We start from the raw sequence: 54,630 nt of genomic DNA on the forward strand, positions 1-54,630 counted from the left end.
GACGGGGTCCGCCCCGGCTGCGACCGCACCCGCCGTGACCGCGCCCGCCCCGGCCGCGCCCGCCCCGGCCGCGCCCGCCCCGGCCGCGCCCGCCCCGGCCGGTCTCTCCGCCCATGCGCTTCCCCCGGGGCACGTGATCGTCAAGGCCCCGATGCTCGGGACCTTCTACCGCTCGCCGCGCCCCGGCGAGCCGGCCTTCGCCGAGGTCGGCGACATCGTCGAGGCCGACGCGGTGCTCTGCATCATCGAGGTGATGAAGCTGATGAACTCCGTGCCGGCCGGGGTGCGGGGCGAGGTCGCCGCGGTGTTCGCCCGCGACGGGGACCTGGTGGAGTTCGACCAGCCGCTGTACGCGATCCGGGCCGCGTCATGAGCCCGCGGGTCTTCGTGGCCAACCGCGGCGAGATCGCGGTGCGGATCATCGAGGCGTGCCAGCGCCTGGGCCTGGAGACCGTGCTCGGGGTGTCGACGGCGGACCGCGCCACTCTCGGGGCGCGCCGGGCCGACCGGGTGGTCACCCTCGGCGGTCCCCGGCCCACCGACAGCTACCTCAGCATCCCCACGGTCGTGCAGGCGGCCGTCTCCACCGGCTGCGGCCTGCTCCACCCCGGGTACGGGTTCCTCTCCGAACGGGCCGAGCTCGCCGAGGCGTGCGCGGAGAACGGCGTGGTCTTCGTCGGGCCCGGCCCCGAGGCGCTGCGGGCCCTGGGGGACAAGCTGGCCGCCCGGGACCTGGCCGAGTCGGTCGGGGTCCCGGTCTCGCCGGGCGGGCGGGCCCGCGGGCCCGCGGAGGTCGAGCGCCTCGCCGAGCTCATCGGCTACCCCGTCCTGGTCAAGGCCGCCCACGGCGGCGGCGGCCGCGGCATGAAGCGCGTCCACGACCCCGCCGACCTGCACGAGGCCTGGCGGGTCGCCTCCGCCGAGGCGCAGGCGGCCTTCGGCGACGGCACGGTCTTCCTCGAGCGCTTCGTCGAGGACGCCAAGCACGTCGAGGTCCAGGTCCTCGGCGACCGCCACGGCAACGTGGTGCACCTGGGCGAGCGCGAGTGCTCGGTCCAGTTCCGCTACCAGAAGGTGGTCGAGGAGTCCCCCTGCGCCGCCCTGCCGGCGCCCACCCGCGCGCTGCTGCACGCCAGCGCGGTGCGGATCGCGCAGGCCCTGGACTACGTGGGCCTGGGCACCGTGGAGTTCCTCTACGACGTCGACCGCGACGAGCTGGCCTTCCTCGAGGTCAACCCGCGTATCCAGGTCGAGCACCCGGTCACCGAGGCCGTCACCGGCGTGGACCTCGTGCGCGAGCAGCTCCTCGTGGCCATGGGCGAGCCGCTGAGCTTCACCCAGTCCGAGGTGCGGGTCACCGGGCACGCCGTGGAGGCCCGCATCACCGCCCAGGACCCGGAGAACCGGCTCGCCCCCTCGCCCGGCACCGTGCGGCGGTGGCGCCCCTCCGCCGCCGGCGGGCTCCGCCTGGACAGCCACATCTACGAGGGCTACCAGTTCCCGCCCTTCTACGACGCGCTCATGGCCAAGCAGATCGCCTGGGGCCCCGACCGCGCCGCCGCCGTCGACCGCCTGGCCGAGGGGCTCGCGCGCTTCGAGATCGCCGGGCTGACCACCTCCCTGCCGCTGCTGCGCCGCATCGTCGCCGAGCCGGCGTACCGGCAGAACACCGTCACCACCCGCTGGCTGGACCAGCTGCTCACCGCCGCCGGCGCGGCGCCTCAGCCCCAGGAGGTCCGGTGACCGACATCCGCCTCGTCGACGTCTCCCTGCGCGACGGCAACCAGAGCCTGTGGGGTGCCACCGGCGTGACCACCCGCATGGTCGAGGGCGTCACCCCCGACCTCGACCGGGTCGGCTACCGCGCCGTGGAGCTGCTGACCTCCACGCTCATGGCCACCGCGGTGCGCTACCACCGCGAGGACCCCTGGGAGCGCCTGCGCGCCGCCCGCGCCCGGATGCCCCGCACCCCGCTGGGCTTCCTCACCACCGGCAAGCGGTTCATCACCTTCCACCGCACGCCCGACGCCGTCTTCGAGCTCGCCTTCACCCTGCTCGCCCGCAACGGCATCAGCCGGCTGTGGGTCATCGACCCCATGCACGACATGGAGGGCGCCCGGCGCACCGCCGAGATGGCCAAGCGGGTCGGCTTCGAGGAGGTGGTCGGCGGGATCTGCTACACCACCAGCCCGGTCCACACCGACGCCTACTTCGCGGAGAAGATCGCCCAGCTCGACGACGCCGCGGCGGTCGACAGCATCTACCTCAAGGACCCCGCCGGGCTGCTCACCCCCGACCGGGTCCGCACCCTCCTGCCGAGCCTGCACGCGGCCCTGCGCACCAAGAAGCTCGACGAGCTGCACTCCCACAGCACCACCGGGCTGTCGCCGATCACCCTCCTCGAGGCCGCCGACCTGGGCATCTCGACCCTGCACTGCGCCCTGCCGCCGCTGGCCAACGGCAGCTCGCACCCCGAGGCCCAGCGCCTGGTGGCCAACCTCCGCGCCCGCGGCCACACCGTCGACGTCGACCTCGAGGCGATGGCCCGCGCCTCGGCCTACCTGCAGCGGCAGGCGAAGATCAAGAACCTCCCGGTGGGCACCCCCAACGAGTACGACGAGGCCTACTACCGCCACACCATCCCCGGCGGGGTGCAGTCCACCACCCGCCGCCAGCTCGCCGAGATCCGCCGCCCCGAGCTCTTCGACGCCGTCATCGAGGAGTCCGTGCAGGTGCGCGAGGACCTCGGCTGGCCGATCGTCATGACGCCCTTCGCGCAGTACATCGTCACCCAGGCCACCCTCAACGTCATCACCGGGGAGCGGTACAAGCAGATCTCCGAGGAGGTCATCGACCTCCTGCGCGGCGACTTCGGCCCCCTGCCCGGGAAGGTCGACCAGGAGCTGCTGGACCGGGCGCTGAGCACCAAGCGGGGGCAGCAGCCGGTCAACGACGGCGGCGACGTCACCATCGCCGACCTGCGCCGGCGCCTCGGCCGCACGCTCAGCGACGAGGAGCTCCTGCTGCGCGCGGTGATGCCGGCCGAGCAGGTCGACGCCATGTACGCCGCCGCCGGCTCCCCGGCGAACACCCTCAAGCGGCTGCTCGCCGGCGTGGACGACACCTCCGTCACGTCCATCTCCCTCAGCGACGCCACCACCACCTTCAGCCTGACCCGTAACCCCGCCGGAGGTTCGCGATGAGCACCGACCACGGGTCCACGACGGGCACCGACCACCGATCCCCGGCGGGCACCGACCACACCGCGGCGCTGCGCTCCGTCCGCGCCTGGGTGCTCGACGTCGACGGCTGCCTCATGCGCACCGCGCGCCCCGGCGGCGCCGGCGGCACGCCCATGCCCCGCGCCGGCGACCTGGTCGCGGCGCTGCGCCGGGCCGGGCACGCCGTCGTCATCTGCACCAACGCCTCCCAGCGCCCGCCGGCGGAGTACGCGGCGCACCTGCGCGAGCAGGGGATCGACGTCCCCGACGAGGACTTCGTCACCGCCGGCAGCGCCGCCGCCGACCACGTCGCCGCCCACCACCCCGGCGCGCGGGTCCTGCCCGTCGGCGACGTCGGCCTCGCCGGGCCGCTCGCCGCCCGGGGCGTGGAGATCGCCACGCCGGGCGGGCCCCTCGCCGACGTCGTCGTCGTCGGCGCCGCCTCGGAGTACCGCACCGAGGTCATCAACGCGGCCTGCCTGGCCGTCGACGCCGGCGCCGCGCTCTACACCACGGTGGACACCCCGTGGTTCCACGGCGGCGTGGGCCGGTCGGTGACCGTCTCGGCCACCATCGCCCACGCCATCGGCTGGGCCGCCGCCACCTCCCCGCAGGTGCTGGGCAAGCCCTCCGCGTTCCTCGCCGAGACCCTGCTGCGCCGCCTGCCCGGCCCGCCCGGGCGCGTCGCCGTCGTCGGCGACGCCTCCGCCGAGATCCGCCTGGCCCGCGCCATGGGCGCCGTCAGCACGCTGGTGCTCTCCGGCGCCATCACCCCCGAGAAGCTGGCCCCCCTCCGGGGCGCCGACCGCCCCGACGTCGTCCTCGACGACGTCGCCGCGCTGTACGACCTGCTGTCCGAATCCCTTCCGATGACGCAAGGAGCCCCCTCATGACCGACACCGCGCGCCGCTTCGCGTTCTTCGACGAGGCCGAACCCCCCGCCGGGGCGGAGGGCTGGGAGTCGATGTACCCCTACTACCTCGTCCCCTCCGAGGAGACCCGCGAGCACGAGAACGCCCAGTTCTGGTTCGCCGACACCATGCACTGGTCGCGCGGCTGCCACCCGTTCGACAGCATCGGCGCCGAGGCGGTCTACCTCGGGGTCGGCACCTTCAGCACCCGGATCTTCGCCCTGCCCGTCTCCCTGGGCCTGGACGTGCGGGTGGTCAACGGCTACGTCTACATCTCCCCGCTCAACGTCACCGACCCCGCGGAGATCCAGCGCCGCGCCGCCCTCTTCCAGGACCGGGCCGGGTACTACTACGCCAACTGGGACGAGCTGTACGGCAGGTGGAAGACCAAGATGGAGGGCGCCATCGCGTCCCTGCGCACCATCACCTTCCCCCCGCTGCCCGAGTTCGACCCCGCCGAGGTCGTCACCGAGGCCCGCGGGCGGTCCACGGCCCTGGCGATCATCGAGAACTACCACCGCCTCATCGACGAGTTCTTCGCCATCTGGCAGTACCACTTCGAGTTCCTCAACCTCGGCTACGGCGGCTACATCACCTTCTTCCAGTTCTGCAAGAACGCCTTCCCGCTCATCACCGACCAGACCATCTCCCGCATGGTCGCCGGCGTGGAGGTCCTGGCGTTCCGGCCCGACGACGAGCTGCGCAGGCTCGCCGCCCTCGCCGTCGACCTGGGCCTGACCGCCGTCGTCACCGCCGGGACGGCCCCCGAGGAGACCCTCGGCGCCCTGCGCGGCAGCGCCGAGGGCCGGCAGTGGCTCGAGGCCTTCGAGGCCGCCAAGACGCCGTGGTTCAACTACTTCTCCGAGTACGGCTTCACCCACGACCAGCAGACCTGGGCCTCGGACCTGTCCATCCCGCTGCAGGGCATCGCCCGCTACGCGGCGAAGATCGCCGCCGGGGAGGACATCTCCCGCCCGGTCGAGCGGCTGCGCGCCGAGCGCGACGAGATCGTCGCGGAGTACCGGGCGCTGCTGACCGAGGACGAGGCGAAGCAGTTCGACGAGCTCGTCGGCCTGGCCGGCAAGGTGTTCCCCTACATCGAGGAGCACAACATCTACGTCGAGCACTGGGCGCACGACGTGTTCTGGCAGAAGGCCTGGGAGCTGGCCGACCTCCTCGTCGCGGCCGGCTTCTTCGAGCAGCGCGACGACCTGTTCTACCTCAACCGGTTCGAGCTCGACACCGCCCTGTTCGACGTCGTCGACTCCTGGGCCATCGGCGTGCCGGCGCGCGGGAAGCAGCGCTGGCAGAAGGAGATCGCCCGGCGCCGCGGGATCGTCGCCGCACTGCAGGCCGCCCCCGCCCCGCCCGCCTTCGGCATCCCGCCCGAGCAGGTCACCGACCCCTTCGCCGTCATGAACTACGGCGTGACCACCGAGCGGGTGGCCGACTGGCTCGGCTCGGGCGACGGCGGGACGACGACGCTCACCGGCGGGCCCGGCTCGCTCGGCGTCGTCGAGGGCAAGGTCCGGGTGCTCAAGTCCGAGAACGACCTGCCCGAGCTGCAGCCCGGCGAGATCCTCGTGGCCCCCATCACCGCCCCGTCCTGGGCGCCGGCGTTCGCCGTCGCCGCCGGGGTCATCACCGACATCGGCGGGATGATGTGCCACGCCGCCATCGTCTGCCGCGAGTACGGCATCCCCGCCGTCGTCGGCACCGGGTTCGCGACGACGCGGCTCACCACCGGCCAGCGCGTCCGCGTCGACGGCAAGGCCGGCACCGTCACCGTCCTGGACGAGGCCCCGGCCGCGGAGGCCCCGGAGCCCGCCCGCACCACCGAAGAGATCAGCGGCTAAGGAGCCTGACCGATGTACACCCTTCCCTTCACCGACGACGCGTGCCGGGACGTCAGGTCCGTGGGCGGCAAGGCCGCCGGGCTGGCCGACATGGTCGCCGCCGGCCTGCCGGTCGCCCCCGGCTTCGCCCTCGCCGCCGAGGCCTACCGGCACTACCTCGCCCAGCACGGACTGGTCGCCCTGGTCAACGAGGTCCTCGACCGCCTGGGCCGCAGCCGCGACCAGGGCGCCTTCGAGAAGGCCGCGGCCCAGATCGCCGCCCGCCTGCGCACCGCCGAGCTGCCCGACGACGTCGCCGAGCAGGTGCGCACCGCCTACCGGCGCCTGTGCGAGGACATCGGCGTGCCGGACGTGGCCGTCGCGGTGCGCTCGAGCGCGACCGCGGAAGACTCCGTCGGGGCGAGCTTCGCCGGGGAGTTCGAGACCTGGGTCGACGTCGTCGGCGAGGACGCCGTCCTGGCGCACGTGCGCAAGTGCTACGAGAGCGTCTTCTCCGCGCGGGTGATGTCCTACCTGGCGGAGAAGGACATCTCGCCCCACGCCATCGAGATGGCCGTCGTGATCCAGAAGACCGTCCGCGCCCGGGCCGCCGGGGTGATGTTCACCCTCAGCCCCACCAGCGGGGACCGGTCCAAGGTGGCCATCGAGGCCAGCTGGGGCCTCGGGCTCGCCGTCGTCGGCGGGGAGGTCACCCCCGACCGGTTCCTCGTGGACAAGGTGGGCCTGGGCATCGTCGAGCGCACCCCCGGGCGCAAGCTCCTCGAGTACCGCCGCGGCGACGCCGCCGTCCCGGTGCCGGCCGAGCGCCAGGACCTGCCGTGCCTGAGCGACGACGACATCACCGCCCTGGCCCAGCTCGGCAAGCGGCTGGAGCGCCTGCACGGCGCCCCGCAGGACATCGAGTTCGCCCTGGACGAGGAGCTGCCCGCCGGGTCCGACGTCATCCTCCTGCAGTGCCGGCCCGAGACCGTGTGGTCCTCCGTGCCCCGCAAGCCCGCCTTCGACGCCTCCGCCGGGATGATGTCCTGGATCACCGGGAGCATCTCGGGCGCGCCCACCGGCGGCAGCGCCGTGGGACACCAGCACCAGAGCAAGGCGAGCTGATGGCGGTCGCGCCCGGGACGCTGCTGCGCCCGGCCCCGGGCCGGGCCGAGTGGGGCCAGAGCGAGCTGGGCCGGTTCCTGCTCGAGGCGGAGCGGCGCACCGGCGCCCGCTTCGCCGACTACGAGGACGCCTGGCGCTGGTCGGTGGAGGACCTGGAGACCTTCTGGTCCCTGCTGTGGGACCACGTCGGGATCATCGCCCACTCCCCGCCCGCCGCCGTCCTCGAGCGGGAGACCATGCCCGGGGCGCGGTGGTTCCCGGGGGCCACGCTCAACTACGCCGAGCACGTCCTGCGCGCGCTGCGCGAGCGGCCCGAGGCCGTCGTCGTCGTGGCCCGCAGCCAGACCACCGGGTCCCGGGAGTGGACCGCCGCCCGGCTCCTGGCCGAGGTCGGCCGGGTCCAGCAGGGCCTGACCCGGCTCGGCGTCGGCGCGGGGGACCGGATCGCCGCCTACCTGCCCAACGTGCCCGAGACCCTCGCGGTCTACCTCGCCGCGGCGGCGATGGGCGCGGTGTTCTGCGCGGTGCCCCCGGAGATGGGTCCGCGCGGCGTGCTCGACCGGATCGGTCAGCTCGAGCCGGCCGTGCTCCTCGCCGTCGACGGGTACCGGTGGGGGGCGAAGGAGGTCCGGCGGGGCGAGGAGCTCGAGCGCATCCGCGCCGCCCTGCCCGGGGCGACCACCGTGCTGCTGCCCTACCTCGACCCGGCCGCCGCCCCGCCGCCCGGCGCCCTTGCGTACGCCGACCTCACCGCGGTCGACGGGGAGATCACCGTGCGGCCGGTGCCCTTCGACGAGCCGCTGACCGTGCTGTTCTCCTCGGGCACCACCGGCCGGCCCAAGGCCATCGTCCACTCCCACGGCGGGCTGCTCCTCGAGCACTACAAGGCCATCGCCCTGCAGTTCGACCTGGGCCCGGCGGACCGGGCCTTCTGGTTCACCACCACCGGCTGGATGGTCTGGACGCTGTCGGTCTCCTCCCTGCTCACCGGGTGCGGGCTGGTGCTCGTCGACGGCGACCCCTCCTGGCCGGCGCTGGACGGGCAGTGGTCGCAGTGGGCCGTCGCCGCCGAGACCGGCGCCACCTTCCTCGCCACCGGCTCGGCCTACCTCGCCGCCTGCGCCCACGCCGGCCTGCGCCCGGGCGCCACCTGGGACCTGGGCCGCCTGCGCGAGATCAACTGCTCCGGCTCCCCGCTCGCGGCCGACGTCGCCGGGTGGGTCTACGACGCCGTGGGCGACGTGCTGCTCGGCCCGACCTCCGGCGGCACCGACGTGTGCACGGCGTTCGTCGGTGGCAACGCGCTCACCGCCGTGCACGCCGGGGAGATGTCCTGCCGGCCCCTGGGGGTCGCCGCCGACGCGTGGGACGCGCAGGGGCGCCCGGTGCGCGGGGAGCCGGGGGAGCTGGTCGTCACCCGGCCCATGCCCTCGATGCCGGTGTTCTTCTGGGGCGATGACGACCTTGCCCGCTACCGCGCCAGCTACTTCGACGTCTACCCGGGCGTGTGGTGCCACGGCGACTGGCTGGTGCGCACCGAGCGGAACACCTGGGTGATCACCGGGCGCTCGGACGCCACCCTCAACCGCGGCGGCGTGCGCCTGGGCACGGCGGAGTTCTACGCCCTGCTCGACGGCCTGTCCGGCGTGGCGGACAGCATGGTGCTGCACTTCGAGGACGGCACCGGCATGGGCGCGCTCGTGCTGCTGCTCCAGCCGGCGGCCGGCGCCGACCCCGCCGACCTCGAGCGGCGCGTGCGCGCGGCCATCCGCCGCGAGCTCTCCCCGCGGCACGTCCCCGACGTCGTCGTGCTGGTGCCCAGCGTGCCGCGCAACCCGGCCGGCAAGCGCCTGGAGGTTCCGCTCAAGCGCATCGTGCAGGGCGCGGCGGTCGAGGACGTCCTCGACCTGGGGGTGGTGGTCCGCCCCGGCGACGTCGCCGCGGTCGTGGACGCCGTCCGGGACGCCCTCCGGATCTCGGCGGCCGTGCCGGGCTGAGCCGGTCCGTCAGCCCTGCGTGCGGCGAGCGCGCAGGCGGTCCTCGATCGCCTGCGCGCACTCGCGCAGCGCCGCGACGTACCGGCCCATGTCGTCCTCGTGGTAGTGCGCCCGGGGCATGGCGATGGTGATGGCGCCGACCGGGCGGGCGCCGTCGGCGTGCACGCACACCCCCAGCCCCACGACGCCGCGCTCGGTCTCCTCGAAGTTCGTGCCGAACCCCACCCGCCGGGTCTCGGTCAGGTGGCGCTTGAGCTGCGCGAGGGTGGTCAGGGGGCTGGACGGCCACGGCGGCAGCCCGCCCCGGTAGAGCTCCTCGAGGTCGGTCGGGCTCAGCTCGGCCAGCAGCGCCTTGCCACCCGAGGAGCAGAACGCCGGCATCTGGTCGCCCAGGCGCAGCCCGACGCGCAGGTTCTCGACCCCCTCGATGCCGTCGACGAACTGGATGTTGCCGCCGCGCAGGATCATCAGCTGCACCGTCTCGCCGACCTGGGCGTGCAGCGCGCCGAGCGGCTCGCGCGCCGCCTCCCGCAGCCGGCCCAGCGTCAGCGGCTCCTGGGCCGTCTCCCCGAGCGAGGGGCCCGGGCGGTAGCGCCGGTCGCTGCCCTGGGCGGCGAACCCGCGGCGGCTCAGCGCGGTGAGCAGGCGGTGCGCGGTGGACGGCGCGACGTCCAGCCGCTGGGCCGTCTCCTTCACCGACAGGGGCTGGCCCCCGCGCAGCAGCAGGATGAGCTGGAGCGCCTTGTCCACCGACCCGAGCGGGGCCGAGGGCCCGAGCGGGGCTGAGGCGCCGTCGTTCCTCATACGGGAATCATGTCACGACGCGTTCCGTCTCGCGGTGCCTCATGGGGATCCCGGCGACCAGCAACGGAGCGGACCGGGGCACGGCCGACGGGTCGGCCGGGCTCACATCGCCGGCGAGGGCGGCGGGCCCCGGGGCCGGCGGCACGTTCTGGGCGTCGAAGCTCACGGCGGTCCGCCCCGCGACGGTGGTGGTCGCATGATCACGCATCCGTCGGAAGGTCCGGGCCGTCATGCCGACGATCGGGGCCAGATGATCCCCGGCCGGCACGGCCGGCGCGCCCGAATAACCGCCGCCCCGCAACGGGATTTACAAAGTAAACGAGGGCGCGTAGCGTTCCCTTCAGGTCTGGGCAGTCTGGGCCGGACGGGGGCAACACATGCAGAACGAGCCGGGAGCGGTCGCTCTCCTCACGTCCCCCTCGCGCACCCGCCTGGTGCTGAGCGGCGACGCGGACATGACCCTCACCCGCGAGCTGAACGAGGCCATCGCCGAGGCGCTCGAGCTGGGCCTGCCCGTCGACATCGACGTTCGCAACGTCACCTTCATCGACTCCGCGGTGCTCGGCGCGCTCGGCGCGTTCGCCCGGCGGCTCACCGCCCCGCCCCGGCTCATCCAGCCCCCCGAGGTCGTCACCTTCGTCCTGGAGATCACCCGGATGGGCGAGGTGCTCGAGATCCTCGACCACGACCCCGGTTTCCCCGCCGCCCCGCCGGCCGCCCCGGTCGACGCCGCGGTGCCGCCGGTGGATGCCGACACCGCGCGGTAGCAGCCGGCACCGCCCGGCTCCTCCCGTATCGGCTGGTGGGCGTGGGCGAGCAGCTGGGTGCGCCCCCGGCGGCGGGTCGGCTACAGTGCCGGGCATGTCCTCGGTCGTCCGCCTGTGTTGTTGTTGAGCGCCCGCGCTCAACCCTGCCCACCCGCCGACCCGCGCCGCGCCGTCGCCGCGCACCCACCCGAGGACCACACATGAAGTACGCCGAGACCGTCGTCGACCTCGTCGGGAACACCCCGCTCGTCAAGCTCCAGCACGTCACCGGTGACGTGCGCGCCACCGTGCTCGTCAAGCTCGAGTACCTCAACCCCGGCGGGTCCAGCAAGGACCGCATCGCCCGGCGGATCATCGAGGCCGCCGAGGCCGAGGGCAAGCTGGGCCCGGGCGGCACGATCGTCGAGCCCACCTCCGGCAACACCGGCGTCGGGCTCGCGCTCGTCGCCCAGCAGCGCGGCTACCGCTGCGTCTTCGTCGTGCCGGACAAGGTCGGCGAGGACAAGCGCAACGTGCTGCGCGCCTACGGCGCCGAGGTCGTCGTCACCCCGACCTCCGTGGCGCCGGACAGCCCGGAGTCCTACTACAGCGTCTCCGACCGGCTCGCCGCGGAGATCCCCGGGGCGTTCAAGCCCAACCAGTACTTCAACCTCAACGGCCCGCAGAGCCACTACGAGACCACCGGCCCGGAGATCTGGCGCGACACCGAGGGCCGCCTCACCCACTTCGTCGCCGGCGTGGGCACCGGCGGGACCATCAGCGGCACCGGCCGGTACCTCAAGGAGGTCTCCGACGGCGCCGTCCGGGTCGTCGGCGCCGACCCCGTCGGGTCGGTCTACTCCGGCGGCACGGGGCGGCCCTACCTGGTCGAGGGCGTGGGGGAGGACTTCTGGCCCGGCGCCTACGACCCCTCGGTGGTCGACGAGGTCATCGCCGTCTCCGACGCCGACTCCTTCGCCATGACCCGCCGCCTGGCCCAGGAGGAGGGCATCCTCGTGGGCGGCTCGAGCGGCATGGCCGTGGTGGCCGCGCTGCGGGCGGCGCGGGACCTGACGGCGGACGACGTCGTCGTCGTCCTGCTGCCCGACGGCGGCCGCGGCTACATGGCCAAGATCTTCAACGACGACTGGATGCGCTCCTACGGCTTCCACCCCGGCGGCGACGAGCGCACCGTGGCCGACGTGCTCAGCGCCAAGACCGGCCGCCTGCCGGACCTCGTGCACGTCCACCCCGGCGACACCGTGCGCGACGCGATCGACATCTTCACCGAGTACGGCGTCTCCCAGCTGCCCGTGCTGCTCGCCGAGCCGCCGGTGGTCATCGGCGAGGTGGCCGGGTCGGTCAGCGAGAGGGCGCTGGTGGACGAGGTCTTCTCCGGCCGCATCCAGCTCGGCGACCCCGTCGGGCAGGTGAGCGGCCCGCCGCTGCCGCTCATCGGCATCAACGAACCGGTGGGCGTGGCCCGCACCGCGCTCGGCGCGGCCGACGCCCTGCTCGTCACCGACGCCGGCGTGCCGGTCGGTGTGCTCACCCGCCACGACCTGCTGGCCTTCGCCGGCGCCTGAGAGGACCCGTCATGACTGGCTTCAGCACCCGTGCCATCCACGCCGGGCAGGAGTTCGACCCCACCACCGGCGCGGTCATCCCGCCGATCTACCAGACCTCCACGTTCGTCCAGGACGGCATCGGCGGGCTGCGCGGCGGCTACGAGTACAACCGCAGCGCCAACCCCACCCGCGACTCCCTGCAGACCCTGCTCGCCGCGCTCGAGGGCGGGGCGCACGCGTACTCCTTCGCCTCGGGCCTGGCCGCCGAGGACACCCTGCTGCGCGCGCTGCTGGCGCCCGGGGACCACGTCGTGCTCGGCAACGACGTCTACGGCGGCACCTACCGGCTGCTAGACCGGGTGCTGCGCGCCTGGGGCGTGGACCTCACTGCGGTGGAGATGTCCGACGTCGACGCCGTCCGGGCGGCCGTCCGCCCGGAGACGAAGGTGCTGTGGGTGGAGACCCCCAGCAACCCGCTCATGAAGATCACCGACGTCGCCGCCCTGGCCGAGCTCGGCCACGCCGCGGGCCTGACCGTGGTGGTCGACAACACCTTCGCCTCCCCGGCGCTGCAGAACCCGCTGTCCCTCGGCGCCGACGTCGTCGTGCACTCCACGACGAAGTACATCGGCGGCCACTCCGACGTCCTGGGCGGGGCCGTCATCCTCGACGACGACGCCCTCGCCGAGAAGGTGGGCTTCCTCCAGTTCGCCGTCGGCGCGGTCTCGGCGCCGATGGACGCCTGGCTGACGGTGCGGGGCATCAAGACCCTGGCGGTGCGCATGCGCCAGCACAGCGCCAACGCCCAGGCCATCGCCGAGCACCTGGTGGAGCACCCGGCGGTCGAGCGGGTCTACTACCCCGGCCTGCCCCAGCACCCCGGTCACGAGATCGCGGCCCGGCAGATGTCCGGCTTCGGCGGGATGATCTCCCTCGCCCTGGCCGGCGGCCCGCAGGCGGCCCGGGCGCTGGCCGAGGGCACCGAGCTGTTCCAGCTGGCGGAGTCCCTGGGCGGGGTGGAGTCGCTCATCGGCTACCCCGACGCCATGACGCACGCCTCGGTGCGCGGCACGGCGCTGGCGGTGCCGGAGAACGTCGTGCGCCTGTCCGTCGGGATCGAGGACGTCGACGACCTCGTCGCCGACCTCGACGCGGCCCTGGCCCGCCTGTCCGTGCGCGTCTGACGCGACGCCTCTGCACGACCGGACTGCCATTCTGGCCGCGACCAGGATGGCGGTGTGGCTGTGGGTCAGCCCGCCCGGGCCAGCTGCCGGCCCCGCCGGGCGACGGAGAGCTCGACCCGGCAGCGCGCCGCCGGCAGGCTGAGGACGTGCCCGAGCTCGGCACTGACCCGTTCGGCCGCGGCGGCGACGGCGCCCAGGTCCGCCGTCGGCTCGATGGTCGCGTCGATGAGGGCGACGAGCTCGCCCCGGTCGTCGCGCATGCTCCCCGAGGCCGACCGCACGCCCGGGGCCTGCGCGAGGACGTCCGCGGCGGCGGCGACGGCGGCGTCGGGGTCCAGGCGCAGGCCGCCGCGGCCCCCCGCGCCCGGCAGGGCCAGGGTGCCTACGCCGCGGCGGGGGAGGTGGGCGATCAGCCACCACAGGCCCAGCACGATGGCGATGACACCCACGACGCCGGACGTGGGCGCCCACCAGCCCGCCTCCACGGCGGCGCGCAGGGCCAGCAGCCGCAGCACCGGCGGGACCGCCGGCCAGACGAGATAGAGCTTCTGGGCCCACCAGGCGATGGCCGCGAGCCCGCCCAGCAGGAGCGCCAGCCCCAGCAGGAAGGCGACCACGCGGTCGACGGCGAGCACGCCCCGGCTCATGAGCGGCTCCTTCCGGACGGGCCGCGCGCCACGACGGTGACGCGCGGGGCTGGGTCGAGGACGTCGAGCCGCTGGTGCACGGCGTCGAGCACCGCCTGGTCGATGCCGGCGCCGCCGGTGGTGCGCACGGTCGTGCGCACCGTCCGCGTGCGGGCCTTGGAGGAGGCGGTGATGACCCCGCCGACGTCCTCGGCGGCCGCGCTGGCCAGGCGCGCGATGTCGCCCGGGGCGAGGTAGATGCCGGTGCGGGCGCGCACGACGGCCCGCGAACGGACCCGGCGGCGCATGGCCACGTACAGCAGCCACAGCCCGATCAGCGCCGCGACGATCCCGCCCACGAGGAACGCCGTCCCGGGCGCCAGCCCGTCGGCCGCGCCGATGCCCAGCGGGATCCAGGCCGGCCCGCGCACCACGCGGTAGCCGACCAGCGCGTCGCGCAGCACCACCAGCCCGGCGAGGATGAGCAGGACGGCCAGCACCGGGCCGACGACGCCGATCGGGCCGCTGCGTGTGGGCAGGGTCGCGGCCGGCATGGGCTCCCAGTCCCCGGCCCGGGTCCTCGCGGTCGCGCCGGAGTCCTGGGCCCCGGCTCCTCCGGCCCCCGAGGGGCCCGCCGCACCGGCGGTGCCGGGCGCGTCCATCGGTGGCGCGCCCGCACCCGTCCCGTGGCCGGGGTGGGGCGCCGCGGCGTGCTGGGGGCGGTGGGAGGTCATTGGACCCTCCTGAGCTCCTGCGCCGCGGGCGCGACCCGGGCCACGAGCACGTGGACGACGTCGGCGCGCAGCCCGGCGAACCGTTCGAGCTGGTCGGCGACGGCGTCCTGGACCTCGCCCGCCACCCGGGCGGCGGACGCCGGCCACAGCGTCTCGATCTCGACCGAGACCCGGACGTGGTCGCCGGCCACGGTGCAGTCCACCCGGGGATAGGTCCGGCCCAGGGCGCTGCCGATCGCGCCGGTGGTGGACCCCTCCGGCGCGACCCCGTCGACCTGGAGGACCGCCGTGCGCACGATCCGCTCGACGACGCGGTCGGCGACGCGCACCTCCCCGCGCTGCTCAGCCACGGCCGCGGCCGGAGCGGAAGCTCTCGAGGTTGAGCTCGCCGGTGAGGGCGGCGCCGATGAGCCAGCCGACCAGCCCCAGCACGAGGGCGAGGAGGAAGCCGTTGAACCCGCCGACGAGGGCGGCGACGGCGAGCAGCAGGCCCGCGAACAGGCCGGTGACGGAGCCGGACATGGTCACTCCAGGGGGATGGGGGCCGCCAGCGGCACGCCGCCGGCCGGGGGACGTGGCGGTTCGGCGAGGTCGTCGATGAAGACGTGCACGGGCCCGCCGGTGAGGGCGGCGACCGCGCGGTGGATCCGCTCGGCCACCTGGGGCAGCGGCTCGCGCCGGTCCAGCAGGGCGCGTTCGACCACCACGTGCACCTCGACGCCGTCGGGCCGCACGCGGACCCCGGGCACGCGGTGGCCGGGCAGGTAGGTGGCCACCTCGCCGAAGGCCCCGGGGTGCAGGCGGGCCACCCCGGGGACGGCGCGGGTCACCTCGGCGACGGCCACGGCCACCCCGGCCGCCGGCGGGGCCGGTGACGGGGCGGTGCTCACTGGACCCGGGGCTCCTGCTCGGGCTGCTGGCTGTCGTCCTGGGGCAGGTGGATGTCGACGACGTCGATGTTGACCTCCACGACCTCCAGGCCGGTCATCCGCTCGACGGCGTTGATGACGTTGCGGCGGATGCCCTCGGCGAGGTCGGTGATCGCCACGCCGTACTCGGCGACGATGGCCACGTCGATCGCGGCCTGGGTCTCGCCCACCTCGACCTGCACGCCCTGGGACTGGTTGGTGGTGCTGCCCGGGATGCGCTCGCGGATCGCCCCGAAGGCCCGGGCGGTGCCCGAGCCCATCGCGTGGACCCCGTTGATCTCGTGGGTGGCGATGCCGGCGATCTTGCTGACGACGACGTCGGCGATCGTGGTCGTGCCACGGCTCGTGCTCAGGGCGGAGCCGCCCCGGGACGTCTCGCGGGTGCTCACGGCGGCGCCGCCGGAGGTGCCCTGCGTCTGTTCGCTCACAGGAGGTTCCTTTCGCTGGCCGAGTTGCCGACATCTGTCGTGGATGTCACGGTCATCAGTGAGACGCGCATCCCGGCGCGAACCTCACGGCGACGGTGCTGTGAGGTACATCACATTTAGCCGGTGGGTGCGGACGGGGGCCGACATGACGGGCGGAGCGCACGAGGACCTGCCCGACGCGACGCTCGCCCGGCGCGCGGCGCTGCGCGACCGGACGGCGTTCCGGGTGATCGCGGACCGGCACGGCCCGGCGCTGTACCGGTACGCCTACCGCATGCTCGACGACGCCGGGGACACCGAGGACTGCCTGCAGGAGGTGCTCGTGGCGGCGTGGCGGGGGCTGCCCGCCTTCCGCGGCGACGCCGCGCTGCGCACCTGGCTGTTCGCGCTCACCATCAACCAGGTGCGCACCTTCCTGCGTCGCCGGCCCCCGCCCGCCGAGCCGGTGGACGACCTGCCGCTGGCCGCCCCCGAGCGCGCCGGCCCCGAGCACCAGGCCCTGGCGGGCGACCTGCTCGGCGCGCTCGACCGGGCCCTGCGCGAGCTCCCCCTCGCCCAGCGCTCCACCTGGTTGCTCGTCGAGGTGGAGGGGCTGAGCTACGCCGAGGTGGCGGGTGTTCGCGGCACCACCGTGGACGCGGTGCGCGGGCAGCTGCACCGGGCCCGGCGCAGCCTGGAGACAAAGCTGGAGGGCTGGCGATGACCACCGAGAACGCCCTGGACCGGGCCGCCACCACGCTGCGCCAGCACACCGACCGCGGCTGGGTCGCCATCCGGGAGAACCTCTTCGCCCGCGCGCTGGCGGTGTTCCGGCCCTCGGCCCCGGTGCGGGGACGCCACCCCGCGGGGGAGTTCTACGTCGCCGCGGACGTGCTGGTGGCCTGCGTGCGCGACGCGCTGGACGCCGTCACCCGGGCCGGCGCCGTGCGCGTCCACTGCACCACGGACGACCGGCAGGACCTCGAGGCCGTCACCGCCGAGGTGGTGGCCCTGTACGGCACGCCGCTGCTCCCGCTGGCCCAGGACGTGCGGGACCAGGTGGCCACGGCGCTGTCCGCGGCGCTGGGGCTGGCGCCCGAGCGGGTGCGGGAGCTGCCGATCCACGTCGGCATCGCCGACGTCACGGACGATCCGGCGCTGCTGTAACCCCCGCTCCGGTCCCGCCGCTGCTGGAGCCGACACGGCCCGGTCCCGGCGTGCCGTCACCCGGCTCGCTTCCGCCGTGGCCGTGTACCGCGTCATCGCGCGCACCCGCAAGAGGTTCGGGCAAATCGCCGCGAACTGATCGCGTGGCGAGATGCCCCGCCACCCATGTCTCGGCCAGGCGACGCGCCGTGAGGTTCCGGACGCGCCGCCGTACCTTCTTCACTGCCGGGCCAGGTGGCCCGCCGCCGCCGAGGCGCCGCCGAGAGACGAAGGGGGATGTCGTGCACGACGCGCACCGCGCTGACCGTCACCGCGACGTCACCGCCGCCCCGTCCCCGCTCCTGCCCCTCGTGCCGGTCTGTTGTCGAATGCGCCGGCGCGCGGAGTCCCCGGCGGCCTGAGCCGCCCCGGCCATCTCGGCCTGGCCTCCGCGCGGACCGCACCCCGTGCGGGCACCGTCCGACCTGTCGGCCGGTGCCCCCTTGTCCCGCTTTCGACGGGCACCTTCGACGACCGCCCGGCCCAGCCGCGCCGGTGCCCTGGCCACGGGCGATTTCTGCAGGGAGCATCCCATGACCGCCACCCTCACCCACCTTCACGACGAGACGTCCCGGCGGCGGCCCGTGGCCGTGGACGGCGTCTGGCAGGGCGGGCTGCACACCCGCGTCACAGCGCGCCGGTTCGCCCTCCAGATCGACGAGCCGACCACCGCCGGCGGCCAGGACAACGGCGCCGACCCCGTCGAGCACCTCCTCGCCGCCCTGACCGGCGGCGTCACGGTCGACATCCACACCGTCGCCCGCGAGCTGGGCATCCGGATCGGTGCCGTGGACATCCACGCCGACGGCGCCGTGGACGTACGTGGCCCCGGCGTCGCCACCGACGCCGGCAGTCGCCTCGAGCGGGTGAGCCTGCACGTCCTGCTCACCACGCCCGCGCCGGCCGCGACCGTCAAGGAGCTGCGCGCGGCCGTCGGCGCCCGGTCCCTCGTCCTCAACCTCCTCCGGGACGCCGGCGTCAGGGTCGCCGAGACCTGGGAGGCCGTCCCCGCCTGAGCGCCCGCGCCGCCCCGCCCGCTGCCCGAGCCGTCTTCCCCAGGAGCTCACCATGACCACCACCACTCACCCGCCCACCGCGACCGGGGCGCCGACCGTCATCACGCTGTCCGGCAACCCCCGGCCCGGCTCGCGCACCCAGCAGCTCGGCGAGCGGGTGGCGGCCGCCGTCGCCGCCCGCCTGGGCGCCCGCACCGAGCTCGTCGACCTCTCGGCGCTCGCCGGCGACGTGTTCGCGCCCGCGACGCCCGGTCTCGAGCGGGCGCTGGAGACCGCCGCCTCGGCGGCCGTCCTCGTCGTCGCCACCCCTACCTACAAGGCCACCTACACCGGGCTGCTCAAGGCCTTCCTCGACCGGTACGGCGCCGGCGGCCTCGCCGGCGTGGCGGCGGTGCCCGTGCAGGTGGCCGGCAACCCGGTGCACCTCGCCGCCGCGGATCTCCACCTGCGCCCCGTGCTCACCGAGCTGGGTGCCCGGGTGCCCACCCGCCCGGTCCTGGCCACCGAGGCCCAGCTGCCGGACGCCGAGTCGCTCGTGGGGGAGTGGGTCGCGACCGAGGTCGAGGCCCTCGCGACGCTGGCGGAGGTGGCCGCATGAGCGCCGCGAGCGAGAGCTACGCCCTCGACCTCCCCGGCGTCGCCCCGGCGGAGATCAGCGCCGAGCGCTTCAAGACCGTTTTCCGCAACCACCCCGCCGGCGTCGCCGTCATCACCCTGCGCGGCCCCGACGGCCCCGTCGGCTTTACCGCCACCTCGGTGTTCTCCATCTCCGCCGAGCCGCCGCTCCTCGGCTTCTCGGTCGCCGGGACGTCGTCGTCGCTGCCGGCGGTGCGCACCGCCTCCTCCCTGGTCATCAACTTCCTCGCCGCGGACCAGGCCGACCTCGCCACCCGGTTCGCCCGCAAGAACGTCGACCGTTTCGCCGGCGTGGACTGGCTGCCGCTGCCCACGGGCGAGCCGGTGCTGCGCGGCGGCACCGCCTGGGTGCGCGGGCACATCGAGCAGCGCACCCCCGCGGGGGAGAGCCTCCTCGTCGTCGTGCGCGCCGTCCTCGCCGACCACGACGCCGGCCAGGACCCGCTGGTCTACGTCGACCGGGCCTACCACCAGCTCGGGCAGCACAGCCGGCTCGGCTGAGCCCTCCCGCCTTCCGCCTCGGACGCCCGACCACGGCGCCCGAGGCGGTGCCCCACGTCCGATCTCGGAGTCCGCCCCACCACTCGCACCACAGAACCGCACCGCCGACGCACGACTGGAGACCCACGATGAGCAACCCCGACCGGCCGCCACTGATCTTCTCGGCCTTCGTCATGAACACGACGTCGCACATCTACCAGGGCACCTGGCGCCATCCGGACGCCCGCAACCTCGAGCACAACTCCCTGGAGTACTGGGTCGAGCTCGCCAAGCTCCTCGAGGCCGGCACGTTCGACCTGATCTTCTTCGCCGACGTCGTCGGCCTGTACGGCGACTACCGGGGCGACTACCGCAAGTACGTCGAGACGGGCCTGCAGATCCCCGCCAACGACCCCGCGGTCATCGCCTCGGCGCTGGCCTACGCCACCGAGCACCTGGGCATCGCCTTCACCTCGGCGGTGGTGCAGGAGCACCCCTTCAGCTTCGCGCGGAAGATCTCCACGCTCGACCACGCGTCCGGCGGGCGCATCGCCTGGAACGTCGTGACGAGCTACCTCAAGAACGCCTTCGCCAACTTCGGCTACGACGACATCGTCGCCCACGACGCCCGCTACGACTGGGCCGACGAGTACCTCGACGTCGCCTACAAGCTGTGGGAGGGGTCCTGGGACGAGGGGGCGCTCGTCCAGGACAAGGCCGGCCTCCACGCCGACTTCGACAAGGTCCACAAGATCCACCACCTCGGCCGGAACTACAAGGTCGAGGGCCCTCACCTCGTCGCGCCGTCGCCACAGCGCACCCCCCTGATCTTCCAGGCCGGCTCATCGCCCCGGGGGCAGCAGTTCGCCGCCCGGCACGCAGAGGGCATCTTCGTCTCCTCGCCCACGCCCGAGGTGGCACGCCAGCAGATCGAGGCCACCCGACAGCTGGCGGCCGCCCACGGCCGTAGCCCCGAGGACCTGAAGTTCCTGGCCGGGCTGTCCTTCGTCGTCGGATCGACCGAGGAGGAGGCCCGCCGCAGGGCGGCGGACCTGGACGAGAACTGGATCGACTGGGACGGCCACCTCGCCCACTTCGCCGGGAGCCTGGGCATCGACCTCGGCCATCACGACCTGGACGCACCCGTCGGGGAGATCAACGTCGAGACCGTCCAGGGCATCATTCGAGGCCTCGAGCGGGCCCACCCCGGCCGCCCGCTCGTCGTGCGCGACCTCGCCCGGTTCATGGCCAGCGCCAACCGCATCGTCGGCACCCCGGAGCAGATCGCCGACCGGCTCGCGGAGTGGCGCGACGCCGGCGTCGACGGCGTCAACGTCATGAACGTCGTGCGTCCCGGGGACTACGAGGAGTTCATCGAGCACGTGACGCCGGTGCTCCAACGCCGGGGCCTCCAGCGGACCGAGTACGCCGAGGGCACCCTGCGCCGCAAGCTCTTCGGCACCGACCGGCTCAACGACCGTCACCCGGCGGCCCGGTACCGCGGCGCGTTCAACGGGCCGCGCTCGTGGCCGGAGGCGGCGGACCCGCGCGCGGTGGAGGCGGCGCCGGTGGGGCGGTGAGCCGGCGCGGGCCGGAGGGCCTCAGCCCTCCGGCTCGCCCTCCACGGGCGGCGCGCCGGGCGCCGTCGCGGCGAGGTGCTGGGCCCGGCGCTGCAGCACCGCGGTGGCGGCGACGGCCGAGGCCACCAGGCCCACGACGGACAGCCACGGCTTGTTCAGCCGGTAACCGAGCAGCGCGTCCAGCGACCAGCCGCCCGGGCCGGTCAGCGCGAGGGCGGCGGTGGACACGCCGAGCAGCGCGGCGTACTCGTACCCGCCCTCCTGGGCGAAGAACGCCGGGAAGTGGACCGCGGACGCGGCCATCATCGTGCCGGCCGCGGCGGCCCCGGCGACCGGGGTCGCCAGACCGAGGAGCATGAGCGCCCCGCCGCCGGCCTCGCCGAGCCCGGCCGCGACGGCGCTGGGGCCGCCCGGGGTGAAGCCCATCTGCTCGAACGCCGCCCCGGTACCCTGCACGCCCCCGCCGCCGAACCAGCCGAAGAGCTTCTGGGAACCGTGGGCGAGGAGCACCGAGCCGACGCCCGCGCGCAGCACGAACAGCCCGGCGTCCCGCAGGACGGCGGGGGTGGCCTCGGCCGTCGGCGGGGCCTGCGTGGCCCCTCGCGACGCCGCCGCCCGCGCCAGCTCCGCCAGCACCGCGGCCTTCGCCATCGCGGCGAGGTCGGCCCGCCCCCGGCCGCCACGGTGCAGGGCCCTCTTGACCAGGGCCGCCTTGACGATCGTCGCCGGGGGCCCCTTGGCCATCAGGCCCGTCGGCCCCCACCCCAGGGGAGCCGACGGCCGCCCCCTGTAGCCCATCCCCGTGGCGGCGCGTCGCTTCCCTCTGGCCGGTCCCGTCCCGCCGGTCATCCGCTCGCGGGCCATGTGGTGGCGCCCGTCCAGGGCACCCTTGGCCATCGCGGCCATCGGCCACCCGCGCATGTGAGTCATGAGCCGTCGTCCCTTCGTCGTCGAGGGAACCGGCCGCCCAGGCCGCCGGCCGGACACGTCCAGGCTCGCACCAGGCGCGGGGGGCGGGCAAGGCCGCTGTCCGACGCGCGGCTACCGCGCCGTCGTCGTCCGGAAAGCGGGCCCCGGGGACGGTGGCGGATGCGAGCGGGGGCGGCCTCGCTCTCCCGTAGCTGGCCCCGCTCTCCGGTAGCCGGATGGGACAAATCGCACGATCCTGGGTGCCAGCGAGGGGAGGTCCGGCCACCGCCGGGCAGTCAGGGCCGCACACAAGGGCGGGGGAAGCGACGAGGCGCCGCCGTCTCCCGCGGGAAGAGGGAGCACCATGTCCTTCGCCGCACAGCTGGGATCACCCGCGCTGCGCATCGACGCGCGATGGGTCGACCTCGTCATCATCGTCGTCTACTTCGTGTTCGTCATCGGCATCGGCCTGGCGGCCCGGCGGCGGGTGTCCTCCTCGATCGACTTCTTCCTCTCGGGCCGCGCGCTGCCGGCCTGGGTGACGGGGCTGGCGTTCATCTCCGCCAACCTCGGCGCCGTCGAGATCATGGGCATGTCCGCCAACGGCGCCCAGTACGGCATGCCGACGGTGCACTACTTCTGGATCGGCGCGGTCCCGGCCATGCTGTTCCTCGGCATCGTCATGATGCCCTTCTACTACGGCTCCAAGGTGCGCTCGGTGCCGGAGTTCATGCTCCGCCGCTTCGGGATCGGCGCGCACCTGGTGAACTCGCTGAGCTTCGCCCTCGCCCAGCTGCTCATCGCCGGGGTCAACCTGTTCCTCCTCGGCAAGATCCTCAACGCCCTGCTCGGCGTGCCGCTGATCCTGTCCCTGGTGATCGCGGCCGCGATCGTGCTCAGCTACATCACCCTCGGCGGGCTCTCCGCCGCCATCTACAACGAGGTGCTGCAGTTCTTCGTCATCGTCGCCGGGCTGCTGCCGCTCACGCTCGTCGGCCTGCACCGGGTGGGCGGCGTCAACGGCCTGGTCGCCGCGGTGACGGCGGGCCCGGGGGACGGGCAGCAGCTGCACTCCTGGCCGGCCACCGAGCTGACCGGCTTCAGCTCGGACGTGATGTCGGTCATCGGCATCGTCTTCGGCCTCGGCTTCGTCCTCTCCTTCGGCTACTGGACGACGAACTTCGTCGAGGTGCAGCGGGCGATGGCGTCGGACTCGATCACCTCGGCCCGCAAGACGCCCATCATCGGCACCTTCCCGAAGATGTTCGTCCCGTTCATCGTCGTCATCCCCGGCATGATCGCCGCGGTCCTCGTGCCGGCGCTGTCGGAGTACAAGGCCGCCCAGTACGCCGGCACCCCCTCGACCAGCGGGGTGACCTACAACGACTCGATCCTGCTGCTCATGAAGGAGGTCCTGCCCAACGGGCTGCTGGGCCTGGCCATCGCGGGCCTGCTCGCGGCTTTCATGGCCGGCATGGCCGCCAACGTCTCGGCCTTCAACACCGTCTTCACCCAGGACCTGTGGCAGGAGTACGTCGTCAAGGACCGCAGCGACGCCTACTACGTGCGCGCCGGCCGCATCGCCACGATCCTCGCGTGCATCGTCGCGATCTTCACCGCCCTGATCGCGTCGAACTACCAGAACCTCATGGACTACCTGCAGACCCTCTTCGGGTTCTTCAACGCGCCGCTCTTCGCGACGTTCATCCTGGGCATGTTCTGGAAGCGCATGACGCCCGCCGCCGGCTGGTCCGGGCTGGTGCTCGGCACGCTCGCCGCCCTGACGGTCTTCATCCTCCACCAGGCGAACGTCATCACCCTGCCGGGGCAGGGCTCCGCGTTCGTCGCCGCCGGCGCGGCCTTCGTCGTCGACATCATCGTCAGCCTGGTCGTCTCCTCCTTCACCCGGCCCAAGCCGGAGGCGCAGCTCGTCGGGTTCGTCTACTCCCTGACGCCGAAGGAGAACCTGCGCGACGTCGTGTCCGTCCGGCTGCCGTGGTGGCGGCGCCCGGTGCCGCTCGCGGGCGTCTCGCTCGCGATGGTCATCATCCTCAACATCATCTTCGCCTGACGGAGGAGCCGAGCATGCAGAAGGAGAAGCGGAAGATCGGCGCGTTCGACATCCGCAACGTCATCGGGATCCTGCTGGGCTTCTACGGGGTCGTCCTCGTCGTCATGGGGCTCGTCGCCGACCCCGAGTACGCCAAGACCGGCGGCATCAACGCCAACCTCATCGCCGGCATCGCGCTGATCGTCGTCGCGGCGGTCTTCCTCCTGTGGGCCTGGCTGCGCCCGCTGGTGGTGCAGCGGGCGCCGGGCGAGGAGCCGCGCGCGTAGCGCCTCGTCGGCCGCCCTCGGCGCGGCGCCTATGCTTCCTTCGTGCCCCCAGGTCCCACCGTCACCCTGCTCTCCGGCGGCGGCGGCGGCGCCAAGCTCGCCGAGGGGCTCGCGCGGGCGGTCGAGGACCTCACCGTCGTCGCCAACACCGGCGACGACGCCGTCATCTACGGGCTGTCCATCAGCCCCGACCTCGACACCGTCATGTACACCCTCGCGGGGATGATCGATACCGAGAAGGGCTGGGGCGTCGACGGCGACACCTTCGCCACCCTCGGCGCGCTGGGCCGGCTGGGCATGGACACCTGGTTCACCCTGGGCGACCAGGACCTGGCCACCCACGTCCGGCGCACCGCGCTGCTGCGGGCCGGCGCGCGGCTCTCCGAGGTGACGGCGGAGCTCACCGCGGCCCTCGGCGTGCGGGCCCGGCTGCTGCCCATGACCGACGACCGCGTCGCCACCCTGGTCGAGACCGACGCCGGGCTGCTGCCGTTCCAGGAGTACTTCGTCGCCCGCCGCCACCGCGACGCGGTGCGCTCGGTGGTGCTCGACGGCGTCGAGGCGGCGCGCCCCGCCCCCGGCGTGCTCGAGGCGCTGACGGCCGACGTCGTCGTGCTCGGCCCGTCCAACCCCTTCCTCAGCATCGGCCCGATCCTCGCCGTGCCCGGGGTGCGCGAGGCACTCGCCGCCACCCCCGCGCGCCGGGTCGCGGTCAGCCCCATCGTCGCCGGCCAGGCGCTCAAGGGCCCGGCCGCCGCCATGCTCGCCGCGCTGGGCCACGAGGTGTCCGCCCTGGGCGTGGCCCGGCTGTACGAGGGCCTGCTCGACGTCCTCGTCGTCGACGAGGCCGACGCCGCGCTCGCCCCGGCCATCCGCACCCTGGGCATGGACGTCGTGGTCACCCGGACCGTGCTGGGCGGCGCCGAGGACCGCGAGCGGCTCGCGCGCGAGCTGCTCGCCGCGGCGTGACCCCGGACGCCGTGACCGACCGGCCGGGGACCGAGGCCCTGCGCCCGCGGGCGGGCGCCGTCGCCGTCGTCCCGCTGCGCGCGGGCGGGAAGACCCGCCTGGCGGGCGTGCTCGGCGCCGCCGAGCGGGAACGGCTCGTCACCGTGCTGGCCCGGCACGTCGTCACCGCGCTGCTGGCCGAGGTGCCGGTGCTCGTGGTCACCGGCGACCCCGGCTTCGCCGCCCGGGCGCTCGGGCCGGACCCGCGGCTGCGCCTCGTGCCCCAGCCGGCGGACCGGCCCGGCCTCAACGCCGCCGTCGCCCTGGGCCGGGAGGCCGCGGTCGCGGCCGGCGCCGGCCGGGTCCTCGTGGCCCACGCGGACCTGCCGCTGCTGACGCCCGCCGACGTCCGGGCGCTGCTCGCCCCCGCCGCGCCGGTGGTCCTGGCCCCCGACCGCGCCGGGGAGGGCACCAACGCGCTGGTGCTGGACGCCGGCGCGCGCGGCTTCGCGTTCCGCTTCGGCCCGGGCAGCCGCGCCGCGCACGCCGCCGAGGCGGCCCGCCTGGGCCTGGGTGTGCAGCTCGTGCGCCGGCCGGGCACGGCGGCCGACCTCGACACCCCCGAGGACTGGGCCGCGCTGCCCGGCGACGTGCGGGACCGGCTGCGCTCCGCCGTCGTGAGCCTGCGCCGCTAGCTCACCACCGGCCGCGGTGGACGACCTCCGCGGCCGGGCGCCGCGGGCGCGAGGCGGCCGAGCCACGGGCGGGGGCCGGCGCGGGGTGGCCGACCGTGACGGCGCCGACCGGGGCGTGGTCGCCGGGCACGCCGAACTCCGCGCGCAGGGCGTCCACCCGCCCGGGCGGGACGCCGAAGAAGCAGGCGCCCAGCCCCTCGTCGACGGCGGTCTGCAGGAGGAGCAGGGACGCCATGCCGGCGTCCACCCACCAGTAGGGCGCCGCCCAGCGCGCCTCGTCCCGGTCGGTCCAGCCCTTGTCCGGCTCGGCGTAGCGGTCCAAGTAGGCGTTCCTGGAGGTCAGCACGACGACGACCACCGGCGCGGTCCGCATGCCGGTGAGCCAGGCGTCCGGCCGGGCCAGGCGCTCCGGCGGGGTGGCGGCGGCCCAGAAGCGCTCGACGTCGGCGGGCCGGTCGAGCACGAGGAAGGCCCACCCCTGGCTGAAACCGGCGCTGGGGGCGCGGACGGCGTTGCGCAGCAGCCGGTCCACCGCCTCCGGGGCGACGGGGTCGGGGGAGTAGCGGCGCACCATGCGGCGCCGGCGGACGACCTCCTGGAACTCCATGAGGCCGATCATCCCCGCCGCCCCGCACCCGCGGGCCGCACCGCGCCGGGCTCCGGGAAGGGAGGCCCGGGGCGGGAAGGACGGGGTGAGGCGGGAAGGGAAGCCCTGGGCGGGGCTCCGGGGGCCGGCGGCCTCAGGCCACGAGCACCGGGCGCAGCGGCTCGGGCAGCAGGTCGACCATGGCGTCGACGGTCTCGCGGATGTCGAGCGTGTCGTCGGCCAGGGCGGCCTCGACGAGGCCGTAGCAGCCGTACCCGAGGGCGCCGGCGAGGGCGTCGGGGGCCATCGCGAGGTGCTCGCCCCGTGCCGCCGCGGCGAGGAGGGCGGCGTGCGCGGCGGCCGTGAGCCGCTCGCACAGCAGCCGCTGCACCGCCGGGTCGCCGCGCTCGGTGAGGATGTGGCGGTAGACGTGCCGGTTGCCGGCCGCCTGCTCGAGCACGGCGGTGAGCCAGCCGGCGAATCCGCCCTCCGCCGTGATCGCCGGGTCGTCGATGCGCGCGAGCAGCCCGGTCACCAGGCAGCGGCCGAGGTCCGAGACCGTCGCGAAGTGCTTGTAGAACGTGGTGCGGTGCACCCCGGCGGTGCGGCACAGGGTGGAGATGTCGATCTCGGCGACCGGCGTGCTCCCCGCCAGCTCCAGGAGGGCGTGGCGCAGCGCGAGGACGGTGCGGCGGGTGCGGGGGTCGACGTGCTCGGCGTGCATGCCCCCCATCATGGCGTAAACCGAAGGCGGTGTCCGCTAAAGGTGTGATTTGTTTAGACGAATGTCGTCCGGTACCCCGGGGACCGGATCCCTCCAGGGGGCGCCGGGGCCCGGCTACCCTGTTCGCCATGCCGCGCCTGCCGGAGCTGCCGCGCCTGCCCGAGCTCGTCCGCGTCGCCCTCGGGCGCGACTCGGCAGGCGACGGCCCGGACTGGGTGGTCCTCGACCTGCACGGCAGCTATCCCACCCACCGCGCCGCGGGCGGCGTGCAGGCGCTGCTGCAGCGCACCGAGACCTTCGAGGCGCTCGCCGCCCGGCTCGAGCGCCTCGGCGACGCCGGCTGGGTGCGCGGGGTCCTCGTGCGTGTCTCCGGCCTGACGGCGGGGCTGGCGACGTCGTCCGCGATCGGCGGCCTGCTCGGTCGCCTCGTCGGGAAGACCCGGGTGGTCGGGTACCTGCCGCAAGTCTCGATGCGCAGCCTGCTGGTCACCGCGCGCCTCACCGAGGTGGTCGCGCCGGAGTCGGCCGAGGTCGCCGTCCCCGGGTTCGCCGCCGAGCAGACGTTCTTCGGCTCGTTCCTCAGCCGCAAGGGCATCGCGTTCGAGAACCTGCGCATCCGGGAGTACAAGTCGGCGCTGACGCCGTACTCCCAGGACCGCATGGACGAGTACAACCGCGAGCAGCTCACCGCCTACATCGCCTCCGCCGAGGAGAGCTGGCTCGCGGCGGTCGCCGACGCCCGCGGCGCGGACCGGACGACGGCGGGCGGCTGGTTCGACGCCGACTTCACCAGCGCCCGGCAGCTCCTCGACGCGGGGCTGATCACCCGCATCGCCTACGACGACGAGATCGCCACCCCGGTGGAGCAGCACTGGGTGCGCGCCCTCGAGCTCATGCGGCCGCAGCTGTCCGCGCGCAGGCTGACCCGCAAGGCCACCGGGGTCGCCGTCGTGCCGGTCGTGGGGATCATCGTCACGGGGCGGAGCCGCGGCGGCCCGCCGGTGCCGATCCTCGGCGGCCCGCAGGCGGGCGCGGACACCGTCGTCGCCGCGCTGCGACGGGCCCAGCGCGACGACAAGGTCGGCGCGATCGTGCTCTTCGTCGACTCCGGCGGCGGCTCCGCCCTCGCCTCGGACCTCATCGCCCGGGCCGTGGCGACCAGCCCCAAGCCCGTCGTCGCCGTCATGGGCGAGGTCGCCGGCTCGGGCGGGTACTACGTGCTCGCCCCGGCCGCCCACGTCGTCGCCAGCCCGTTCACCCTCACCGGCAGCATCGGCGTGGTGGTCGGCAAGCCGGTGCTCGCCCAGTTCAACGAGCGCCACGGGCTCAACCCCGAGGCGGTGGGCCGGGAGCGGGCGCTGTTCGCCAGCCCCGCCCGCGCCTTCAGCGACGACCAGCGCGCCTGGGCCGAACGCATGATGCGGGAGGTCTACGACCGGTTCGTGGCGCGGGTGGCGGCCGGCCGCGGCCTGAGCCCCGAGCGGGTCGACGAGATCGGCCGGGGCCGCATCTGGAGCGGCCGCGACGCCCTCGAGGTCGGCCTGGTCGACGAGCTCGGGGACCTCGAGGCCGGCCTCGCCGCGGCCCGGCGCCTGGCCGGGCTGCCCGACGACGCGCCGGTGCACACCGTGCGCGCGCCGCTCGCCCTGCCCGGGACGCCGACGTTCGCCGAGCCGGCCGCCCCGCTGGCCGGGCTGTGGCCCTTCGGCCAGGAGCAGGTGCTGACCTGGCTGGACCGGTCGGTCACCATCCGCTGAACGCGGCCCCGCGGGACCGCGCCGACGCCGGGCCGCTCCGCTCCCCGGCCGCTACTCGAAGACGACCGTGCCGTCGGGCTCCAGGCGCCAGCCGGGGTTGTGCGCGATCTCCCAGATCACCCCGTTGGGGTCCTGGACGTGGCCGTGGAAGATGCCGCCGAAGTCGCTCTGCGTCGGCTGCTTGAGCACCGTCCCGCCCGCGGCGACCATCTTCTCCACCGTGGCCCGCACCCGCTCGGGGCTGTCGACGTTGTGGGAGAGCATGAGGCCCGAGACGTCGGTGCCGAGCACGGCGCCGCCGAGGTCCTGGACGAACTTGTCCGCCTGGAACAGCCCGAGCACCAGGCCGGGCGCCACCTGGAAGAAGATGATCTCCTCCGGCACGTCCATGAGCGGCTCCCAGCCCAGCCCGTCCTGGTAGAAGCGGCGCCCGGCGTCGAGATCCTTGGTGGCGACCGTGATGAAGTGGATCCGCTGGCTCATGGTGTGCTCCTCGGCGCGGGTCGGGTCCTTCCATCATCGCCGAGGCGGCCGGGTCGGGGGCGGCTTGCGGCGTCGTCGTTCCCGACGGCGGGAGCGACGGTCCCGTGCGCGGGTGTCCCGGCGGCGGGCGCGCCCGCCCGGTGGCAGACTGCTCGCGCCACGCACCACCGGGAGGGCGTCATGTCGAACGTCGACCGCCGCCAGCTCGGACACACCGGCGGCCCCATGGAGGACGAGCTCGAGGAGGCCTTCGACCGGCAGCTGGGCGAGGGGGTGCAGCGGCTGCACCGCCCGTGGCGGGAGATCCTGGTGACGGGATTCTTCGGCGGCACCGAGGTCGCCATCGGGATCCTGGCGTTCCTGCTCGTGCTCGAGCAGACCGACAGCCACCTGCTCGCCGGGCTGGCGTTCTCGATCGGCTTCCTCGCCCTGCTCCTCGGCCACAGCGAGCTGTTCACCGAGGGCTTTCTCATCCCGGTGCTCACGGTGGCCGCCCGCCGGGCGAGCTGGGCGCAGATGCTCAAGCTGTGGGGCGGGACCCTGGCGGCCAACCTCGTGGGCGGCTGGCTCATGATGTGGCTGATCGTCGCCGGTTTCCCCAGCCTGGCGGCGCCCCTGGTGGGGTCGGGCAGCCACTTCGCCATGGCCCCGCTGTCGGTCCAGTCGCTCAGCCTCGCCGTCCTCGCGGGTGCGGTCATCACGCTCATGACGCGGATGCAGCACGGCACCGACTCCATGCCGGCGAAGATCGCCGCGGCCGTCGCGGCGGCCTTCCTGCTCGCCGGCGGGCAGCTCTTCCACTCCGTCCTCGACTCGCTGCTCATCTTCGGTGCCCTGCACACCGGCGAGGCGGGGTTCGGCTACGGCCAGTGGGCCCAGTGGTTCGCCTACACGGTGGTCGGCAACGTCGTCGGCGGGCTGGGGCTGGTCACCCTGCTGCGGCTGGTGCGCAGCAAGGAAAGGCTGCAGATGGAGTGGTCCAGCGTGCGTGGCGAGCAGGAGCAGCGGGGCGAGCCGGGCAGCTGATGCAGGAACGGCGGGGCGAGCCGGCGAGCTGGCGCCGTCGGCCGACCGGCCCCGCCGGCGTCAGGCCAGCTGGTCGAGGTAGACCCCGCCGCTGACCGTGGTGGCCCGGACCGCGACGAAGTCCTGACCCTCGGCGGGCCGGCCGGCGCCCTCGAGGGTGGAGACCACCTTGCCGCTGACGCTGCTGACGTCGGTCCACACCGGGATGCCGCGCGGGACGCCGACCCGGACGTCGCCGGAGACGGCCTTGGCCCGGACCTCGCCGCGGCGCACGGCAGCGACGGTGATGTCGCCGGACGCGGTCGTCAGCCGGGCGTCGGAGCGGGCGTCGCGCAGCTGGATCTCGCCGGAGGCGGTGCGCGCGACGACGTCGCCGTCCGTCTGGCCCAGGACGACGTCGCCCGAGGCGGTACTGATGCTGACGCTGCCGCCGGCGTGCTCGACCCGGACGTCGCCCGAGCCCGACCGCACCCGCAGGTCGCCGAGCGCCGCGCCGATGGCCACCTCCCCGGAGCCGCTCTCGACGACGGCGGCGCCGCGCAGCTCGGCGAGGCGGACGTCCCCGGAGCCCGTGCGCACCCGGGTCTGGCCGAGCGAGCCGGTCGTGAGCAGGTCGCCGGAGCCGAGCTTGCTGGCCAGCGTGCTGCCCGCGGGCAGGTCCACGGTCACCGCGAGGTCGCGGAACGTGCCGAGGAAGTCCATCCAGCGCCGGGGCGCGAGGATGGTGACCTGGTCGCCGTGGTGGTCCACGCTCACCTGGTCGGCGTCGCGGCCCTCGACGGTCACCGTGGTCTCGGTGACCTCGCCGGCGCGGACGGTGAGGCGGCCGGCGCCGAGCTCGACGTAGAGCTCGACGGGGCGGGGGGTGGGGAACGCCTGGTGCATGGTGTCTCCTTCTCGCCGGCCGGTCGGCCGGGTGGTGGGGTCAGACCCAGCCGGTCATGCGGCGCCCGCGCTGGCGGGGCCCCGTGCCGGAGAGGTCGATGTCGATGACGCGCTCGCGGGTGGCGGCGCGCAGCGCGCCGACGATCCAGCTGTTGAGGGAGCGGCCGCTGCGCGCGGCGAGCTCCTCGGCGCGCGCCTTGACCGACTCGGGGATGCGCACGGTGATCCGGGCGAGGGTCTCGCCGCCGTCGTCCTCGTCCTCCGGCGGCAGCGGCGCGGCGGCCGGTGCCGCCGGGACGTCGACGACGAGCTCGGGCTCCCGGCCGCGCAGCCGGACCTCCACGGCGCCGGCCGGCAGCTCGCTGGTGATCTCCGCGGCGGCCTGGGAGAGGGCGTCCATGAGCGCGAGGCGCACCGCCGGCTCCAGCGCGGGCAGGAGCCGCTCGGCGGCGGCGCGGGTCTCCGCGCCGCCGGCCTCGGCCGTGGTGAGCAGGTCCTGACGGAGGCTCTCGACGTACGGCGTGATGTCCATGGGCATCACTATGACGTCATAGTGACATCACGTCAAGCGGGAGCGGTGGGCAGGTCGGCGACACGCCTGGCGGCGTCGTGGGTGCGGCGGCGCGGACGGCGGGCGGTGCCAGGGTGTTACGCCGGCGCCGGTGCCGGACATCTCCAGGGCGTGAGGCCGATACCGGACGAAGGATGTGACACGGGTGCCGAACGACAGACAGCTGCGGTTCCGAGATCTCTACGCGCGGACCCGTGACGACGTCCTGCGGTTCGCCAAGCGGCGGGTCCACCCCTCCCACGCCGAGGACGTCGTGGCGGAGGTCTACCTCGTCGCCTGGCGCAGGCTCGAGGACGCCCCGCGCCTCGCGGGCCCGCAGCGCGCGTGGCTGTTCGGCATCGCCCGCCGGTGCCTCCTCAACGCCTACCGCGCCGACGGACGCCGCGCGGCCCTCGCCGTCCGGCTGGCCGCCGCCGGCGAGGTCGCGCACGCGGTGGCCGCGGATCACGACGGGGTGCACCAGCGGATCGACCTGGCCCGGGCCTGGCGCCGGCTCGGCGCCGAGGACCAGGAGGTCCTCGCGCTGACCGTCTTCGACGACCTGACCTCGACCGAGGCCGCCCAGGTGCTCGGCATCACCCCGCCCGCCTACCGGGTGCGGCTCATGCGGGCGCGCCGCCGGCTGCGCCAGCACCTCGACCACCCCGCCCAGCCCACCGACGACATCGCCGACCCGGCCCCGACGGCCCGCGCCGGCGGGGCGATCGCGCCCCGAGCGAAGGAGACCACGCCATGACCGCCACCGACGCCGCGCTGCGCACCCTCGACGCCGGCGGGCCGACCAGCCCGGCCGAGCGTGCCCGGCTCGACGCCCGGATCGAGCGCATGCTCGCCGCCGAGCCCGTCCCCGTCCTCGCCGCACCGGCGCCCGCCCGGCCGGGCCGGCGTCCCCGACGCGTCCTGGCGCTCGTCGGCGCGGCCGCCGCGATCGCCGTCGGCTTCGTCCTCGTGCCGGGGCCGGGTGACCGCCACGCCGCCTGGGCGACGTGGACGCCGACGCCGTCCGCGGCCGCGGCCTCCGAGGTCGCCGCGGTGGTCGAGGAGTGCCGCGCCCGGGTGGACCGCCACGGCCCGGCCACCTTCGACGCCGCCGCGGCGACGGTGGTGCTGTCCGAGCGGCGCGGGGACGTTCTCGCCGTCATCCTGCGGGACCCCGCCCGCGACCTGTCGGCCCAGTGCCTGGCGGACGCGCCGGCGGGCACGGGAGCCGCCGACCTGCTCGAGTGGGGCGTGGCGGGCAGCGAGGGCCCGCCCGCCCTCGCCCCGGCGCGGGGGTTCCTGGAGGGGTCGATGGCCCAGTTCGGCGGCGACGAGCCGGTCTCCCTCACCGACGGCGCCGTCGGGCAGGACGTGGTCGGGCTGACCATCCACGCCGGAGGCCGCCGCGTGGAGGCCACCGTCCAGGACGGGCGGTACACCGCGTGGTGGCCGGGCCGCATCTTCGCGGACGAGGACGCCGGTCCCAGCGGCGCGGGCGGCCCCCGGCCGGACTTCACCGTCGATGTGACGCTCCGCGACGGCACCGTCATCCGCGACGCCCCGCCCTCGCGCCCGATCTGGCGGTAGGGGCGACGGCTGCGGCCCGCCGGCAGCGGTGTCGTCCGGATGCCCCCACGACCGCCGCCCGGCGGTGTCGGGGCTCGACCCGGGTCCGCCGCCGGCCGTACTTTGCCCGCAGCTCGGCAGGCCTCGCGCGCTGCCGAGCTGTGCGCTCCGCGGGCGTAACGGGGCGGCCGTGGGGCGCACCCTGCTATACCTGCCGCGTGCCCGCCGCGTCCCCGCAACTGCCACCCGGCCCGGCCCGCCCGCCGGCATGACCGCCGCCCTGCTCGCCGGCGTCGCCGCCGGGTACGCCATCGCGATCCCGGTCGGCGCCATCGCGGCCTACCTGCTCACCCTCGGCGCTCAGCAGGGCTGGCGCACCGCGGCCGGGGGCGGACTGGGCGCGGCACTCGTCGACGGGCTCTACGCGGCGGTCGCCGTCTTCGTGGGCGCCCTCGTCGCGCCGGCCATCGCCACCGTCGCCGAGCCGCTGCGCTGGGGCTCCGCCGTGGTGCTCGTGGGGCTCGCACTCTGGCTGCTGCGGCCGGCGAGGCCCGACGGCCCGGCCGCGGCCGTCACACGGACGTCGCCGGGCCGGGCGTTCGCCACGGTCTTCGCGCTCACGCTGGTCAACCCCGCCACGGTGATCTACTTCGCCGCGCTCGTGGCGGGCTCGACGATCAGCGCCACGGCGGGGGCGGCCGAGCGGGCGGTCTTCGTGCTCGGCGCGCTGGCGGCCTCCGCGAGCTGGCAGCTGCTGCTGGCCGGCGCCGGCGCGACGCTCGGGCGGTTCCTCTCCGGGCCCCGCGGCCGGCGCTGGACGGCGGTGCTCGGCGGCACCGCCGTCCTGCTGCTGGCCCTCCGCACCGCGCTCGGAGCCTAGGAAGGCATCGCCGCCGGTGAGCGAGTGCTGCAACGGAGGCAGGAAGACCCGGGGGCTTCGAGTGCCGGCAGTACCCCCGACGTGTGCCGACGCGGGCTTGAGCTCGTCACAGCCCGACGCCGAACACCAGCGGCACGATCGTGTAGAGCGCCACGATGATGACCGCGAGCGAGATGACGTTGAGCCACACGCCGGCTCGAACCATCTGCTTGATGGTCACCTCCCCGGAGCCGAAGGCCACCGCGTTCGACGGCGTCGCGACGGGGAGCATGTAGGCCGAGCACACGGCCAGGGTGACCGTGATGGTCATCAGCAGCGGATCCAGGCCGATCCCGACCGCGATGGCGCCGAAGATGGGGAAGAAGGCGGCGGCGGTGGCGGTGTTGGAGGTCAGTTCCGTCAGGGCCAGGCCGACGACGGCCACGGCCAGGATGATGACGACGGGCGGCAGCCCGGCCAGGCCGCCGACCTCGTTCCCGATCCACTGGGAGAAACCGGTCGCAGAGAACATGGCCGAGAGGGACAGGCCGCCGCCGAAGAGCAGCAGCAGGCCCCAGGGGATCTCCTTGGCCGCGGACCAGCGCAGCAGCGGGGTGCCGGCCGGGTCCACCGAACGCTTCTCGGCGGGGACGAGGAAGCAGGCGATGGCGGCGGCCATGGCCACCTGGGTGTCCGAGATGGTGCCGAGGAACGGCAACGCGGAGGCGACCGCCGGGATATCGGCGATGAAGGGCACGAAGACCCAGAAGAAGATGGCCAGCAGGAAGATGGTGGCCACGCGGCGTTCGGGGGTCGTCATCCGGCCGAGGTTGGCCAGCTCCTGACGGATCATCTCCGCTCCGCCCGGGATCCGATCCACCTCGGGCCGAAAGACCAGGCGGGTCAGCACGAGCCAGGCGATGATGAGCATGACCACGGCCCACGGCACGCCCACCAGCATCCAGCGGCCGAACTCCATGTCGAAGCCGTGGGCCTCGCCCAGATAGGCCTTCATCAACGCCATGGGCGGCTGGCCGATGAGCGTGGCGGTCGAACCGATGGTCACGCCGTAGGCGACGCCGAGCAGCATCGACGCGGCGAACTTCGCACCGCCGGCCCGGCTGTCCACCCGGCGCACCAGGCGCAGGATGGACACCGCGATCGGCACCATGATGACGGCGGTAGCCGTGTTGGACACCCACGCCGAGATGAAGGCCGAAGCGGCCATGAGCCCGAGCACGATCTGCGTCGGGCGGGTGCCCACGGCGCGGATGGTCACCATGGCCACGCGAAGGTGCAGGTTGGACTTCTCCGTGGCGAGGCCCAGGATCACGCCGCCCATCACGAGGAAGACGACGGAGTCGGCGTAGGGGGCGGCGACCTCACCCATCGTGCCCATGCCGAACAGCGGGAACAGCACCAGCGGCAGCAGGGAGGTGACCGGGATCGGGGCAGCCTCCGTCATCCACCAGATCGCCATCCACAACGCGCAGCCCGCGACGGCCCTACCTTCGAAAGGCAGCGAGTCCGGCAGGACGAGGCCCAGGATCAGGCCGGCCGCCGGCCCGAGGGCGAGCAGCGCCCAGTTGCGCTTCGTGCCGCCGTCGAACGAGTCGGTACCCGTCTGTGGGGCGGGGGAGGCGTCGGGAGCCGGAAGCGTGGCCGCGGCGGACAGGCCTTTGTCCGGGGCAGGCGACTGGGGTGACATGGATATCCCTCGGAATGGTTGGTGGGGTCTCGGCAGTCCGGCGCGCTGGCCGACCTGCCGGTCGGCGCGGGGCCCGCGCCGTTGCTTCAGTGGCGCGCTCCACACTAGGGCGCGCGACCTAGAGGTTGAAGTACATATTGGACGCCGATTGATATGTTCATCGTCTTATTGGGGCTCGAACTGGTCTTTCCCTCGCGACCGAGAGGCTCCCTAGGGTGACCTGCGACGAAAGGGAGGCGGCGTGGACATCCGACAGCTGCGGTACTTCGTGGCCGTGGCCGAGGAGCGCCATTTCGGTCGTGCCGCCGAGCGCCTGCACATGGCGCAGCCGCCCCTGTCCCAGCAGATCAAGCAGCTGGAGGCCTCGCTCGACACCACCTTGCTCGAGCGCACCACCCGCAAGGTCGAGCTGACCGAGGCGGGCCGGCTGATGCTCGAGCGCGCCCGGCGGGTCCTGGCCGACCTGGACGCGTTGGCCCACGACGTGCGCGAGGTCGGCCGTGGCGCGGCCGGCGTGCTGCGCGTGGGCTTCGCCGGCTCGGCCACCTACCGGCTCATGCCCTCCCTCGTCCAGGTGGCCCGCGCCGAGCTTCCCGGTGTGCAGCTGCAGGTCCAGGGGGAGCTGCTGACCCCGGACATGGAACGGGCCCTGCTGGACAACCGTTTGGACGTGGCCGTGCTGCGTCCTCCGGTCCAGTCCCGCCAGGTCCACATGGAGGTCTTGGAGGAGGAGCGCCTGTTGGCCGCCGTGCCTCCCGGGCACCGATTGGCTCCGGCCACCGGCGACGTGTCCCTGTCCGAGCTGGCTGAGGAGGACTTCATCTTCTACCCGCCCACCTCGGCCATCGCCACCATCACGCGCGAGGCTTGTCGCCAGGCCGGTTTCCGGCCGCGCATCGTGCAGGAGGCCGGCGAGACGTCCACGCTGCTGGCCTTCGTCGGAGCCGGGATGGGCGTCGCGCTCGTGCCGGAGGGTGCCCGGTGGGCCGGCCCGCACGGGGTGGCCTACCGCCCGGTGACCGCCACGCCCGCCGTGGAGCTCGCCGTGGCCTGGTCGGCCGACCGGCGGACCGCCTTCGTGCCGGCCTTCCTGGAGCTGGCCCGCCGCGCGTCGGCCACTCTCGCCAGTCCGGAGCCGAAACAGAGCGTCGAACCCGGTTCTTGCCGTTCGGCCAGCACCACCAGCCCCACCGACACGACCACCCCTGCTGAGGAACGCCCGTGAAGATCGAGCGGATCGAGACGATCCCCTACGCCATCCCGTACTCCCATCCGTTGGCGTTCGCCTCCGGTGCCGTGCACACGGCCAGCCATGTCCTGGTGCGCATCCACACCGACGAGGGGGTCACCGGTGTCGCCGACGCCCCGCCACGGCCGTACACCTACGGGGAGACCCAGGCCTCGATCAAAACCGTGATCGACGAGGTGTTCGCCCCGCAGGTGGTGGGCCTCGACCCGTTCGACAGGGAGAAGATCCACGGGGTGATGCGCCGCACCATCCACAACCAGGTGGCCAAGGGCGCCATGGACATCGCCCTGTGGGATCTCGCCGGCAAGGCCTTGGGGATGCCCGTGCACAAGCTGCTCGGCGGCTGGACGGACTCGATGCGCGTCAGTCACATGCTCGGTTTCCGGCCCGCCCCGGAGCTGCTGGAGGAGGCGCGCCGCTTCGGCGAGGAGTACGGCATCACCACCTTCAAGCTCAAGGTCGGCCGCAGACCGCTGGACCTGGACGTCGAGGCGTGCCATGTGCTCCGCGAGGGCCTGGGCGACGGGGTGGAGATCTACCTGGACGCCAACCGCGGATGGACCGCCAACGAGGCGCTGGAGGTGTTGCGCCGCACCGAGGGCTTGGGCTTGACCCTTCTCGAGGAGCCCTGCGACGCCAAGGAGGCGATGAGCCGCCGCCGGCTGGTGGAGAAGTCGCCGATCCCGGTGGTCGGGGATGAGTCCGTGCCGACCGCCGGCGACGTCTCACGAGAACTGCTCTCGGGTGGCTGCAACGCCGTGTGCATCAAGACCGCTCGCTCCGGCTTCACCGAGGCCACCGAGATCCTGGGCTTGTGCACCGGTCTGGGAGTGGACGTGACCATGGGCAACCAGATCGACACCCAGGTCGGCTCACTGGCCACCGTCACCTTCGGTGCCGCGCATCAAGCCAGCTCGCGGCGGGCCGGCGAGCTGTCCAACTTCCTGGACATGGCCGATGACCTGATCGCCGAACCGATCCGGATCCAGGACGGGCGGATCACCGTCCGCGACCTGCCGGGCGTCGGCGCGGACATCGACGAGGAGAAGCTCGAGAAGTACCGCGGCGACCGCTGAACGGGAACTCCCGCAGTGCGCCGGGCCGGACGGCACGGGTTCCCGTCCTGCGGCCAGTCACCAGAAGCACAACCTTGAGGACGGAGAAGAATGCTCTACCTGGTCCGGATGGACGTCAACATCCCCGCCGACATGCCCGCCGAGGAGCTCGCCCGGCTCCAGGCCGCCGAGAGGGAGTACTCCCAGTCCCTGCAGCTCGACGGCCGCTTCAAGCACCTCTGGCGGGTGGCCGGGGAGTACGCGAACTACTCCGTCTTCGAGGTCTCCGGCAACGACGAGCTGCATGAGCTGCTCTCCGGACTTCCGATGTTCAGGTACATCACCGCCCACGTCACGCCCCTGGCGACGCATCCCAACGCCGTCCAGCGCTGACCTGACCGCGGCCCGGATCGGCCACAGCCCGGGCAGGGCCTCTCACGAGCCGGGTGCGTGCGGACTACCGCGTCCGCTGCGCGTGCCGGCGGTCCGCGGCCTCGCGGCGTTCCGCGCCCTCCTCGCGGGCGGCGCCCTCGCGCCGCTCCAGCTCCTCCTGGGCGATCCGCTCGTTGCGGCGGGCCACCAGCAGCTCGGGCAGCTCGCGGGCCAGCTCGTACCCGTCGCGGCCCTTGACCGTGGGCACGCCGTGCTCGGCGTTGGCGCTGCGGCGCGGGTTCGGCTCCTCGATCGCCTCGGGCGTGCCGTGGGAGAGTACCTGCTCAGCGGGGGAGAGCTCACGGATGGCGATGGCCGACACGTGCCGCGGGTGCTCGCGAGCGACGTCGTCATAGATCATCGGGTCGTGCTGGCCGTCGTCGCCCACGAGCAGCCACCGGATCTGCGGGAACGTGATCATGAGGTTGCGCAGCTGGGTGCGCTTGTGCTCGATGCCGGAGCGGAACCACCCGGTGTTGGTCGGCCCCCAGTCGGTCATGAGCATGGGTCCGTCGGGGTAGCCGTGCTGGCGCATGAACCCGCGCAGCGTGGGCACCACGTTCCACGCGCCGGTGGACAGGTAGAACACCGGCGCGGTGGGCGCATCCTGCAGCACCGTGCGGTAGAGCTCGGCCATGCCGGGCACCGCCTTGCGTGCGTTGGTGTGCCGCACGAACGTGTTCCACGCCGCCAGCAGGGCGCGCGGAAGCATGGTCACCATGATCGTGTCGTCCACGTCCGAGACGATCCCGGCGCGCACGTCCGGGTCGACGACGAGCACCCGCGCCGTGGCCGGCTCGGCCGCGCGGGCCTCGATGGTCACGTCGTGCCAGCCCGGGGAGAGCCCGTGGTCGCGGACGATGACGTCGATGTACCCGCCGCGGTCGGTCGTGGTGTGCACCTCCTGGTCCCCGGCGCGCACGACGACGGGCAGGTAGCCGACCTGGGCGGTGAAGAACGCCCGCCAGCCGCGCTTCGCCTCGCCGGCGACGTTGATCGGCCCGACCGGGGTGATCTCGTCGTCGGGCGGGGTGCTGGGGTCGGCCATGAGGACCCGGCCGAGCACGTGGACGCTGTGGACCGAGCCGTACCCGGTCAGCCCGATGGTGCGCGGCCGCCAGCCCTTCTTGCGCAGGTAGCGCACGCTGCGGCGGTTGATCGCGTCGTCGAGCGCGAGGCCGATCCGAGACAGTGCCACGGCTGACACCCTAGACGGCGCCGTGGCGGCGGGCTCGGGCGGCCGCCCGCGCCGCCGGTCGGCGCGTCGCGGTCGCGGCCGGGCACGGCAGGGGCCGGGCGCCCGTCACGGATCGCCCGGCCCCGTCGTCGCGCCTCAGAGCGTGCCCTCGCGGCCGTGGATGCGGCGGTCGTCGTGCCGCTCGACGTACTCGGTGTGCGTGGTGTTGGTGCGCTGCCGGTTCATGATCAGCGCGACGACCAGGGCGATGAGGCCCGCCGCCATGCAGATGTAGCCGACCATCGTCAGGTCGACGCCGCCGATGCCGTCGGACACCGCGAACGCCAGGATCGCCCCGACGACGATCAGGAAGATGCCGCCTCCGATTCCCATGCGCCGTTCCTTCCCTCGGGACCCGCGCGTGCAGGTCGGTGCGGTCAGTGTGGTGGCGGACGGAGCCCTCCGCATCCGGAGGGGCCGGAGGCGGTCCGCAACCTCAGGGGCGGTCGGGGCCTCTACCGCTCGCCGTGGTCCGCTACTTCTCGCCGTGGTCGTAGAACCCCTTGCCGCTCTTGACGCCCAGCTCGCCGCGCTCGAGGTAGGAGTCGAGCACCTTGATGGTCTTGTCCGACAGGGCCGGGTTCTCCGCGATGTAGTGCAGCTCGATGTCCTTGACGACGTCCAGGCCGACGCGGTCCATGAGCTCGAAGGGGCCGAAGGCGGTGCCCCAGTTGATCTTCCACATCGCGTCGATGTCCTGCGGGGTGGAGACCCCGTCGGCCACGACGGACAGGCACTCGCGCTTGATGGCCGCCCAGATGCGGTTGAAGATGAAGCCCGTCGACTTCTCGTGCGCGACGAACGGGTGGATGCCGTGCGGCGGCAGCACCTGCTGGAGCAGGTCGAGCACCGCCGGGTCGGTGCGGCCCGAGCTCATGAGGTCGGCCGCGTTCATCACCGGCGGCTGGTAGAAGTGCAGGTTGACCACCCGCTCGGGGTGGGCGACGTCGTCGATGAAGTCCCCGCTCGCGTAGGACGAGGAGTTCGAGGCCAGGATCGCGTCCGGCGCGGCGACGCGGTCCAGCTCGGCGAAGATCTCGCGCTTGAGGTCGAGCTTCTCCGGCACCGCCTCGACCACCAGCCACGCGTCCGCGACGGCGGCCGCGAGGTCGTCGGTGAGCTCGACCGTCCCCGGCCTGCCGCCGTCGACGGTCTCGACCACCCGCGGCAGCTGCTCCTCGACGAAGGCCTTGGCCGCGTCCCGCGCGTCGGCGGAGAGGTCGTAGATGCGGACCAGGCCCCCGCGGTCGGCCAGCATGAGGGCGATGCGCCGACCGAGCGTCCCGGCGCCGATCACCGCCGCAGGGCGGTTCTCGATGTTCGTCGGCAGGGTGAACGTCATGACTCCTCCTCTTCCCGGGGCGACCCGCCCCGTCCTTGGCACCGTAGGTCCGATTTCCGGGGAGCGCCGCACGAGGCCCCGACCCGCCCGGTGAGGTCGGCGCCGCCGCACCGCCGCGGCCGTGCCGGCGGCGCCGCTTACACTCGAATGCCTTCTGTGGCGGTCCGGAACCGTGGCGGGGGCGCGGCAGCGGCGGACGACGAAAGGCACATCGTGGGAGCGGCGGCACCCGACCGGACGACGACACGGACGGTCACCCGTGACCGCCTCGAGGCCCTGCCGGAGGCCGGCGCCCCGGTCACCCCGCTGCGAACCCGGCTCGCCGCCGTCGTCATCACCCTCGGCGGGCTCCTCTTCGGCTACGACACCGGCGTCATCGCCGGCGCGCTGCCGTACATGGCCCGGCCGGAGGGGGCCGGCGGGCTCGCGCTGACGCCGGCCACCGAGGGCCTGGTGACGTCCTCGCTGCTGGTCGGCGCCGCCGTCGGCGCCATGGCCAGCGGCCGCCTCTCCGACCGGCACGGCCGACGGCGCACCCTCCTGGTCCTGGCCGTCATCTTCACCCTCGGTGCGGTGGGGACGGCGCTCGCGCCTGGGCTGGGCGCGATGGTCGCCGCCCGGGTGGTCCTCGGCCTCGCCGTCGGCGGGGCGTCGGCGACCGTGCCGGTCTTCCTCGCCGAGCTCGCGCCCCAGGAGTCCCGGGGCAGCTACGTGGCCGCCGACCAGCTGATGATCGTCACCGGTCAGCTGCTCGCCTACACGCTCAATGCGGTCCTGGCGCACACCGTGGAGGGCCCGCACACCTGGCGGTACATGCTCGCGCTGGCGTCGGTGCCGGCCGTGGCGCTGTGGGTGCTCGTGCGCCGGGTGCCCGAGACGTCCCGGTGGTTCGCCGCCCGCGGACGCTACGGCGACGCCCTGACCACCCTGCGGCGCACCCGGCCCGCCGGCCACGACGCCGTGGGCGAGCTGCTCGAGATCGTCCAGGTGGCCGACGCCGAGACCGCCACCCGCCGGCTCGGCTGGCGCGACCTGCGCGCACCGTGGATCCGGCGGCTGATGCTGGTGGGGATCGGCGTGGCCGTCATCCAGCAGGTCAGCGGCGTGAACACGATCATGTACTACGCGCCCACCCTGCTCGAGCGCACCGGGCTGGCCACGGACGCGGCCCTGACCGCGACCATCGCCAACGGGGTCGTGTCCGTGCTGGCGGCCGTCCTCGGCCTGCGGATCGTGCGACGGGTGCGCCGCCGGACGATGCTGCTGGCCGGGCAGGCCGGCATCCTGCTCGCGCTGCTGGCCCTCAGCGCGGTGTTCGCCGCCGCGGTGGAGCCGGCGCTCCGCGCCGGCGGGGTGCCCCCGCTCGGCGCGAGCTACCTGGTCCTGGCGTTCATGCTGGTGTTCCTGCTCTTCCAGCAGGCCGCCCTCTCGCCGGTGACGTGGGTGATGCTCTCGGAGGTCTTCCCCCTCCGCATGCGCGGGCTCGGCATGGGCATCGCCGTCTTCCTGCACTGGTGCGTCAACGCGGTCATCTCCTTCACGTTCCCGGTCCTGGTCGACGGCGTCGGCGGGGCGGCGACGTTCCTGCTCTTCGCCGTCGTCAACGCCGGGGCGATCCTCTTCGCCTGGCGGCTCATCCCCGAGACCTCGGAGCGCTCGCTGGAGGAGCTCGAGGAGGACTTCCGCCGCCGCTACGCCTGACCGGGCGGGACCGCGCCGGGTTGCGGACCGTCCCGAGGCCCTTACGTTGGAAAGCAGCCCAGCAGGGCCGCCCGCCAGGCGGGTCGGCCCCGCACGTGGGCCGACCCGGCGGCGGCCGGGTCGTCGACCAGCACGAGAACAGAGGAGGACAGCATGGCCACCGGCGAGACCGGCTTCGACGACGTCACCTACGACCTGATCTCCGTGCAGTACCACTCCCTCAAGGCCGGGCACGACTACGGGCAGTACGTGCGCGACGCCCGCAACGCCGGCAAGGAGGACATCGCCTCCTTCTTCGAGGAGGTCATGGCCCAGGACGCCGAGCGCGCCAAGAAGTGCCACGAGTTCCTCAAGGCCCTCGGCGGCATCGACAAGACCCAGCCGCAGCAGGCCTGAGGCGGTCGCCGCTCCACCGGCGGCCCGTGCTGTCGGTTCGCCGGTGAGCACGGCGCCTCACCACGGCCCACGGCCCCTTCCGCAGCCGGGACCACCCACCAGGTCCCGGCCGCGGGAGGGGCCGTTCTCCGCCCCCGCGGTCACACGGCGTCGATGCGCGCCAGGCGGCGGGCCTCGGCAAGGTGCTCGGCGGTCACCTGCACCTCGTAGCCGCTGGCCTCGAGGGCCTTGACGCTGGCGAAGTCGCGCTTGCCGCGGGTGCTCCAGTGGGCGAGGAAGCCGAAGAGCGCGCCCCACAGCGCGGTGAAGATCACGGCGGCGACGATCATGCCGAACCAGGCCTGGCCGGGCACGAACAGCGAGAGCAGCAGGCCCAGCAGGAGGCCGAACCACGCCCCGCTGGCGGCGCCCTCGAGCGCGGCACGGCCGTTGGTCTTGCGGCGGGTGACCTGCTCGACGGTGTGCAGGTCGGTGCCGATGATCCGCACGTTGCTCACCGGGAAGCCGCTGTCCGAGAGGAAGTCCACCAGGTCCTGCGCGTCGGCGTAGCCCTTGAGCTCGATGAGCGGGCGGTAGTCGGCCGCGTTGCTCATCGCCTGGGGAAGGTTCGGCAAGGTCATGGCGTCGCTCCCGTCGGTCGAACTGGTTCGGGCTCTCCAACCAAACTACGACCGGCCGATCCGCCATGCACCTTCGGATCGGCCGTGGCCGGGCGGGCGGCGCTGACTATCCTGGAGGCGGTGGCCGGCACGTCACCGCTGCCGGCCCTGTCGCACGGAGAGGTGCGCAACGTGTCCGAGGCCGCCGGTTCACCGTCCCCCGAGGATCCCCTGGCCGCCGTCGCCGGCGCCGACGACTCGGCCGCGCCCCCTGCGCCCGCCGAGGTGCGTGGCGCCGCGGCCGCGCTGCTCGAGCAGGCCGGGGCGGGCCATCACACCGCCCGCGCCCGCGGCGCCCATCCCGACCAGTGGGGCTGGGACTCCTGCCTGGTCGCCATCGGCCTGCGCCACGTCGCGCCCGACCGGGCCCAGACCGAGCTGGAGGCGCTGCTGACCGGGCAGTGGGAGGACGGCCGCCTGCCCCAGCTCATCTTCGAGCTCGGCCACGAGGCGGAGGTGGCACCCGGGGACGCCTTCTGGCGCTCCCGCGGCGTCCCCGGCTCGGCCGCGCTGCCCACCTCGGGGCTCGTGTCTCCGCCCGTCCACGCCGCCGCGGCGCTCCTCGTCCACCTCGCCGACCCCGGCCGCTCCCGCGAGCGCGGCTTCCTCCCGCGCCTGTACCCGCGCCTGCTGGCCTGGCACCGCTACCTCGCGACCCGGCGGGACCACCGGGGAGCCGGGCTGGCGAGCATCGTCCACCCGTGGGAGTCCGCCACCGTCGGCTCGCCGCTGTGGGACGAGGCGATGGCCGACGTGCCGGCCGCCGGCCCCGACCTCTCCGCCCAGGACGCCGTCCGCATCGGGGCGCCGGAGCCGGGCGCCCCGACCGAGCTCGCCCGCGAGCTCTGGCTCGCCGGCCGCTACCGGGACGCCGGGTACGACGACGAGGCCGCGGCGGCCCACCCGTTCGCCATGGAGGACCCGGCGTTCAACGCCCTGTGGGCGGTCTCGGAGCTCGCGCTGGCCGAGATGGCGGTCGAGCTCGGCCGGGACCCCGCCCCGCACCGCGCCCGCGCCACCCGCATCACCACCGCCCTGGAGGGCCTCTACGTCCCCGAGCTCGGCGTCTACGGCGCCCACGACGTCGTGCGGGAACGGCTCGTGCGCCGTCCGACCGTCACCGGCCTGGTGCCGCTGCTGCTGCCCGAGCTCGGGCACGCCGACGACCTCGTCGCCACCCTGCGCGGGCCGGGGTTCCTCGGCGGCGGGGCGCTGGTCGTGCCCAGCTACGACCTGCGCGCCCCGGACGTCGACCTCACCCGCTCCGGGCGCGGGCCGGGGTGGTTCACCACGAACTGGTTCGTCGTCACCGGGCTGCACGAGCACCTCGAGGGCCCCCTGGCCGACGGCGTCGCCGAGCAGCTCCTCGCGCTCGCGGTCCGTCACGACTTCCCTGAGCACGTCGACCCCATGACCGGCGACCCGCACCCGGTCCGCGGCGTCAGCGCCACGGCCGCCGTCGTCCTCGACCTCGCGGCCGCCCCGCACCGGCGCTGACACCGGGCGGCGCGTCAGCGGCGCGCCGCGGTCCCGCGCGTCAGTCGATCTCCTCCCCGGCGAGCGCCCTGGCGGCGAGCCCCTCGGAGCTGGCCACCTCCCAGACCTCCTTGGCGGCCGCGACGTTGACGACGACGATGATCAGCCCCAGGACGATGTCCGGCCAGCCGCTGCCCAGCCAGAGCGTGAGCAGCCCCATGGCGATGATCGCCAGGTTGATCACCACGTCGTTGCGCGCGGCGAGCCACGCGGCCGTGGTCATCGACCCGCCGTGATGGCGCAGCCGGGCGAGGATCAGCGTGCAGGCGAGGTTGACGACGACGGCGCCACCGGCCGTGAGCAGCAGGGCCAGCGGGTCGGGCGGCGCGGGGTGGGAGACCTTGGCGAAGGCCTGCCACGCCGCCGCCAGCGCGGGGACCAGGATGATGCCCGCCATCACCTTGCCCATCCGGGCCCGCCAGGCCAGGGACCAGCCCAGGGCCAGGAAGATGAGCAGGTTGACGGCGGTGTCCTCGAGGAAGTCGACGCTGTCGGCGAACAACGAGACCGAGCCGATCGCGAGCGCGATGCCGGACTCCACGAAGAAGTAGGCGAGGTTGAGCGCGGCCACCAGGAGCACGGTGCGGCGCAGCCGCCGTGGCGTGATGGTGGTCGCCCCGTCGCTGCCGCCCGTCTCGCGCACGCCCACATCCCCGCCTTGCCCGTCGTCGTCGAGGTCACGGTACGCGGCCGGTCCGGGCGGTCGCCGGTGGCCGGAGGTGGACGGACCAGGTGATCGGCCGGTGGCCGCGCGCGGGAGGTCGCGCTGTGCGCAGCGCCACGCCCGCCCGACCTCCCGGCCGCCGTCGGGCAGGAGGATCCTTGCCCGGTGCTGTCTCTTCCCGTCCTCGGCTGGGTGGCGCTCGGCCTCGGCGCGCTGGTCGTCGGCCTGAGCAAGACCGCGATGCCCGGGGCCAACACCGTCGCCGTCGGACTGTTCGCCGCCGTCCTGCCCGCCCGGGCGTCCACCGGCGTCCTGCTCGTCCTGCTCATGGTGGGCGACCTGTTCGCCGTGTGGTCCTACCGCCGTCACGCGGACTGGCAGGTGCTGCGGCGGCTGGCGCCGCCGGTCCTGGCGGGCCTGGCCGCGGGGACGGCGTTCCTCGCCGTCGCCGGCGACGCCGCGGTGCGCCGGGCGATCGGTGCGATCCTGCTGGCGCTGCTCGTCGTCACGGTGGTGCGGCGTGCCCGGGCCGGGCGCCCCGGGCCGGGGGAGGTCCGCGCCGGGCGGGTGCGCCGCCGGGTGACGTCCGGGGCGTACGGCACGCTCGGCGGGTTCACCACGATGGTGGCCAACGCCGGCGGACCGGTGATGTCGCTGTACTTCCTCGCGACCCGGCTGCCGGTCATGACCTTCCTCGGCACCGCGGCGTGGTTCTTCTTCGTCGTGAACCTCACCAAGGTCCCGTTCATGATCGGCCTCGGGCTCGTCTCGCCCGGCTCGCTGCTGCTGGACCTGGTCCTGGTGCCCGGCGTCGTCGTGGGCGCGCTCGCGGGCCGACGCCTGGCCCCGCGCATCCCGCAGGTGCTGTTCGACCGGCTCATCCTCGCGCTGACGGTCGTGGCCGCGGGGTACCTGCTCCTCGGCTGAGCGCCGGTCACGGCCGCGCCGCGTCCGCCCCCGGGCGTTTGTTGCACGTCACACCTGAAAAGTCATACCTTTGGGCTCGATGGTGGACGGACGGCCCCGAGGACGGAGGACGACGCCGCCGGGACCCGAGCCGACCGAGCCCGAGAGCCGTGGTGATGACATGACCTCCCGCATCCGCTCCGCGGAGGTCCTCATGGCGCGCCCGAGCCGGAACGCCACGCCCCTCGGCGCCATCACCGACGACGGCCACCTCCGGCCCACCGATCACCCCGGCGCCGCCGCCGGCCTCGGGGGCGACGTCGACGAGTCCGCCGCGGCCCCCGCCCCCGCCCACCTCCCCGTCGCCCGGACCCGCGACGGGGCCTGACCGATTGGTGAACCACATGAGACTGACCCACGCGACCCTGCCCGCCGGCCGCCTCATCGGGGCGGCCGCCCCCGACCGCACCGGGATCGTCCACCTGGGCCTGGGCAACTTCCACCGCGCGCACGCCGCGGTCTACACCGCCCGGGCGCTCGCGGCCGAGCCCGGCGACTGGGGCATCGTCGGCGTGGCCAACCGCTCGCGCCGCGTCGTCGACGCCCTGCGCGCGCAGGAGAACCTCTACAGCGTGCTCGAGCTCAGCCCGGCGGGGGAGCGCGCGGACGTGGTCGACGTGCACCGGCGCACCCTCGTGGCGGCCGACGACGCCGCGGAGGTGGTCGCCACGCTCGCCGACCCGGCGCACAAGGTCGTCACGCTCACCGTCTCGGAGAACGCCTACCACCGCTCCGCGCGCACCGGCGACCTCGACCTGGACGCCGCGGAGATCCGCGCCGACCTGGCCGACCCCACCGATCCCCGGACCACCATCGGCCTGCTCGCCCGCGGGCTCGAGCGGCGGGCGGCCACCGGGGGCGCCCCGCTGACCATCCTGTCCTGCGACAACCTCCAGTCGGCCGGGACCACCACGCGCCGCATGGTCGAGCAGTTCCTCGCCGCCGCGGGCGCGTCGCAGGAGGTGCTCGACTGGGTGGCCGCATCGGTGACCTTCCCCAACGCCATGGTCGACCGCATCGTGCCCGGCAGCACCGAGGAGACGCGCGACGGCGTGCGTCGCCTCCTCGGCGTCGACGACGCCGCCCCGGTGGCCGCCGAGGCCTTCACCATGTGGGTGATCGAGGACCACTTCGCCGCCGGCCGGCCCCGCTGGGAGGCCGCCGGGGCGATCTTCAGCGACGAGGTCGAGGCCTACGAGCTCGTCAAGCTCCGGCTGCTCAACGGCTCGCACTCCCTCATCGCCTACCTCGGCGCCCTCGACGGGCGCGAGACCATCCCGGCCTCGCGCGACCAGGGCTTCGTCGAGGAGGCGGTGCGCGCCGCCATCGCCGACGAGTACCTGCCCAGCATCGCCCTGCCCACCGGCTTCGACGCCGACGACTACGTCGCGAGCCTGTTCACCCGCTGGTCCAACCACTCCCTGGGTGACCGCACCTCCCGGGTGGGGTCGGACGGCTCGGCCAAGCTGCTCCAGCGCGTGCCCGAGCCCGCCCTGCGCCTGCTGCGCCAGGGCGAGACGCCGCAGCAGATGGCCCTGACCGTCGCGGCGTGGATCTGCTGCGTGGTGCCGCCGGCGGGCTTCGCGCCCGGCCCGATCGCCGACGCCATGCAGGAGCCCGCGCGGGCCCGCCTGGCCCAAGTCACGGCCGGCGCGCCGGACGTGCGCGGGCACGTCGGCGCCGTGCTGCACGGCGGCTTCTTCCCCGACGAGCTCACCGCCCACCCCGAGTTCGTCTCCCGCGTGGCCGACCTCGTCGAGGTGATCGTCACCCACGGCGTGCGCGCGGCCACCCGCGAGGCGCTCGCGGCCCGGCCCACGGTGCGGTCCTGACGGACCCGCAGCCCCCGAACCACCGGGGCCCCGCCGTCACGACGGCGGGGCCCCGGCATCCCCGGAACGACCACGAAGGAATGTTGATGAAGGCACTGACCATCCACGGCAAGACCGACATCCGCGAGGAGGAGGTGCCCACCCCGGAGCCGGGGGAGGGGCAGGTGCGCCTGCGCATGGCCTACGCCGGGATCTGCGGCTCGGACCTGCACTACTACTTCGAGGGGGCGAACGGGGAGTACGTGGTGCGCGAGCCGCTCGTGCCCGGCCACGAGGTCTCCGGCACCGTCGACCTCGACCCCTCCGGCGAGCTCGCCCCCGGCACCCCGGTGACCGTGCACCCGGCCACCTTCGGCACGCCGGAGGACGGGATCGAGGACCGCCGCCACCTCTGGCCCGGCGGGTCCTACCTGGGCAGCGCCTCGACCTGGCCGCACACCCAGGGCGGGATGAGCGAGTACCTCCTGGTCGGCAAGGACATGGTGCGGGTGCTGCCCGCCGGCCTCCCGCTGCGCCGCGCCGCCCTCGCCGAGCCCCTGGCGGTGGCGCTGCACGCGATCAACGTCGCCGGCGGCGTGGAGGGCAAGCGGGTGCTCGTCTCCGGCTCCGGCCCGATCGGGCTGCTGGCGGCGGCCGCGGCGCTCGCCAAGGGCGCCACCGAGGTGGTCGCCACCGACGTCCTGGCCGGCCCGCTCGAGCGCGCCCGCGCGCTGGGCGTGCACGGCACCGTCCAGGTCGGCATCGAGGAGATCCCCGCCCTGGCCTTCGACGTCGTGCTCGAGTGCTCCGGCGTGCCGGCGGCGATCAGCCCCGCCCTGGTCGGCGCCCGCCGCGCCGGCATCGTCGTGCAGGTCGGGATGGTCCCCAACGAGGCCCGCCCGGTCAACCTCGCCCCGCTCGTCTCCAAGGAGCTGCAGCTGCGCGGGACCTTCCGCTTCAACGACGAGATCGACGAGGCCGTCGAGCTGCTCGACGCCAACCCCTCCTTCGAGCGGGTCATCACCCACGACCTGCCCGCGGGCCAGGCCGTCGAGGCCTTCGCGGCGGCGCGCGACTCCGCCGCCTCGGGCAAGGTCGTCGTCTCCCTCTGGCAGGACTGACGGCGGGCGGGCCGTCCTCGGCGGGCGGCCCGCCTCGCCGGTCCGAGAAGCCCGCACAACAACACGGAAGCCCCCGGGTGAGACCCGGGGGCTTCCGCGTTGTTGCCTGACGCGGGCGACGTCCGCCGCCCGCGACGGTCAGGCGATGACGAAGACGATGGCGACGAGGACGAAGCCGACCACCGACTCCAGCGCCTGCTGGACCGTCCAGGTCTTCAGCGTGGTCTTGACGTCCATGCCCATGAGCCGGCCGACCAGCCAGAACCCGGAGTCGTTGACGTGCCCGGCGAAGACCGACCCGGCCGCGGTGGCCAGGGTGATGGCCACGATCTGCAGGGCGCTGTAGTCCCCGGCGGCGACGGCCGGCGCCATGAGCCCGGCGGCGGTCACGAGCGCGACCGTGGCCGAGCCCTGCGCGACACGCAGGATCACGGCGACGACGTAGGCCGCGATGATCACGGGCAGGCCGAGGTTGTCCAGGGAGTCCGCCAGCGCGTCGCCGATGCCGGAGGCGCGCAGGATCCCGCCGAACATGCCACCGGCGCCGGTGATCAGCGTGACCGAGCAGATGGGCCCGAGGGCCGAGTCGAGCACCTTCTCCAGCGCCGTGCCGTTCTCGCCGCGGCGCAGGCCGAGCACCCAGGTGGCCACGAGGACGGAGATGAGGAGCGCCACCGGGGACTTGCCGATGGCCGAGAGCACCTGGAACCAGGTGGCGTCGGCCGAGACCGTGCCGGCGGCGCGCAGGAAGTCCAGGCCGGTGTTCATGAAGATCAGCACCAGCGGCAGGAGCAGCACCGCGATGATCGTGCCGACCTTCGGGGGGTTGCGGGGCAGCTCGCTGTCGTCGGCGACGGAGCCGAAGAGCGCCGGCACCGGGAAGATGTGCTTGCGGCCCACGCGCTTACCCCAGAGGTAACCGGTGAGGTACCAGACCGGGAAGACGATGATGAGGCCGACGAGCAGGACCAGGCCGAGATTCGCGCCGTAGAGCTCGGTGGCGCTGACCGGGCCGGGGTGCGGGGGCGTGAAGACGTGCATCACCGAGAAGGCCGCGGCGGCCGGGATGCCGTAGAGCAGCACGTTGTCGCCGCCCATGCGGCGGGCCACGGCGAAGATGATCGGCAGCATGACGATGAGGCCGGCGTCGAAGAAGATGGGGAAGCCCATGATCAGCGACGCGAGGCCGAGCGCGAACGGCGCACGCTGCTCGCCGAAGACGTCGACCATCTTGTCGGCGAGCACCTTGGCACCGCCGCTGTACTCGACCATCTTGCCGAGCATGGCGCCGAGGCCGATGAGCAGGGCCACCGAGCCGAGGGTGCCGCCGAAGCTGCTGACCGCGGTGTCGACGATGAGGTTCGCGGGGATCCCCGTGGCGAACGCTGTGAGCAGCGAGACGAGGATGAGCGTGAGGAACGCGTGCATCTTGAACCTGATGACCAGGATCAGGAGCAACGCGATGGCGCCGGCCGCGATCCCCAGGAGCGGTCCCGCTCCCAGGGTCTGGGTCCAGTCTTCCATGGAGAGGTCTCCGTTGAGTCTCGGGCGGCCCGGAAGGAGCCGCGTGAGGGACAGGGTGGGGCAGCGGGCGATCACAGGTCCGGGCGCGGCGCATCGGCCGCTCGACTTTTCCGGACACTCTTGGTCGCGAGATGCTGGCCCACACAGTGACACAAAGGTCACACTTATGGCAAAGGTGCTGTCATCATGTGATGGCCGCGGGACGTCGACGCCCGGGCACGACGCCGCCGGCGCCGTCGTTGCGTGGGTCAGGAGGAGAGCACATGGTGGTCCGCGGGGCGCAGGAGAAGGCCCCGGTCCTGCACACCGACGTGCTCGACCGGCTCGGCAGCGACATCGCCCACGGCCACTGCCCGCCCGGCAGCGTCCTCACGCTCGCCCAGCTGGCCGAGCGGTTCGAGGTCTCGCGCACGGTGATCCGCGAGGCGGTCCGGGTGCTGGAGTCCCTGGGCATGGTGGAGTCCCGGCGGCGCGTCGGCGTGACGGTGCGCCCGGTGCACGACTGGAGCGTGCTCGAGCCCCGCGTCATCCGGTGGCGCCTGACGGGCCCGCAGCGCGACGCCCAGCTCCACCGGCTCACCGAGCTGCGCCTGGCGCTCGAGCCGACGGCGGCCCGCCTCGCCGCCCTCAAGGCGCCCGCGCCGGTCGGGGCGCGGCTGCTCGAGCTGGCGGCGACGCTGCGCCGGCTCGGTGAGGCGGGCGAGGGCGCGGGGGAGGACTACCTCGAGGCGGACATCGAGTTCCACACGCTCCTGATCGCGGCGAGCGACAACGACATGCTCGCCGCACTCCGGGGCGCCGTCACCGAGGTGCTCGCCGGGCGCACCCACCTGCACCTGACGCCGAAGGACCCGGTGCCGGTGTCGCTGGACCACCACGAGGCGGTGGCCCGGGCGGTTGCCGAGCATGACGAGGACGGCGCCGAGCGGCACGCGCGCGCCGTCGTCATGGAGGTCTGGAACGAGCTCCGCGACGTGCGGTTCACCCCGCCGCTGGACGGCGCCGGCGCGGCCGAGGCTGGTGCGCTGCCGGGCGGCCTCGGCGCCTCGGCGGGTGCTGACGCGGGCGAGCTCGGCGCGACCGTCAGCCCTGGCGCAGGCCCAGGCGGTCGATGACCTCGTCGGCGATCTCCTCGGGGGTGCCGGAGATGTCCACGGCGATGCCGTCCTCGTCGGCCCCCAGGGCCTCGAGGGTCTGGAACTGCGACGGCAGCAGCGAGGGCGGCATGAAGTGGCCCGTGCGGTGCTCCATCCGCGCCGCGATGAGCTCCGCGGAGCCGGTGAGGTGGACGAAGGTCACGTCGCGCTTCGGGCCGGCGAGGATGTCGCGGTAGGCCCGCTTGAGGGCCGAGCAGGTGACGACGGCGCGTCGGCCGGCGGCCTCCTGCTCGTCGAGCCAGCTGCGGATGGCACGCAGCCACGGCCAGCGGTCCTCGTCGGTCAGCGGGGTGCCGGCGGCCATCTTCGCGATGTTGGCCGCGCTGTGGAACTCGTCGGCCTCGGCGCTGACCCAGCCCAGCCTGCCGGCGAGGAGCCGCGCGACGGTGGTCTTCCCGGAGCCGGCCACGCCCATGACCACCAGGTGTCTCGCGCCGTCCGCGCTCATCGCTCCTCCTCCGTGTCGCCGCCGGACCGCGTTCTCACCGCGCCCCGACGGCAGCCAATCGTCGAAGGTCGCTCGTGATGTGCGTCTCGGCGGCCGGCGCGGGGGAGTCCCTCAGAGCACCTTGGAGAAGAACGCCTGGGTACGCGGGTGGCGCGGGTGGGCCAGGACCTCCCGGGGGTCGCCCTCCTCGACGATGACGCCGCCGTCCATGAAGATCAGACGGCTGCCGACCTCCCGGGCGAAGCCCATCTCGTGGGTGACGACCATCATCGTCATGCCCTCCGCCGCCAGGTCCCGCATCACCGCGAGGACCTCGCCGACCAGCTCGGGGTCCAGCGCCGAGGTGGGCTCGTCGAAGAGCATCATGTCGGGGTTCATCGCCAGCGAGCGGGCGATCGCCACGCGCTGCTGCTGGCCGCCGGACAGGTGCGCGGGGTGCGCCGTCGCCTTGTCCGAGAGCCCCACCCGCTCGAGCATCGCCAGCGCCACCCGCCGGGCCTCGTCCCGGCTGCGGCCGAGCACCCGCTCCTGGGCGATGGTGAGGTTGCGCAGCACGTCCATGTGCGGGAAGAGGTTGAACTGCTGGAAGACCATGCCGATGCGGGTGCGGATGCGGTCGACGTCGACCTCGGGGTCGAGGATGTCCACCCCCTCGATGCGGATCTGCCCGCTGGTGGGCTGCTCGAGGAGGTTGACCGAGCGCAACAGCGTCGACTTGCCCGAGCCGGAGGGGCCGACGACGCACACCACCTCGCCGGCCTCGATGGTGAGGTTGAGCCCCTTGAGGACCTCGTTGGTGCCGAAGCTCTTGCGCAGGTCGCGGATCTCGATGGCGGGGACGCCGGGCGGCAGGGCCTTGATGCGGCGGGCCCCGGCGGGCGCCGCGGACACGCCGGCCTCCTCCGAGCCGAGGGGTGCGGTCATCGCTGCCTCGCCATCTTCCGCTCGAGCACCGCCACCAGGCGGGTGAGCGGGATCGTCACGATGAGATAGAGCATGGCGGCCATGATCAGCGGCGTGCCGTTGGCGGTGGTGGTCAGCGCGTCGCGGGAGAACGTGGTCAGCTCCTTGGTGAAGACCGTCGACCCGGCGATGAACAGCAGCGAGGTGTCCTTGAGGAGCAGGACGAACTCGTTGGTCATCGGCGGGATGATGATCCGGAACCCCTGGGGCAGGATCACCCAGAACATCGTGCGCGCCGGGGACATCCCCAGGGACCGGGCGGCCTCGGACTGGCCCTTCGGCACCGCCTGGATGCCCGCCCGGATGACCTCGGCCATGTAGGCCGAGGCGA

General features: G+C 74.1%; 59 protein-coding genes (1 of these 59 only partly in view). 36 read left to right on the forward strand and 23 right to left on the reverse strand.

All coding sequences use genetic code 11. The annotated features are described in order from the left end of the window. The 7 genes from GD970_RS11210 to GD970_RS11240 form a co-directional block, all read left to right on the forward strand. Positions 1-373: acetyl-CoA carboxylase biotin carboxyl carrier protein (locus GD970_RS11210; RefSeq protein WP_152202982.1), on the forward strand; the 373-nt coding region annotated here is incomplete at its 5' end. Continuing rightward, entirely contained in the window at positions 370-1,743 is a 1,374-nt protein-coding gene (locus GD970_RS11215) for an acetyl-CoA carboxylase biotin carboxylase subunit (protein WP_152202983.1), read from the forward strand. The genes GD970_RS11210 and GD970_RS11215, both read left to right, overlap by 4 nt. Next, positions 1,740-3,203, forward strand: coding sequence for a pyruvate/oxaloacetate carboxyltransferase (locus GD970_RS11220; protein WP_152202984.1), 1,464 nt, complete (start codon positions 1,740-1,742; stop codon positions 3,201-3,203). The genes GD970_RS11215 and GD970_RS11220 overlap by 4 nt, the downstream gene beginning before the upstream one ends. Continuing rightward, entirely contained in the window at positions 3,200-4,114 is a 915-nt protein-coding gene (locus GD970_RS11225; protein ID WP_152202985.1) for an HAD-IIA family hydrolase, read from the forward strand. The genes GD970_RS11220 and GD970_RS11225 overlap by 4 nt, the downstream gene beginning before the upstream one ends. Further along, entirely contained in the window at positions 4,111-5,988 is a 1,878-nt protein-coding gene (locus GD970_RS11230) for a PEP-utilizing enzyme (RefSeq protein WP_152202986.1), read from the forward strand. Before GD970_RS11225 ends, GD970_RS11230 begins: the two co-directional genes overlap by 4 nt. Positions 5,989-6,000: 12 nt before the next feature. After that, complete coding sequence (locus GD970_RS11235; RefSeq protein ID WP_152202987.1) at positions 6,001-7,092, forward strand: PEP/pyruvate-binding domain-containing protein; 1,092 nt, start codon at positions 6,001-6,003, stop codon at positions 7,090-7,092. Further along, the gene (locus tag GD970_RS11240; RefSeq protein WP_152202988.1) at positions 7,092-9,089 is read left to right on the forward strand and encodes an acetoacetate--CoA ligase; all 1,998 of its coding nucleotides are present in this window, start codon (positions 7,092-7,094) and stop codon (positions 9,087-9,089) included. The genes GD970_RS11235 and GD970_RS11240 overlap by 1 nt, the downstream gene beginning before the upstream one ends. A 9-nt stretch (positions 9,090-9,098) precedes the next feature. Here the strand turns inward: GD970_RS11240 and GD970_RS11245 are convergent, their stop codons facing one another. Continuing rightward, complete coding sequence (locus GD970_RS11245; protein WP_152202989.1) at positions 9,099-9,893, reverse strand: IclR family transcriptional regulator; 795 nt, start codon at positions 9,891-9,893, stop codon at positions 9,099-9,101. A 377-nt stretch (positions 9,894-10,270) separates the two neighbouring features. Between GD970_RS11245 and GD970_RS11250 the strand changes: the two genes are divergently transcribed. The 3 genes from GD970_RS11250 (at position 10,271) to GD970_RS11260 (ending at position 13,391) form a co-directional block, all read left to right on the forward strand. Continuing rightward, positions 10,271-10,660, forward strand: a complete 390-nt coding sequence (locus GD970_RS11250; RefSeq protein ID WP_152202990.1) for an STAS domain-containing protein — start codon at positions 10,271-10,273, stop codon at positions 10,658-10,660. Positions 10,661-10,860: 200 nt separating this feature from the next. After that, the gene (locus GD970_RS11255; RefSeq protein ID WP_152202991.1) at positions 10,861-12,225 is read left to right on the forward strand and encodes a cystathionine beta-synthase; all 1,365 of its coding nucleotides are present in this window, start codon (positions 10,861-10,863) and stop codon (positions 12,223-12,225) included. 11 nt (positions 12,226-12,236) lie between these two features. Then, the gene (locus tag GD970_RS11260; protein WP_152202992.1) at positions 12,237-13,391 is read left to right on the forward strand and encodes a cystathionine gamma-synthase; all 1,155 of its coding nucleotides are present in this window, start codon (positions 12,237-12,239) and stop codon (positions 13,389-13,391) included. Positions 13,392-13,456: 65 nt separating this feature from the next. On the opposite strand, the gene GD970_RS11265 is transcribed toward GD970_RS11260, so the two are convergent. Genes GD970_RS11265 through GD970_RS11290 form a run of 6 tightly spaced genes read right to left on the reverse strand, consistent with a single transcriptional unit; the run spans position 13,457 to position 16,108 of the window. Next, positions 13,457-14,038, reverse strand: coding sequence for a hypothetical protein (locus GD970_RS11265; protein ID WP_152202993.1), 582 nt, complete (start codon positions 14,036-14,038; stop codon positions 13,457-13,459). Then, positions 14,035-14,751, reverse strand: coding sequence for a DUF6286 domain-containing protein (locus GD970_RS11270; RefSeq protein ID WP_152202994.1), 717 nt, complete (start codon positions 14,749-14,751; stop codon positions 14,035-14,037). Before GD970_RS11270 ends, GD970_RS11265 begins: the two co-directional genes overlap by 4 nt. Next, on the reverse strand, positions 14,748-15,101 hold the full coding sequence (locus GD970_RS11275) for an Asp23/Gls24 family envelope stress response protein (protein ID WP_152202995.1): 354 nt from the start codon (positions 15,099-15,101) through the stop codon (positions 14,748-14,750). Before GD970_RS11275 ends, GD970_RS11270 begins: the two co-directional genes overlap by 4 nt. Next, positions 15,094-15,273 (reverse strand): DUF2273 domain-containing protein, encoded by a 180-nt coding sequence (locus tag GD970_RS11280; protein ID WP_152202996.1) that lies wholly within the window; start codon positions 15,271-15,273, stop codon positions 15,094-15,096. The genes GD970_RS11275 and GD970_RS11280 overlap by 8 nt, the downstream gene beginning before the upstream one ends. Before the next feature lie 2 nt (positions 15,274-15,275). After that, positions 15,276-15,641 carry a hypothetical protein gene (locus tag GD970_RS11285; protein WP_211489695.1) on the reverse strand — a complete coding sequence of 122 codons (366 nt, stop codon included), beginning with the start codon at positions 15,639-15,641 and terminating at the stop codon, positions 15,276-15,278. Beyond that, positions 15,638-16,108, reverse strand: coding sequence for an Asp23/Gls24 family envelope stress response protein (locus tag GD970_RS11290; protein WP_152202997.1), 471 nt, complete (start codon positions 16,106-16,108; stop codon positions 15,638-15,640). Before GD970_RS11290 ends, GD970_RS11285 begins: the two co-directional genes overlap by 4 nt. A gap of 145 nt (positions 16,109-16,253) precedes the next feature. Between GD970_RS11290 and GD970_RS11295 the strand changes: the two genes are divergently transcribed. From GD970_RS11295 to GD970_RS11320, 6 genes are all read left to right on the forward strand, one after another. Then, a complete protein-coding gene (locus GD970_RS11295; RefSeq protein ID WP_152202998.1) occupies positions 16,254-16,811 on the forward strand; it encodes an RNA polymerase sigma factor in 558 nt (185 codons plus the stop codon). Next, on the forward strand, positions 16,808-17,254 hold the full coding sequence (locus GD970_RS11300; protein ID WP_152202999.1) for a hypothetical protein: 447 nt from the start codon (positions 16,808-16,810) through the stop codon (positions 17,252-17,254). The genes GD970_RS11295 and GD970_RS11300 overlap by 4 nt, the downstream gene beginning before the upstream one ends. Positions 17,255-17,826: 572 nt before the next feature. Further along, positions 17,827-18,309 carry an OsmC family protein gene (locus GD970_RS11305; protein ID WP_152203000.1) on the forward strand — a complete coding sequence of 161 codons (483 nt, stop codon included), beginning with the start codon at positions 17,827-17,829 and terminating at the stop codon, positions 18,307-18,309. Between the two features lie 52 nt (positions 18,310-18,361). Continuing rightward, on the forward strand, positions 18,362-18,907 hold the full coding sequence (locus tag GD970_RS11310) for an NADPH-dependent FMN reductase (RefSeq protein WP_152203001.1): 546 nt from the start codon (positions 18,362-18,364) through the stop codon (positions 18,905-18,907). Then, complete coding sequence (locus GD970_RS11315) at positions 18,904-19,446, forward strand: flavin reductase family protein (protein WP_152203002.1); 543 nt, start codon at positions 18,904-18,906, stop codon at positions 19,444-19,446. Before GD970_RS11310 ends, GD970_RS11315 begins: the two co-directional genes overlap by 4 nt. Before the next feature lie 128 nt (positions 19,447-19,574). Then, complete coding sequence (locus GD970_RS11320) at positions 19,575-21,005, forward strand: LLM class flavin-dependent oxidoreductase (protein ID WP_152203003.1); 1,431 nt, start codon at positions 19,575-19,577, stop codon at positions 21,003-21,005. Between the two features lie 21 nt (positions 21,006-21,026). Here GD970_RS11320 and GD970_RS11325 read toward each other — a convergent pair whose 3' ends face one another. Further along, complete coding sequence (locus tag GD970_RS11325) at positions 21,027-21,560, reverse strand: DoxX family membrane protein (RefSeq protein ID WP_452179436.1); 534 nt, start codon at positions 21,558-21,560, stop codon at positions 21,027-21,029. A gap of 718 nt (positions 21,561-22,278) precedes the next feature. Between GD970_RS11325 and GD970_RS11330 the strand changes: the two genes are divergently transcribed. The 4 genes from GD970_RS11330 to cofC are packed head-to-tail and all read left to right on the forward strand — an operon-like array spanning position 22,279 to position 25,894. Further along, positions 22,279-23,985, forward strand: a complete 1,707-nt coding sequence (locus tag GD970_RS11330) for a sodium:solute symporter family protein (protein ID WP_152203004.1) — start codon at positions 22,279-22,281, stop codon at positions 23,983-23,985. Between the two features lie 14 nt (positions 23,986-23,999). Continuing rightward, entirely contained in the window at positions 24,000-24,251 is a 252-nt protein-coding gene (locus GD970_RS11335; RefSeq protein WP_152203005.1) for a hypothetical protein, read from the forward strand. Between the two features lie 42 nt (positions 24,252-24,293). After that, positions 24,294-25,220, forward strand: a complete 927-nt coding sequence (gene cofD, locus GD970_RS11340) for a 2-phospho-L-lactate transferase (protein ID WP_152203006.1) — start codon at positions 24,294-24,296, stop codon at positions 25,218-25,220. Next, entirely contained in the window at positions 25,217-25,894 is a 678-nt protein-coding gene (cofC, locus tag GD970_RS11345) for a 2-phospho-L-lactate guanylyltransferase (protein ID WP_226925294.1), read from the forward strand. The genes cofD and cofC overlap by 4 nt, the downstream gene beginning before the upstream one ends. A gap of 1 nt (position 25,895) precedes the next feature. Here cofC and GD970_RS11350 read toward each other — a convergent pair whose 3' ends face one another. Together GD970_RS11350 and GD970_RS11355 are read right to left on the reverse strand one after the other, a co-directional pair. Then, positions 25,896-26,501, reverse strand: a complete 606-nt coding sequence (locus GD970_RS11350) for a nitroreductase family protein (RefSeq protein WP_152203007.1) — start codon at positions 26,499-26,501, stop codon at positions 25,896-25,898. Between the two features lie 133 nt (positions 26,502-26,634). Continuing rightward, positions 26,635-27,204 carry a TetR/AcrR family transcriptional regulator gene (locus GD970_RS11355; protein WP_152203008.1) on the reverse strand — a complete coding sequence of 190 codons (570 nt, stop codon included), beginning with the start codon at positions 27,202-27,204 and terminating at the stop codon, positions 26,635-26,637. A 128-nt stretch (positions 27,205-27,332) separates the two neighbouring features. Here GD970_RS11355 and GD970_RS11360 point away from each other — a divergent pair, with 128 nt between their 5' ends. Then, a complete protein-coding gene (locus tag GD970_RS11360) occupies positions 27,333-28,961 on the forward strand; it encodes a S49 family peptidase (RefSeq protein ID WP_152203009.1) in 1,629 nt (542 codons plus the stop codon). Between the two features lie 51 nt (positions 28,962-29,012). Here the strand turns inward: GD970_RS11360 and GD970_RS11365 are convergent, their stop codons facing one another. Then, entirely contained in the window at positions 29,013-29,444 is a 432-nt protein-coding gene (locus tag GD970_RS11365) for a VOC family protein (RefSeq protein WP_152203010.1), read from the reverse strand. Between the two features lie 180 nt (positions 29,445-29,624). On the opposite strand from GD970_RS11365, the gene GD970_RS11370 reads away from it, so the two are divergent. Beyond that, a complete protein-coding gene (locus tag GD970_RS11370; protein WP_152203011.1) occupies positions 29,625-30,470 on the forward strand; it encodes a formate/nitrite transporter family protein in 846 nt (281 codons plus the stop codon). 60 nt (positions 30,471-30,530) lie between these two features. Here GD970_RS11370 and GD970_RS11375 read toward each other — a convergent pair whose 3' ends face one another. Together GD970_RS11375 and GD970_RS11380 are read right to left on the reverse strand one after the other, a co-directional pair. Beyond that, positions 30,531-31,355: a DUF4097 family beta strand repeat-containing protein gene (locus tag GD970_RS11375; RefSeq protein ID WP_152203012.1), complete on the reverse strand. Its 825-nt coding sequence runs from the start codon at positions 31,353-31,355 to the stop codon at positions 30,531-30,533. A gap of 40 nt (positions 31,356-31,395) precedes the next feature. After that, positions 31,396-31,887, reverse strand: a complete 492-nt coding sequence (locus GD970_RS11380) for a toxin-antitoxin system HicB family antitoxin (RefSeq protein WP_152203013.1) — start codon at positions 31,885-31,887, stop codon at positions 31,396-31,398. A gap of 184 nt (positions 31,888-32,071) precedes the next feature. Here GD970_RS11380 and GD970_RS11385 point away from each other — a divergent pair, with 184 nt between their 5' ends. From GD970_RS11385 to GD970_RS11395, 3 genes are all read left to right on the forward strand, one after another. Then, a complete protein-coding gene (locus GD970_RS11385) occupies positions 32,072-32,662 on the forward strand; it encodes an RNA polymerase sigma factor (RefSeq protein WP_211489696.1) in 591 nt (196 codons plus the stop codon). Next, positions 32,659-33,492 carry a hypothetical protein gene (locus GD970_RS22500; RefSeq protein ID WP_152203015.1) on the forward strand — a complete coding sequence of 278 codons (834 nt, stop codon included), beginning with the start codon at positions 32,659-32,661 and terminating at the stop codon, positions 33,490-33,492. The genes GD970_RS11385 and GD970_RS22500 overlap by 4 nt, the downstream gene beginning before the upstream one ends. A gap of 169 nt (positions 33,493-33,661) precedes the next feature. Further along, a complete protein-coding gene (locus GD970_RS11395) occupies positions 33,662-34,351 on the forward strand; it encodes a LysE/ArgO family amino acid transporter (protein WP_226925295.1) in 690 nt (229 codons plus the stop codon). 106 nt (positions 34,352-34,457) lie between these two features. Here the strand turns inward: GD970_RS11395 and GD970_RS11400 are convergent, their stop codons facing one another. Further along, positions 34,458-36,038 carry an SLC13 family permease gene (locus GD970_RS11400; protein ID WP_193314922.1) on the reverse strand — a complete coding sequence of 527 codons (1,581 nt, stop codon included), beginning with the start codon at positions 36,036-36,038 and terminating at the stop codon, positions 34,458-34,460. A gap of 241 nt (positions 36,039-36,279) precedes the next feature. Between GD970_RS11400 and GD970_RS11405 the strand changes: the two genes are divergently transcribed. The 3 genes from GD970_RS11405 to catC all read left to right on the forward strand — a co-directional run bounded on the left by GD970_RS11405 (position 36,280) and on the right by catC (position 38,735). Next, positions 36,280-37,263, forward strand: coding sequence for a LysR substrate-binding domain-containing protein (locus tag GD970_RS11405; RefSeq protein ID WP_152203017.1), 984 nt, complete (start codon positions 36,280-36,282; stop codon positions 37,261-37,263). Beyond that, entirely contained in the window at positions 37,260-38,363 is a 1,104-nt protein-coding gene (locus tag GD970_RS11410) for a mandelate racemase/muconate lactonizing enzyme family protein (RefSeq protein ID WP_152203018.1), read from the forward strand. The genes GD970_RS11405 and GD970_RS11410 overlap by 4 nt, the downstream gene beginning before the upstream one ends. Positions 38,364-38,453: 90 nt before the next feature. Further along, entirely contained in the window at positions 38,454-38,735 is a 282-nt protein-coding gene (gene catC, locus GD970_RS11415) for a muconolactone Delta-isomerase (protein ID WP_152203019.1), read from the forward strand. 64 nt (positions 38,736-38,799) lie between these two features. On the opposite strand, the gene GD970_RS11420 is transcribed toward catC, so the two are convergent. From GD970_RS11420 to GD970_RS11430, 3 genes are all read right to left on the reverse strand, one after another. After that, positions 38,800-39,972 carry an App1 family protein gene (locus GD970_RS11420; protein ID WP_152203020.1) on the reverse strand — a complete coding sequence of 391 codons (1,173 nt, stop codon included), beginning with the start codon at positions 39,970-39,972 and terminating at the stop codon, positions 38,800-38,802. 135 nt (positions 39,973-40,107) lie between these two features. Then, entirely contained in the window at positions 40,108-40,344 is a 237-nt protein-coding gene (locus GD970_RS11425; protein ID WP_152203021.1) for a DUF6458 family protein, read from the reverse strand. Positions 40,345-40,486: 142 nt separating this feature from the next. After that, the gene (locus tag GD970_RS11430; RefSeq protein WP_152203022.1) at positions 40,487-41,353 is read right to left on the reverse strand and encodes a 3-hydroxyacyl-CoA dehydrogenase family protein; all 867 of its coding nucleotides are present in this window, start codon (positions 41,351-41,353) and stop codon (positions 40,487-40,489) included. Between the two features lie 213 nt (positions 41,354-41,566). Here GD970_RS11430 and GD970_RS11435 point away from each other — a divergent pair, with 213 nt between their 5' ends. Further along, a complete protein-coding gene (locus GD970_RS11435; protein ID WP_226925296.1) occupies positions 41,567-43,054 on the forward strand; it encodes a sugar porter family MFS transporter in 1,488 nt (495 codons plus the stop codon). A gap of 153 nt (positions 43,055-43,207) precedes the next feature. Beyond that, positions 43,208-43,450: an acyl carrier protein gene (locus tag GD970_RS11440; protein WP_152203024.1), complete on the forward strand. Its 243-nt coding sequence runs from the start codon at positions 43,208-43,210 to the stop codon at positions 43,448-43,450. A 140-nt stretch (positions 43,451-43,590) separates the two neighbouring features. Here the strand turns inward: GD970_RS11440 and GD970_RS11445 are convergent, their stop codons facing one another. Further along, positions 43,591-44,070, reverse strand: coding sequence for a general stress protein (locus tag GD970_RS11445; RefSeq protein WP_152203025.1), 480 nt, complete (start codon positions 44,068-44,070; stop codon positions 43,591-43,593). 120 nt (positions 44,071-44,190) lie between these two features. Between GD970_RS11445 and GD970_RS11450 the strand changes: the two genes are divergently transcribed. Further along, on the forward strand, positions 44,191-45,606 hold the full coding sequence (locus tag GD970_RS11450; protein WP_152203026.1) for an MGH1-like glycoside hydrolase domain-containing protein: 1,416 nt from the start codon (positions 44,191-44,193) through the stop codon (positions 45,604-45,606). 40 nt (positions 45,607-45,646) lie between these two features. Here the strand turns inward: GD970_RS11450 and GD970_RS11455 are convergent, their stop codons facing one another. Continuing rightward, complete coding sequence (locus GD970_RS11455) at positions 45,647-46,288, reverse strand: cation transporter (RefSeq protein WP_226925297.1); 642 nt, start codon at positions 46,286-46,288, stop codon at positions 45,647-45,649. 186 nt (positions 46,289-46,474) lie between these two features. On the opposite strand from GD970_RS11455, the gene GD970_RS11460 reads away from it, so the two are divergent. The 4 genes from GD970_RS11460 (at position 46,475) to GD970_RS11475 (ending at position 50,207) form a co-directional block, all read left to right on the forward strand. Beyond that, positions 46,475-47,236 carry a sulfite exporter TauE/SafE family protein gene (locus GD970_RS11460; RefSeq protein ID WP_152203027.1) on the forward strand — a complete coding sequence of 254 codons (762 nt, stop codon included), beginning with the start codon at positions 46,475-46,477 and terminating at the stop codon, positions 47,234-47,236. Positions 47,237-47,396: 160 nt separating this feature from the next. After that, positions 47,397-47,603, forward strand: a complete 207-nt coding sequence (locus GD970_RS11465) for a hypothetical protein (protein WP_152203028.1) — start codon at positions 47,397-47,399, stop codon at positions 47,601-47,603. Positions 47,604-47,619: 16 nt separating this feature from the next. Beyond that, positions 47,620-49,107 carry a mannitol dehydrogenase family protein gene (locus GD970_RS11470; RefSeq protein ID WP_152203029.1) on the forward strand — a complete coding sequence of 496 codons (1,488 nt, stop codon included), beginning with the start codon at positions 47,620-47,622 and terminating at the stop codon, positions 49,105-49,107. Positions 49,108-49,193: 86 nt separating this feature from the next. Further along, positions 49,194-50,207 carry an L-idonate 5-dehydrogenase gene (locus GD970_RS11475; RefSeq protein ID WP_152203030.1) on the forward strand — a complete coding sequence of 338 codons (1,014 nt, stop codon included), beginning with the start codon at positions 49,194-49,196 and terminating at the stop codon, positions 50,205-50,207. A gap of 138 nt (positions 50,208-50,345) precedes the next feature. On the opposite strand, the gene GD970_RS11480 is transcribed toward GD970_RS11475, so the two are convergent. Next, positions 50,346-51,731, reverse strand: a complete 1,386-nt coding sequence (locus GD970_RS11480) for a GntP family permease (RefSeq protein ID WP_152203031.1) — start codon at positions 51,729-51,731, stop codon at positions 50,346-50,348. 263 nt (positions 51,732-51,994) lie between these two features. Between GD970_RS11480 and GD970_RS11485 the strand changes: the two genes are divergently transcribed. Next, positions 51,995-52,846, forward strand: coding sequence for a FadR/GntR family transcriptional regulator (locus GD970_RS11485; protein WP_152203032.1), 852 nt, complete (start codon positions 51,995-51,997; stop codon positions 52,844-52,846). Here GD970_RS11485 and GD970_RS11490 read toward each other — a convergent pair. From GD970_RS11490 to GD970_RS11500, 3 genes are all read right to left on the reverse strand, one after another. After that, positions 52,815-53,336, reverse strand: a complete 522-nt coding sequence (locus GD970_RS11490) for a gluconokinase (RefSeq protein WP_152203033.1) — start codon at positions 53,334-53,336, stop codon at positions 52,815-52,817. The two genes, GD970_RS11485 and GD970_RS11490, sit on opposite strands and share 32 nt — an antisense overlap. A 111-nt stretch (positions 53,337-53,447) precedes the next feature. Next, positions 53,448-54,260, reverse strand: a complete 813-nt coding sequence (locus GD970_RS11495; RefSeq protein WP_152203034.1) for an amino acid ABC transporter ATP-binding protein — start codon at positions 54,258-54,260, stop codon at positions 53,448-53,450. Then, a protein-coding gene (locus GD970_RS11500; protein WP_152203035.1) for an amino acid ABC transporter permease crosses the window boundary here: on the reverse strand, positions 54,257-54,630 show its final stretch. The gene runs 418 nt beyond the window's last position; the window shows 374 of its 792 coding nt (coding positions 419-792); the start codon falls outside the window, past its right edge; its stop codon occupies positions 54,257-54,259. Before GD970_RS11500 ends, GD970_RS11495 begins: the two co-directional genes overlap by 4 nt.

It is taken from the genome of Georgenia thermotolerans, from assembly GCF_009193185.1.
GTDB classification, from domain to species: Bacteria; Actinomycetota; Actinomycetes; order Actinomycetales; family Actinomycetaceae; genus Georgenia; species Georgenia thermotolerans.

Excerpts from the sequence above, each read along its gene's own strand:
- GD970_RS11215 (WP_152202983.1), top strand. The coding sequence starts at position 370 with ATGAGCCCGCGGGTCTTCGTGGCCAACCGCGGCGAGATCGCGGTGCGG.
- GD970_RS11225 (WP_152202985.1), top strand. The coding sequence starts at position 3,200 with ATGAGCACCGACCACGGGTCCACGACGGGCACCGACCACCGATCCCCG.
- GD970_RS11230 (WP_152202986.1), top strand. The coding sequence starts at position 4,111 with ATGACCGACACCGCGCGCCGCTTCGCGTTCTTCGACGAGGCCGAACCC.
- GD970_RS11235 (WP_152202987.1), top strand. The coding sequence starts at position 6,001 with ATGTACACCCTTCCCTTCACCGACGACGCGTGCCGGGACGTCAGGTCC.
- GD970_RS11240 (WP_152202988.1), top strand. The coding sequence starts at position 7,092 with ATGGCGGTCGCGCCCGGGACGCTGCTGCGCCCGGCCCCGGGCCGGGCC.
- GD970_RS11245 (WP_152202989.1), bottom strand. The coding sequence starts at position 9,893 with ATGAGGAACGACGGCGCCTCAGCCCCGCTCGGGCCCTCGGCCCCGCTC.
- GD970_RS11250 (WP_152202990.1), top strand. The coding sequence starts at position 10,271 with ATGCAGAACGAGCCGGGAGCGGTCGCTCTCCTCACGTCCCCCTCGCGC.
- GD970_RS11255 (WP_152202991.1), top strand. The coding sequence starts at position 10,861 with ATGAAGTACGCCGAGACCGTCGTCGACCTCGTCGGGAACACCCCGCTC.
- GD970_RS11260 (WP_152202992.1), top strand. The coding sequence starts at position 12,237 with ATGACTGGCTTCAGCACCCGTGCCATCCACGCCGGGCAGGAGTTCGAC.
- GD970_RS11265 (WP_152202993.1), bottom strand. The coding sequence starts at position 14,038 with ATGAGCCGGGGCGTGCTCGCCGTCGACCGCGTGGTCGCCTTCCTGCTG.
- GD970_RS11270 (WP_152202994.1), bottom strand. The coding sequence starts at position 14,751 with ATGACCTCCCACCGCCCCCAGCACGCCGCGGCGCCCCACCCCGGCCAC.
- GD970_RS11280 (WP_152202996.1), bottom strand. The coding sequence starts at position 15,273 with ATGTCCGGCTCCGTCACCGGCCTGTTCGCGGGCCTGCTGCTCGCCGTC.
- GD970_RS11295 (WP_152202998.1), top strand. The coding sequence starts at position 16,254 with ATGACGGGCGGAGCGCACGAGGACCTGCCCGACGCGACGCTCGCCCGG.
- GD970_RS11300 (WP_152202999.1), top strand. The coding sequence starts at position 16,808 with ATGACCACCGAGAACGCCCTGGACCGGGCCGCCACCACGCTGCGCCAG.
- GD970_RS11305 (WP_152203000.1), top strand. The coding sequence starts at position 17,827 with ATGACCGCCACCCTCACCCACCTTCACGACGAGACGTCCCGGCGGCGG.
- GD970_RS11310 (WP_152203001.1), top strand. The coding sequence starts at position 18,362 with ATGACCACCACCACTCACCCGCCCACCGCGACCGGGGCGCCGACCGTC.
- GD970_RS11315 (WP_152203002.1), top strand. The coding sequence starts at position 18,904 with ATGAGCGCCGCGAGCGAGAGCTACGCCCTCGACCTCCCCGGCGTCGCC.
- GD970_RS11320 (WP_152203003.1), top strand. The coding sequence starts at position 19,575 with ATGAGCAACCCCGACCGGCCGCCACTGATCTTCTCGGCCTTCGTCATG.
- GD970_RS11330 (WP_152203004.1), top strand. The coding sequence starts at position 22,279 with ATGTCCTTCGCCGCACAGCTGGGATCACCCGCGCTGCGCATCGACGCG.
- GD970_RS11335 (WP_152203005.1), top strand. The coding sequence starts at position 24,000 with ATGCAGAAGGAGAAGCGGAAGATCGGCGCGTTCGACATCCGCAACGTC.
- GD970_RS11350 (WP_152203007.1), bottom strand. The coding sequence starts at position 26,501 with ATGGAGTTCCAGGAGGTCGTCCGCCGGCGCCGCATGGTGCGCCGCTAC.
- GD970_RS11355 (WP_152203008.1), bottom strand. The coding sequence starts at position 27,204 with ATGCACGCCGAGCACGTCGACCCCCGCACCCGCCGCACCGTCCTCGCG.
- GD970_RS11360 (WP_152203009.1), top strand. The coding sequence starts at position 27,333 with ATGCCGCGCCTGCCGGAGCTGCCGCGCCTGCCCGAGCTCGTCCGCGTC.
- GD970_RS11365 (WP_152203010.1), bottom strand. The coding sequence starts at position 29,444 with ATGAGCCAGCGGATCCACTTCATCACGGTCGCCACCAAGGATCTCGAC.
- GD970_RS11370 (WP_152203011.1), top strand. The coding sequence starts at position 29,625 with ATGTCGAACGTCGACCGCCGCCAGCTCGGACACACCGGCGGCCCCATG.
- GD970_RS11375 (WP_152203012.1), bottom strand. The coding sequence starts at position 31,355 with ATGCACCAGGCGTTCCCCACCCCCCGCCCCGTCGAGCTCTACGTCGAG.
- GD970_RS11380 (WP_152203013.1), bottom strand. The coding sequence starts at position 31,887 with ATGGACATCACGCCGTACGTCGAGAGCCTCCGTCAGGACCTGCTCACC.
- GD970_RS22500 (WP_152203015.1), top strand. The coding sequence starts at position 32,659 with ATGACCGCCACCGACGCCGCGCTGCGCACCCTCGACGCCGGCGGGCCG.
- GD970_RS11400 (WP_193314922.1), bottom strand. The coding sequence starts at position 36,038 with ATGTCACCCCAGTCGCCTGCCCCGGACAAAGGCCTGTCCGCCGCGGCC.
- catC (WP_152203019.1), top strand. The coding sequence starts at position 38,454 with ATGCTCTACCTGGTCCGGATGGACGTCAACATCCCCGCCGACATGCCC.
- GD970_RS11425 (WP_152203021.1), bottom strand. The coding sequence starts at position 40,344 with ATGGGAATCGGAGGCGGCATCTTCCTGATCGTCGTCGGGGCGATCCTG.
- GD970_RS11430 (WP_152203022.1), bottom strand. The coding sequence starts at position 41,353 with ATGACGTTCACCCTGCCGACGAACATCGAGAACCGCCCTGCGGCGGTG.
- GD970_RS11440 (WP_152203024.1), top strand. The coding sequence starts at position 43,208 with ATGGCCACCGGCGAGACCGGCTTCGACGACGTCACCTACGACCTGATC.
- GD970_RS11445 (WP_152203025.1), bottom strand. The coding sequence starts at position 44,070 with ATGACCTTGCCGAACCTTCCCCAGGCGATGAGCAACGCGGCCGACTAC.
- GD970_RS11465 (WP_152203028.1), top strand. The coding sequence starts at position 47,397 with ATGACCTCCCGCATCCGCTCCGCGGAGGTCCTCATGGCGCGCCCGAGC.
- GD970_RS11470 (WP_152203029.1), top strand. The coding sequence starts at position 47,620 with ATGAGACTGACCCACGCGACCCTGCCCGCCGGCCGCCTCATCGGGGCG.
- GD970_RS11475 (WP_152203030.1), top strand. The coding sequence starts at position 49,194 with ATGAAGGCACTGACCATCCACGGCAAGACCGACATCCGCGAGGAGGAG.
- GD970_RS11480 (WP_152203031.1), bottom strand. The coding sequence starts at position 51,731 with ATGGAAGACTGGACCCAGACCCTGGGAGCGGGACCGCTCCTGGGGATC.
- GD970_RS11485 (WP_152203032.1), top strand. The coding sequence starts at position 51,995 with ATGGTGGTCCGCGGGGCGCAGGAGAAGGCCCCGGTCCTGCACACCGAC.
- GD970_RS11490 (WP_152203033.1), bottom strand. The coding sequence starts at position 53,336 with ATGAGCGCGGACGGCGCGAGACACCTGGTGGTCATGGGCGTGGCCGGC.
- GD970_RS11495 (WP_152203034.1), bottom strand. The coding sequence starts at position 54,260 with ATGACCGCACCCCTCGGCTCGGAGGAGGCCGGCGTGTCCGCGGCGCCC.